53 protein-coding genes (2 of these 53 cut by a window edge) are annotated in these 57,671 nt (G+C 55.7%); 27 read left to right on the forward strand and 26 right to left on the reverse strand.

What is annotated here, in order from left to right:
* From murD to mutT, 12 genes are all read left to right on the forward strand, one after another.
* Window positions 1-1,259: the 3' portion of a UDP-N-acetylmuramoyl-L-alanine--D-glutamate ligase gene (murD, locus tag QMN93_RS08865; RefSeq protein WP_069303667.1), read on the forward strand. It extends 58 nt beyond the left edge of the window; the window shows 1,259 of its 1,317 coding nt (coding positions 59-1,317); its start codon lies off the left edge, out of view; it ends in the stop codon at window positions 1,257-1,259.
* Window positions 1,259-2,503, forward strand: coding sequence for a cell division protein FtsW (gene ftsW, locus QMN93_RS08870; protein ID WP_023310395.1), 1,245 nt, complete (start codon window positions 1,259-1,261; stop codon window positions 2,501-2,503). Before murD ends, ftsW begins: the two co-directional genes overlap by 1 nt.
* The gene (gene murG / locus QMN93_RS08875) at window positions 2,500-3,564 is read left to right on the forward strand and encodes an undecaprenyldiphospho-muramoylpentapeptide beta-N-acetylglucosaminyltransferase (protein WP_047060136.1); all 1,065 of its coding nucleotides are present in this window, start codon (window positions 2,500-2,502) and stop codon (window positions 3,562-3,564) included. Before ftsW ends, murG begins: the two co-directional genes overlap by 4 nt.
* Window positions 3,565-3,620: 56 nt before the next feature.
* Window positions 3,621-5,096, forward strand: a complete 1,476-nt coding sequence (gene murC, locus QMN93_RS08880) for a UDP-N-acetylmuramate--L-alanine ligase (RefSeq protein ID WP_182383045.1) — start codon at window positions 3,621-3,623, stop codon at window positions 5,094-5,096.
* Complete coding sequence (locus QMN93_RS08885) at window positions 5,089-6,009, forward strand: D-alanine--D-alanine ligase (protein ID WP_039260812.1); 921 nt, start codon at window positions 5,089-5,091, stop codon at window positions 6,007-6,009. Before murC ends, QMN93_RS08885 begins: the two co-directional genes overlap by 8 nt.
* 1 nt (window position 6,010) lies before the next feature.
* Entirely contained in the window at window positions 6,011-6,853 is an 843-nt protein-coding gene (ftsQ, locus tag QMN93_RS08890; protein WP_023310399.1) for a cell division protein FtsQ, read from the forward strand.
* Complete coding sequence (ftsA, locus tag QMN93_RS08895; protein WP_023334508.1) at window positions 6,850-8,106, forward strand: cell division protein FtsA; 1,257 nt, start codon at window positions 6,850-6,852, stop codon at window positions 8,104-8,106. Before ftsQ ends, ftsA begins: the two co-directional genes overlap by 4 nt.
* Before the next feature lie 63 nt (window positions 8,107-8,169).
* The gene (gene ftsZ / locus QMN93_RS08900) at window positions 8,170-9,321 is read left to right on the forward strand and encodes a cell division protein FtsZ (protein ID WP_008501978.1); all 1,152 of its coding nucleotides are present in this window, start codon (window positions 8,170-8,172) and stop codon (window positions 9,319-9,321) included.
* 101 nt (window positions 9,322-9,422) lie between these two features.
* Window positions 9,423-10,340, forward strand: coding sequence for a UDP-3-O-acyl-N-acetylglucosamine deacetylase (lpxC, locus tag QMN93_RS08905; RefSeq protein WP_008501977.1), 918 nt, complete (start codon window positions 9,423-9,425; stop codon window positions 10,338-10,340).
* Between the two features lie 279 nt (window positions 10,341-10,619).
* Window positions 10,620-11,123, forward strand: coding sequence for a secA translation cis-regulator SecM (gene secM / locus QMN93_RS08910; protein ID WP_033146485.1), 504 nt, complete (start codon window positions 10,620-10,622; stop codon window positions 11,121-11,123).
* Between the two features lie 58 nt (window positions 11,124-11,181).
* The gene (gene secA, locus QMN93_RS08915; protein WP_023310402.1) at window positions 11,182-13,887 is read left to right on the forward strand and encodes a preprotein translocase subunit SecA; all 2,706 of its coding nucleotides are present in this window, start codon (window positions 11,182-11,184) and stop codon (window positions 13,885-13,887) included.
* 57 nt (window positions 13,888-13,944) lie between these two features.
* Entirely contained in the window at window positions 13,945-14,337 is a 393-nt protein-coding gene (mutT, locus tag QMN93_RS08920) for an 8-oxo-dGTP diphosphatase MutT (protein WP_023310403.1), read from the forward strand.
* 34 nt (window positions 14,338-14,371) lie between these two features.
* On the opposite strand, the gene yacG is transcribed toward mutT, so the two are convergent.
* The 3 genes from yacG to coaE are packed head-to-tail and all read right to left on the reverse strand — an operon-like array spanning window position 14,372 to window position 15,939.
* Complete coding sequence (gene yacG / locus QMN93_RS08925; protein WP_023310404.1) at window positions 14,372-14,566, reverse strand: DNA gyrase inhibitor YacG; 195 nt, start codon at window positions 14,564-14,566, stop codon at window positions 14,372-14,374.
* A gap of 9 nt (window positions 14,567-14,575) precedes the next feature.
* Window positions 14,576-15,319, reverse strand: coding sequence for a cell division protein ZapD (gene zapD, locus QMN93_RS08930; RefSeq protein WP_023310405.1), 744 nt, complete (start codon window positions 15,317-15,319; stop codon window positions 14,576-14,578).
* Window positions 15,319-15,939 (reverse strand): dephospho-CoA kinase, encoded by a 621-nt coding sequence (gene coaE, locus QMN93_RS08935; RefSeq protein WP_033144633.1) that lies wholly within the window; start codon window positions 15,937-15,939, stop codon window positions 15,319-15,321. Before coaE ends, zapD begins: the two co-directional genes overlap by 1 nt.
* Before the next feature lie 228 nt (window positions 15,940-16,167).
* On the opposite strand from coaE, the gene QMN93_RS08940 reads away from it, so the two are divergent.
* Window positions 16,168-17,211 carry a GMP reductase gene (locus QMN93_RS08940; protein WP_064673239.1) on the forward strand — a complete coding sequence of 348 codons (1,044 nt, stop codon included), beginning with the start codon at window positions 16,168-16,170 and terminating at the stop codon, window positions 17,209-17,211.
* Window positions 17,212-17,254: 43 nt separating this feature from the next.
* Here QMN93_RS08940 and hofC read toward each other — a convergent pair whose 3' ends face one another.
* The 4 genes from hofC to nadC all read right to left on the reverse strand — a co-directional run bounded on the left by hofC (window position 17,255) and on the right by nadC (window position 21,327).
* The gene (hofC, locus tag QMN93_RS08945) at window positions 17,255-18,439 is read right to left on the reverse strand and encodes a protein transport protein HofC (protein ID WP_193138845.1); all 1,185 of its coding nucleotides are present in this window, start codon (window positions 18,437-18,439) and stop codon (window positions 17,255-17,257) included.
* The gene (gene gspE / locus QMN93_RS08950) at window positions 18,429-19,811 is read right to left on the reverse strand and encodes a type II secretion system protein GspE (RefSeq protein WP_182383047.1); all 1,383 of its coding nucleotides are present in this window, start codon (window positions 19,809-19,811) and stop codon (window positions 18,429-18,431) included. The genes hofC and gspE overlap by 11 nt, the downstream gene beginning before the upstream one ends.
* Before the next feature lie 10 nt (window positions 19,812-19,821).
* Window positions 19,822-20,259 carry a prepilin peptidase-dependent pilin gene (gene ppdD / locus QMN93_RS08955; protein ID WP_058840541.1) on the reverse strand — a complete coding sequence of 146 codons (438 nt, stop codon included), beginning with the start codon at window positions 20,257-20,259 and terminating at the stop codon, window positions 19,822-19,824.
* A 174-nt stretch (window positions 20,260-20,433) separates the two neighbouring features.
* Window positions 20,434-21,327, reverse strand: a complete 894-nt coding sequence (gene nadC, locus QMN93_RS08960; protein ID WP_033144643.1) for a carboxylating nicotinate-nucleotide diphosphorylase — start codon at window positions 21,325-21,327, stop codon at window positions 20,434-20,436.
* Between the two features lie 87 nt (window positions 21,328-21,414).
* On the opposite strand from nadC, the gene ampD reads away from it, so the two are divergent.
* A complete protein-coding gene (gene ampD / locus QMN93_RS08965) occupies window positions 21,415-21,966 on the forward strand; it encodes a 1,6-anhydro-N-acetylmuramyl-L-alanine amidase AmpD (RefSeq protein ID WP_024907473.1) in 552 nt (183 codons plus the stop codon).
* Between the two features lie 9 nt (window positions 21,967-21,975).
* Window positions 21,976-22,830, forward strand: a complete 855-nt coding sequence (ampE, locus tag QMN93_RS08970) for a beta-lactamase regulator AmpE (protein WP_033144645.1) — start codon at window positions 21,976-21,978, stop codon at window positions 22,828-22,830.
* 18 nt (window positions 22,831-22,848) lie between these two features.
* Here ampE and QMN93_RS08975 read toward each other — a convergent pair whose 3' ends face one another.
* The 4 genes from QMN93_RS08975 to QMN93_RS08990 all read right to left on the reverse strand — a co-directional run bounded on the left by QMN93_RS08975 (window position 22,849) and on the right by QMN93_RS08990 (window position 27,016).
* The gene (locus QMN93_RS08975) at window positions 22,849-23,799 is read right to left on the reverse strand and encodes a family 43 glycosylhydrolase (RefSeq protein ID WP_193138846.1); all 951 of its coding nucleotides are present in this window, start codon (window positions 23,797-23,799) and stop codon (window positions 22,849-22,851) included.
* Between the two features lie 10 nt (window positions 23,800-23,809).
* Entirely contained in the window at window positions 23,810-25,207 is a 1,398-nt protein-coding gene (locus QMN93_RS08980) for a glycoside-pentoside-hexuronide (GPH):cation symporter (RefSeq protein ID WP_033144647.1), read from the reverse strand.
* Window positions 25,208-25,371: 164 nt separating this feature from the next.
* The gene (gene aroP, locus QMN93_RS08985; protein ID WP_029739677.1) at window positions 25,372-26,742 is read right to left on the reverse strand and encodes an aromatic amino acid transporter AroP; all 1,371 of its coding nucleotides are present in this window, start codon (window positions 26,740-26,742) and stop codon (window positions 25,372-25,374) included.
* A 46-nt stretch (window positions 26,743-26,788) separates the two neighbouring features.
* A complete protein-coding gene (locus QMN93_RS08990) occupies window positions 26,789-27,016 on the reverse strand; it encodes a hypothetical protein (protein WP_080934400.1) in 228 nt (75 codons plus the stop codon).
* A 263-nt stretch (window positions 27,017-27,279) separates the two neighbouring features.
* Between QMN93_RS08990 and pdhR the strand changes: the two genes are divergently transcribed.
* The 4 genes from pdhR to lpdA all read left to right on the forward strand — a co-directional run bounded on the left by pdhR (window position 27,280) and on the right by lpdA (window position 34,462).
* Window positions 27,280-28,044, forward strand: a complete 765-nt coding sequence (gene pdhR / locus QMN93_RS08995; protein ID WP_008501960.1) for a pyruvate dehydrogenase complex transcriptional repressor PdhR — start codon at window positions 27,280-27,282, stop codon at window positions 28,042-28,044.
* A 244-nt stretch (window positions 28,045-28,288) separates the two neighbouring features.
* Complete coding sequence (aceE, locus tag QMN93_RS09000) at window positions 28,289-30,952, forward strand: pyruvate dehydrogenase (acetyl-transferring), homodimeric type (protein WP_023310418.1); 2,664 nt, start codon at window positions 28,289-28,291, stop codon at window positions 30,950-30,952.
* 14 nt (window positions 30,953-30,966) lie between these two features.
* Window positions 30,967-32,862, forward strand: coding sequence for a pyruvate dehydrogenase complex dihydrolipoyllysine-residue acetyltransferase (gene aceF, locus QMN93_RS09005; RefSeq protein WP_193138847.1), 1,896 nt, complete (start codon window positions 30,967-30,969; stop codon window positions 32,860-32,862).
* Window positions 32,863-33,037: 175 nt separating this feature from the next.
* Window positions 33,038-34,462 (forward strand): dihydrolipoyl dehydrogenase, encoded by a 1,425-nt coding sequence (gene lpdA, locus QMN93_RS09010; protein WP_003856313.1) that lies wholly within the window; start codon window positions 33,038-33,040, stop codon window positions 34,460-34,462.
* A 53-nt stretch (window positions 34,463-34,515) separates the two neighbouring features.
* On the opposite strand, the gene QMN93_RS09015 is transcribed toward lpdA, so the two are convergent.
* Together QMN93_RS09015 and QMN93_RS09020 are read right to left on the reverse strand one after the other, a co-directional pair.
* Window positions 34,516-35,307 carry a DUF2950 family protein gene (locus tag QMN93_RS09015; RefSeq protein WP_064673268.1) on the reverse strand — a complete coding sequence of 264 codons (792 nt, stop codon included), beginning with the start codon at window positions 35,305-35,307 and terminating at the stop codon, window positions 34,516-34,518.
* Between the two features lie 10 nt (window positions 35,308-35,317).
* Window positions 35,318-36,874: a DUF3300 domain-containing protein gene (locus QMN93_RS09020; protein ID WP_064673245.1), complete on the reverse strand. Its 1,557-nt coding sequence runs from the start codon at window positions 36,872-36,874 to the stop codon at window positions 35,318-35,320.
* Between the two features lie 399 nt (window positions 36,875-37,273).
* Here QMN93_RS09020 and acnB point away from each other — a divergent pair, with 399 nt between their 5' ends.
* Both acnB and yacL read left to right on the forward strand, forming a co-directional pair.
* Window positions 37,274-39,871, forward strand: coding sequence for a bifunctional aconitate hydratase 2/2-methylisocitrate dehydratase (gene acnB, locus QMN93_RS09025; RefSeq protein ID WP_033144650.1), 2,598 nt, complete (start codon window positions 37,274-37,276; stop codon window positions 39,869-39,871).
* 190 nt (window positions 39,872-40,061) lie between these two features.
* The gene (gene yacL / locus QMN93_RS09030; protein WP_193138848.1) at window positions 40,062-40,424 is read left to right on the forward strand and encodes a protein YacL; all 363 of its coding nucleotides are present in this window, start codon (window positions 40,062-40,064) and stop codon (window positions 40,422-40,424) included.
* A 31-nt stretch (window positions 40,425-40,455) separates the two neighbouring features.
* On the opposite strand, the gene speD is transcribed toward yacL, so the two are convergent.
* The 3 genes from speD to QMN93_RS09045 all read right to left on the reverse strand — a co-directional run bounded on the left by speD (window position 40,456) and on the right by QMN93_RS09045 (window position 42,584).
* Entirely contained in the window at window positions 40,456-41,250 is a 795-nt protein-coding gene (gene speD / locus QMN93_RS09035; protein ID WP_032649781.1) for an adenosylmethionine decarboxylase, read from the reverse strand.
* Entirely contained in the window at window positions 41,251-42,120 is an 870-nt protein-coding gene (speE, locus tag QMN93_RS09040; RefSeq protein ID WP_193138849.1) for a polyamine aminopropyltransferase, read from the reverse strand.
* Between the two features lie 116 nt (window positions 42,121-42,236).
* On the reverse strand, window positions 42,237-42,584 hold the full coding sequence (locus QMN93_RS09045; protein ID WP_014882582.1) for a YacC family pilotin-like protein: 348 nt from the start codon (window positions 42,582-42,584) through the stop codon (window positions 42,237-42,239).
* 145 nt (window positions 42,585-42,729) lie between these two features.
* On the opposite strand from QMN93_RS09045, the gene cueO reads away from it, so the two are divergent.
* Entirely contained in the window at window positions 42,730-44,298 is a 1,569-nt protein-coding gene (gene cueO, locus QMN93_RS09050) for a multicopper oxidase CueO (RefSeq protein ID WP_193138850.1), read from the forward strand.
* A gap of 104 nt (window positions 44,299-44,402) precedes the next feature.
* Here cueO and QMN93_RS09055 read toward each other — a convergent pair whose 3' ends face one another.
* Window positions 44,403-46,793 carry a glucose/quinate/shikimate family membrane-bound PQQ-dependent dehydrogenase gene (locus QMN93_RS09055; protein WP_033144652.1) on the reverse strand — a complete coding sequence of 797 codons (2,391 nt, stop codon included), beginning with the start codon at window positions 46,791-46,793 and terminating at the stop codon, window positions 44,403-44,405.
* A 208-nt stretch (window positions 46,794-47,001) separates the two neighbouring features.
* Here QMN93_RS09055 and hpt point away from each other — a divergent pair, with 208 nt between their 5' ends.
* The gene (hpt, locus tag QMN93_RS09060; RefSeq protein ID WP_008501948.1) at window positions 47,002-47,538 is read left to right on the forward strand and encodes a hypoxanthine phosphoribosyltransferase; all 537 of its coding nucleotides are present in this window, start codon (window positions 47,002-47,004) and stop codon (window positions 47,536-47,538) included.
* A gap of 61 nt (window positions 47,539-47,599) precedes the next feature.
* On the opposite strand, the gene can is transcribed toward hpt, so the two are convergent.
* A complete protein-coding gene (can, locus tag QMN93_RS09065) occupies window positions 47,600-48,262 on the reverse strand; it encodes a carbonate dehydratase (RefSeq protein WP_008501947.1) in 663 nt (220 codons plus the stop codon).
* Between the two features lie 107 nt (window positions 48,263-48,369).
* Between can and QMN93_RS09070 the strand changes: the two genes are divergently transcribed.
* From QMN93_RS09070 to QMN93_RS09085, 4 genes are all read left to right on the forward strand, one after another.
* The gene (locus QMN93_RS09070) at window positions 48,370-49,296 is read left to right on the forward strand and encodes an ABC transporter ATP-binding protein (protein ID WP_193138851.1); all 927 of its coding nucleotides are present in this window, start codon (window positions 48,370-48,372) and stop codon (window positions 49,294-49,296) included.
* Entirely contained in the window at window positions 49,293-50,063 is a 771-nt protein-coding gene (locus tag QMN93_RS09075) for an ABC transporter permease (protein WP_023310428.1), read from the forward strand. Before QMN93_RS09070 ends, QMN93_RS09075 begins: the two co-directional genes overlap by 4 nt.
* A 104-nt stretch (window positions 50,064-50,167) precedes the next feature.
* Complete coding sequence (locus QMN93_RS09080; protein ID WP_033144654.1) at window positions 50,168-50,608, forward strand: PTS sugar transporter subunit IIA; 441 nt, start codon at window positions 50,168-50,170, stop codon at window positions 50,606-50,608.
* Between the two features lie 62 nt (window positions 50,609-50,670).
* Window positions 50,671-51,918, forward strand: a complete 1,248-nt coding sequence (locus QMN93_RS09085) for a polysaccharide deacetylase family protein (RefSeq protein ID WP_063439745.1) — start codon at window positions 50,671-50,673, stop codon at window positions 51,916-51,918.
* 3 nt (window positions 51,919-51,921) lie between these two features.
* Here QMN93_RS09085 and panD read toward each other — a convergent pair whose 3' ends face one another.
* The 8 genes from panD to sfsA all read right to left on the reverse strand — a co-directional run.
* Complete coding sequence (gene panD / locus QMN93_RS09090) at window positions 51,922-52,302, reverse strand: aspartate 1-decarboxylase (RefSeq protein ID WP_006810068.1); 381 nt, start codon at window positions 52,300-52,302, stop codon at window positions 51,922-51,924.
* 33 nt (window positions 52,303-52,335) lie between these two features.
* A complete protein-coding gene (gene panC, locus QMN93_RS09095; RefSeq protein ID WP_023310431.1) occupies window positions 52,336-53,187 on the reverse strand; it encodes a pantoate--beta-alanine ligase in 852 nt (283 codons plus the stop codon).
* Window positions 53,188-53,198: 11 nt separating this feature from the next.
* Window positions 53,199-53,990, reverse strand: a complete 792-nt coding sequence (gene panB / locus QMN93_RS09100) for a 3-methyl-2-oxobutanoate hydroxymethyltransferase (RefSeq protein ID WP_014882600.1) — start codon at window positions 53,988-53,990, stop codon at window positions 53,199-53,201.
* A 123-nt stretch (window positions 53,991-54,113) separates the two neighbouring features.
* Window positions 54,114-54,593, reverse strand: coding sequence for a 2-amino-4-hydroxy-6-hydroxymethyldihydropteridine diphosphokinase (gene folK / locus QMN93_RS09105; RefSeq protein WP_069303672.1), 480 nt, complete (start codon window positions 54,591-54,593; stop codon window positions 54,114-54,116).
* Window positions 54,590-55,987: a polynucleotide adenylyltransferase PcnB gene (pcnB, locus tag QMN93_RS09110; protein WP_072162357.1), complete on the reverse strand. Its 1,398-nt coding sequence runs from the start codon at window positions 55,985-55,987 to the stop codon at window positions 54,590-54,592. Before pcnB ends, folK begins: the two co-directional genes overlap by 4 nt.
* Before the next feature lie 42 nt (window positions 55,988-56,029).
* A complete protein-coding gene (gluQRS, locus tag QMN93_RS09115; RefSeq protein WP_182383052.1) occupies window positions 56,030-56,920 on the reverse strand; it encodes a tRNA glutamyl-Q(34) synthetase GluQRS in 891 nt (296 codons plus the stop codon).
* Between the two features lie 59 nt (window positions 56,921-56,979).
* Window positions 56,980-57,435, reverse strand: coding sequence for an RNA polymerase-binding protein DksA (gene dksA / locus QMN93_RS09120; protein ID WP_001155232.1), 456 nt, complete (start codon window positions 57,433-57,435; stop codon window positions 56,980-56,982).
* 176 nt (window positions 57,436-57,611) lie between these two features.
* A protein-coding gene (sfsA, locus tag QMN93_RS09125) for a DNA/RNA nuclease SfsA (protein WP_033144658.1) crosses the window boundary here: on the reverse strand, window positions 57,612-57,671 show its 3' end. It continues 645 nt past the right edge of the window; only the last 60 of its 705 coding nucleotides appear in the window; the start codon falls outside the window, past its right edge; its stop codon occupies window positions 57,612-57,614.

Raw genomic sequence — 57,671 nt, forward strand, 5'->3', positions numbered from 1 at the left:
CCTGCGTGGACTTTTTCCTCGCACGCGGCGTGACGCCACGCGTGATGGATACGCGTGTCTCTCCGCCGGGTCTGGACAAACTGCCGGAACAGGTTGAACGCCACCTTGGTGGTCTGAATGATGACTGGCTGCTGGCAGCCGATCTGATTGTCGCCAGCCCGGGTATGGCGCTGGCGCACCCTTCGCTGAGCGCTGCTGCGGATGCGGGCGTTGAGATTGTCGGCGATATCGAGCTGTTCTGCCGCGAAGCGCAGGCACCTATTATCGCCATTACCGGTTCTAACGGTAAAAGCACCGTCACCACCCTGGTGGGGGAAATGGCGAAAGCGGCGGGCATGAACGTCGGCGTTGGCGGTAACATTGGTTTACCCGCTCTGATGCTGCTGGATAAAGGCTGCGAGCTGTATGTTCTCGAGCTTTCCAGCTTCCAGCTGGAAACCACCTCCAGCCTGCATGCTGCGGCCGCGACGATCCTCAACGTGACTGAAGATCATATGGACAGGTATCCATTTGGTCTGCAGCAGTACCGTGCCGCCAAGCTCCGCGTTTATGAAAATGCCAAAGTCTGCGTTGTTAACGCCGATGACGCGCTGACCATGCCGGTGCGTGGCGCAGACGATCGCTGTATCAGCTTCGGTATCACGATGGGGGATTACCACCTGAACCGTCAGCTGGGCGAAACCTGGCTGCGCGTGAAGGGTGAGAAAGTGCTGAACGTGAAAGAGATGAAGCTCTCTGGTCAGCACAACTATACCAATGCCCTGGCGGCGCTGGCGCTGGCGGATGCAGTAGGGCTGCCGCGATCCTCCAGCCTGAAAGCGTTAACCACGTTTTCTGGTCTGGCGCACCGTTTCCAGCTGGCGCTGGAGCACAACGGCGTGCGCTGGATTAACGACTCCAAAGCCACCAACGTCGGAAGCACGGAGGCCGCGCTGAACGGTCTGCACGTTGACGGCACCCTGCATTTACTGCTGGGCGGCGACGGTAAATCAGCTGATTTCTCCTCCCTGAAGCCGTATCTCGCCGGAGATAACATCCGCCTGTACTGCTTCGGCCGTGACGGCAGCGAGCTGGCTGAACTGCGCCCTGAGGTTGCCGAGCAAACCGAAACCATGGAACAGGCGATGCGGCTGATTGCCCCTCGCGTGAAGCCAGGCGATATGGTGCTGCTCTCTCCGGCCTGTGCCAGTCTCGATCAATTCAAGAATTTCGAACAGCGTGGTGATGTCTTTACCCGCCTGGCGAAGGAGTTAGGCTAATGCGTTTATCTCTCCCTCGCCTGAAAATGCCGCGCCTGCCAGGATTTGGGATCCTGGCATGGGTGTTTGCGGCGCTCAAAGGCTGGGTGATGGGCTCTCGTCAAAAAGATAACGACAGCCTGGTCATGTACGATCGCACGCTGTTCTGGCTCACGATGGGGTTGGCGGCGGTAGGCTTTATTATGGTCACGTCAGCGTCAATGCCCGTCGGGCAGCGTCTGGCGAACGATCCTTTCCTGTTTGCCAAGCGTGATGGTCTTTACATCATCCTGGCGTTCTGTCTGGCGCTGGTGACCTTGCGCCTGCCGATGGAGTTCTGGCAGCGGCACAGTACGGCGATGCTGATCGCCTCGATTATTATGCTGCTGATCGTACTGGTGGTGGGGAGCTCTGTTAACGGGGCATCACGCTGGATCGCCTTTGGCCCGCTGCGTATTCAGCCTGCGGAATTTACCAAACTCTCCCTGTTCTGCTACCTGGCAAACTACCTGGTGCGTAAGGTAGATGAAGTGCGTAACAACCTGCGCGGCTTCTTAAAACCGATGGGTGTGATTCTGGTGCTGGCGGTATTACTGCTGGCGCAGCCTGACCTCGGTACCGTTGTCGTGCTGTTCGTTACCACCCTGGCGATGCTGTTCCTGGCGGGCGCGAAGCTGTGGCAGTTCATCGCTATTATCGGGATGGGGATTTCGGCGGTTGTGCTGCTGATCCTCGCCGAGCCTTACCGTATTCGCCGTGTGACCTCATTCTGGAACCCGTGGGAAGATCCGTTCGGCAGCGGTTATCAGCTGACGCAGTCGCTGATGGCCTTTGGTCGCGGTGAAGTCTGGGGGCAGGGGCTGGGTAACTCGGTACAGAAACTGGAGTATTTACCGGAAGCGCATACTGACTTCATCTTCTCCATTATTGCGGAAGAACTGGGTTATATCGGTGTGGTATTAGCGCTATTAATGGTATTCTTCGTCGCTTTCCGCGCCATGTCTATCGGCCGGAAAGCGCTGGAGATCGATCACCGCTTCTCAGGATTCTTAGCCTGTTCAATTGGTATCTGGTTTAGCTTCCAGGCATTGGTTAACGTCGGGGCCGCAGCGGGTATGCTGCCGACCAAAGGTCTGACGCTGCCGTTGATCAGTTATGGTGGTTCGAGTCTGTTGATTATGTCGACGGCCATCATGTTTTTGTTGCGTATAGATTATGAGACGCGTCTGGAAAAAGCCCAGGCGTTTACACGAGGTTCACGATGAATCAACCGAAGCGGTTAATGGTGATGGCAGGCGGTACCGGCGGACACGTTTTCCCGGGGCTGGCTGTTGCGCACCATTTAATGGATCAGGGCTGGCAGGTACGCTGGCTGGGAACCGCAGACCGCATGGAAGCCGATCTGGTACCGAAGCACGGTATCGAGATCGACTTTATTCGTATTTCCGGCCTTCGGGGCAAAGGCCTCAAGGCAATGCTGCTGGCTCCGGTGCGTATTTTTAACGCCTGGCGTCAGGCGCGCACCATCATGAAGCGCTTTAAGCCAGATGTGGTGCTGGGCATGGGCGGCTATGTCTCTGGTCCTGGCGGGCTGGCGGCGTGGTCGTTAGGCATTCCCGTTGTGCTACATGAACAGAACGGTATTGCTGGTCTGACCAACAAGTGGCTGGCGAAAATCGCTACCAAAGTTATGCAGGCGTTTCCCGGTGCGTTCCCGAAAGCGGACGTGGTGGGTAACCCGGTGCGCGTGGACGTGCTGGCGCTCCCGCTGCCGGACGCTCGCCTGACGGGCCGTGAAGGGCCGGTTCGTGTACTGGTCGTCGGCGGCTCTCAGGGCGCACGCATTTTAAACCAGACGATGCCGCAGGTTGCCGCAAAGCTGGGGGATACCGTGACCATTTGGCACCAGAGCGGAAAAGGCGCTCAGCAGACCGTTGAGCAAGCTTACGCCGAGGCGGGGCAGCCGCAGCATAAAGTCACAGAATTTATCGACGACATGGCGGCGGCGTATGCCTGGGCCGATGTCGTGGTTTGTCGTTCAGGCGCGCTGACGGTGAGCGAGATCGCCGCCGCGGGTCTGCCGGCCCTGTTTGTGCCGTTCCAGCACAAAGACCGACAGCAGTACTGGAATGCGCTGCCGCTTGAGAAAGCCGGTGCCGCGAAGATTTTTGAACAGCCACAATTTACCGCCGACGCGGTCGCCACCACCCTGGCGGGCTGGAACAGAGACGCACTGCTGGAGATGGCGCAACGCGCACGCGCGGCCGCTATCCCTGATGCGACGGAACGGGTGGCAAAAGAAGTGAGCCTGGCAGCCCAGGCTTAACCCTCGCAGCGCGTGTTGCGCTGCACGAATTTTAAGTAGTCGATGGCGTTTAGAGAATGAATACACAACAACTGGCAAAACTGCGTTCAATCGTGCCCGAGATGCGTCGCGTCCGGCACATTCACTTTGTTGGCATCGGTGGTGCTGGCATGGGCGGTATTGCCGAAGTGTTAGCTAACGAAGGTTATCAGATCAGCGGGTCTGACCTGGCGCCAAACCCTGTTACGCAGCAGCTGGCGTCGCTTGGGGCGACTATCTATTTCAACCATCGTCCGGAAAACGTGCGCGATGCGAGCGTGGTGGTGGTCTCAAGCGCCATCTCCTCTGACAATCCGGAAATCGTTGCCGCGCATGAAGCGCGCATTCCGGTGATCCGCCGTGCAGAAATGCTGGCGGAACTGATGCGTTTCCGTCACGGCATCGCCATTGCCGGGACTCACGGTAAAACCACGACCACGGCGATGGTCTCCAGTATTTATGCGGAAGCGGGTCTCGACCCGACGTTCGTCAACGGCGGTCTGGTCAAAGCCGCGGGCGTACACGCGCGTCTGGGCCACAGTCGTTATCTGATTGCCGAAGCGGATGAGAGTGACGCGTCGTTCCTGCACCTGCAGCCGATGGTGGCGATTGTCACTAACATTGAAGCTGACCATATGGATACCTACCAGGGCGACTTCGAGAACTTAAAGCAGACCTTCATCAACTTTCTGCACAACCTGCCGTTCTATGGACGCGCGGTGATGTGCGTAGACGATCCGGTGATCCGCGAGCTGCTGCCGCGTGTGGGTCGTCAAATCACCACTTACGGCTTTAGTGAAGACGCTGACGTCCGCGTGGAAGAGTACAAACAGATCGGTGCGCAGGGGCACTTCACGCTGGCGCGTCAGGACAAAGAACTGCTGCACGTCACGCTGAATGCGCCAGGTCGCCATAACGCCCTCAATGCCGCAGCGGCTGTGGCCGTCGCGACGGAAGAAGGCATTGATGATGATGCCATTCTGCGCGCGCTGGAAAGCTTCCAGGGCACCGGCCGTCGCTTCGACTTCCTCGGTGAATTCCCGCTGGACGCCGTGAACGGTAAAGTCGGCACTGCGATGCTGGTGGACGACTACGGCCACCATCCGACCGAAGTCGACGCCACCATTAAAGCCGCACGCGCAGGCTGGCCGGACAAAAATCTGGTGATGGTCTTCCAGCCGCACCGCTTCACGCGTACGCGCGATCTGTACGACGATTTCGCCAGCGTCCTGTCACAGGTAGACACCCTGTTAATGCTGGACGTGTACGCCGCAGGCGAGACGCCGATTCCGGGGGCTGACAGCCGTTCCCTGTGTCGTACCATCCGTGGACGCGGTAAAGTTGACCCTATTCTGGTTTCTGACCCAGCACAGGTGGCGGAAATTCTGGCACCGGTCCTGACAGGTAATGATTTGATTCTGATTCAGGGCGCGGGAAATATCGGCAAAATCGCCCGTACCTTAGCTGAAATCAAACTGAAGCCGCAAACCCAGGAGGATGAGCATCATGGCTGATAAGATTGCTGTCCTGTCTGGCGGCACCTCCGCCGAGCGCGAGGTTTCCCTGAATTCCGGCGCGGCTGTGCTGGCGGGCCTGCGCGAAGGTGGCGTCAATGCGCACCTGGTCGACCCAAAAGAGGTCGACGTGACGCAATTAAAAGCCATGGGTTTCGATAAAGTCTTTATCGCTTTGCATGGTCGCGGCGGCGAAGACGGCACCCTGCAGGGGCTTCTGGATTTGATCGGCATGCCTTACACCGGCAGCGGCGTGATGGCCTCCGCTATCTCTATGGACAAACTGCGCAGCAAGCTTCTGTGGCAGGGCGCGGGGTTACCCGTTGCGCCATGGGTAGCACTGACGCGTCGCGAATTTGAATTGGGCCTGCCGGATAGCGTTAATACACGCATTGCTGAGCTGGGCTTACCGGTTATTGTAAAGCCCAGCAGGGAAGGTTCGAGCGTGGGAATGTCCAAAGTCGAGAAAGCTGAAGATCTTTCGTCCGCTTTAGCACTGGCATTTCAACATGATGAAGAAGTTCTGGTTGAAAAATGGCTCAGCGGGCCGGAATTTACCGTCGCGATGCTTGGCGAAGAAATTTTACCGTCAATTCGTATCCAACCGGCCGGAACCTTCTATGATTATGAGGCGAAGTATCTCTCTGATGAGACGCAATATTTCTGCCCTTGTGGTCTTGAAGCTGAGCGTGAAGCAGATTTACAGTCCCTGGTGCTTAAAGCTTGGCATATTCTGGGTTGTCAGGGCTGGGGACGCATCGACGTGATGCAGGACAGTGACGGACAATTTTATCTGCTGGAAGCGAATACCTCTCCGGGAATGACCAGCCACAGCCTTGTGCCGATGGCCGCGCGTCAGGCGGGGATGAGCTTCTCGCAGTTAGTCGTACGCATTCTGGACCAGGCGGGCTGATATGTCTCAGGCTGCATTGAACACGCGCAACCGCGATGACGAGGACGAATACGCCTCCTCACGCCGCAGTAATGGAACGCGTCTTGCAGGCATCATTTTCCTGCTCGGGGTGCTGTGCACCGTGTTTATCAGCGGCTGGATGGTCCTGGGCTGGATGGAAGATGCGCAGCGGTTGCCGCTTTCTAAGCTGGTAGTCACCGGTGAGCGTCACTACACGCGTAACGACGATATTCGCCAGTCAATTCTGGCGCTGGGCTCGCCTGGCACTTTTATGACGCAGGACGTCAACATTATCCAGAGCCAGATAGAACGTCTGCCATGGATAAAACAGGCGAGCGTAAGAAAGCAATGGCCTGATGAATTGAAGATTCATCTGGTTGAATATGTGCCCATTGCGCGTTGGAATGATCAGCACATGGTTGACGCAGACGGAAACTCCTTCAGCGTCCCGGCCGATCGTGTCAACAAGCAAAATTTACCGATGTTGTATGGCCCGGAAGGTAGCGAAAACGAAGTGTTACAAGGTTTTCGCGAAATGGGGCAGGTGCTGGCGAAGGACAGGTTTACGTTAAAAGATGCTGCCATGACGGCGCGCCGTTCCTGGCAGCTGACTTTGACGAACGGCATTAAGCTCAACCTGGGACGCGGCGACACAATGAAGCGTCTGGCGCGTTTTGTCGAACTTTACCCGGTTTTACAGCAGCAGGCACAGACTGACGGCAAACGGATAAGCTACGTTGATTTGCGCTATGACTCAGGCGCAGCAGTCGGTTGGGTACCGGCTCCGGTCGAGGAACCTAATCAGCAACAGAATCAGGCACAGGTACAGGCAGAACAACAATGATCAAGGCGACGGACAGAAAACTGGTAGTTGGACTGGAGATTGGCACCGCGAAGGTTGCCGCTTTAGTAGGGGAAGTTCTGCCCGACGGTATGGTCAATATCATTGGCGTAGGCAGTTGCCCGTCCCGTGGTATGGATAAAGGTGGGGTAAACGATCTTGAATCGGTGGTGAAATGCGTTCAGCGCGCCATCGATCAGGCTGAACTGATGGCAGATTGCCAGATTTCTTCTGTCTATCTGGCCCTTTCTGGTAAGCACATTAGCTGCCAGAACGAAATCGGTATGGTGCCGATTTCCGAAGAAGAAGTGACGCAGGAAGACGTTGAAAACGTCGTGCACACGGCGAAATCCGTCCGTGTCCGCGACGAACATCGCGTGCTGCATGTCATTCCACAGGAATATGCGATTGACTACCAGGAAGGGATCAAGAACCCGGTCGGTCTTTCTGGCGTACGTATGCAGGCAAAAGTGCACCTGATCACATGTCACAACGATATGGCGAAGAACATTGTAAAAGCCGTTGAACGTTGTGGCCTGAAAGTTGACCAACTTATTTTCGCGGGTCTGGCGGCAAGTTATTCCGTGCTGACCGAAGATGAACGTGAACTGGGTGTCTGTGTGGTCGATATTGGTGGTGGTACAATGGATATCGCCGTGTATACCGGCGGTGCGTTGCGCCACACGAAAGTGATCCCTTATGCCGGGAACGTTGTGACCAGCGATATTGCTTACGCTTTTGGTACGCCGCCGAGCGATGCAGAAGCGATCAAAGTGCGCCACGGCTGTGCGCTGGGGTCTATCGTTGGCAAAGATGAGAGCGTTGAAGTGCCGAGCGTCGGTGGTCGTCCACCTCGTAGCCTGCAGCGCCAGACGTTGGCAGAGGTCATTGAGCCGCGCTATACCGAGCTGCTCAACCTGGTCAACGAAGAGATTTTACAGTTACAGGAACAGCTTCGTCAGCAGGGCGTTAAACATCATCTTGCGGCGGGGATTGTATTAACCGGCGGTGCAGCGCAAATTGAAGGTCTTGCGGCCTGTGCTCAGCGCGTATTCCATACGCAGGTGCGTATTGGTGCGCCGCTGAATATCACCGGTTTAACGGATTATGCTCAGGAGCCGTATTATTCAACGGCTGTGGGCCTGCTCCACTACGGGAAGGAATCTCATCTCAGTGGTGAAGCAGAAGTGGAAAAACGCGTCTCAGTGGGGTCGTGGGTCAAACGACTGAACAACTGGTTGCGAAAAGAGTTTTAATTTTTTTAAGAGACCGTAGAGAATTAGCGGTCTCGGGCGACAGGCACAACGGAGAGAGAAATTATGTTTGAACCTATGGAACTGACCAACGACGCGGTGATTAAAGTCATCGGCGTCGGTGGCGGCGGCGGTAACGCCGTAGAGCATATGGTGCGTGAACGCATTGAAGGTGTTGAATTCTTCGCAGTTAACACCGATGCGCAGGCACTGCGTAAGACGGCTGTAGGCCAGACTATCCAGATCGGCGGTGGTATCACCAAAGGGCTGGGAGCAGGGGCTAACCCGGAAGTCGGTCGCAATGCGGCTGAAGAAGATCGTGAAGCGCTGCGCGCTGCACTGGAAGGTGCGGACATGGTCTTCATCGCAGCAGGTATGGGTGGCGGTACCGGTACCGGCGCAGCACCTGTTGTGGCTGAAGTGGCAAAAGATTTAGGTATCCTGACCGTTGCTGTCGTGACCAAGCCTTTCAATTTTGAAGGCAAGAAGCGTATGGCCTTCGCGGAGCAGGGTATCACCGAGCTGTCCAAGCATGTGGACTCGCTGATCACCATCCCGAACGACAAGCTGTTGAAAGTTCTGGGTCGCGGTATTTCCCTGCTGGACGCATTCGGTGCAGCAAACGACGTGCTGAAAGGCGCGGTTCAGGGGATCGCTGAACTGATTACCCGTCCTGGCCTGATGAACGTTGACTTTGCAGACGTTCGCACCGTTATGTCCGAAATGGGCTACGCGATGATGGGCTCTGGCGTGGCGAGCGGTGAAGACCGTGCTGAAGAAGCGGCTGAAATGGCTATCTCTTCTCCACTGCTGGAAGATATCGATCTGTCTGGTGCGCGCGGCGTGCTGGTCAACATTACCGCTGGCTTTGACCTGCGTCTGGATGAGTTCGAAACCGTGGGGAACACCATCCGTGCGTTCGCCTCTGACAACGCTACCGTGGTAATCGGTACTTCCCTTGACCCTGAAATGAACGACGAGCTGCGTGTTACTGTTGTTGCGACCGGTATCGGTATGGACAAGCGTCCTGAGATCACCCTGGTGACCAACAAGCAGACTCAGCAACCGGTAATGGATCGTTACCAGCAGCACGGTATGTCTCCTCTGACTCAGGAGCAGAAACCGGCCGCGAAAGTGGTGAACGACCCAACGCCGCAAACGGCGAAAGAGCCAGATTATCTGGATATCCCGGCGTTCCTGCGTAAGCAAGCTGACTAAGAATTGGCTGGAATTAGGGGATTTGCGCTCTTTGTGCTAAACTGGCCCACCGTTAGTGATATACACTCTCGGTTGGATAGTTAATTTGGCGAGATTATACGATGATCAAACAAAGGACACTTAAACGTATCGTTCAGGCGACTGGTGTCGGTTTACATACCGGCAAGAAAGTCACGCTGACGTTACGCCCTGCGCCGGCCAATACCGGGGTCATCTATCGTCGCACCGACTTGAATCCACCGGTAGATTTTCCGGCCGATGCCAAATCTGTGCGTGATACTATGCTCTGTACTTGTCTGGTGAACGAGCATGACGTGCGGATTTCTACCGTAGAGCACCTGAACGCCGCCCTGGCGGGTCTGGGTATCGACAACATTATTGTTGAAGTCGATGCGCCAGAAATCCCGATTATGGATGGCAGTGCTGCACCGTTCGTCTATCTGTTGCTGGATGCCGGCATCGAAGAACTGAACTGCGCGAAGAAATTTGTACGCATCAAAGAGACCGTTCGCGTCGAAGATGGCGATAAATGGGCTGAATTCAAACCGTACAATGGTTTCTCGTTGGACTTTACCATCGACTTTAACCATCCGGCGATTGACTCCAGCACCCAGCGCTATGCGATGAACTTCTCTGCCGATGCGTTTATGCGCCAGATCAGCCGAGCCCGTACATTTGGCTTCATGCGTGATATCGAATATCTGCAGTCCCGCGGCCTGTGCCTGGGCGGCAGCTTCGATTGTGCCATCGTTGTTGACGATTATCGCGTACTGAACGAAGACGGCCTGCGTTTCGAAGATGAATTCGTTCGTCACAAAATGCTGGATGCTATCGGCGACCTGTTCATGTGTGGTCACAACATCATTGGTGCATTTACCGCGTTCAAATCCGGTCATGCGCTGAACAACAAACTGTTGCAGGCCGTCCTGGCAAAACAGGAAGCCTGGGAATATGTGACCTTCGAAGACGAAGCTGAACTGCCGCTGGCTTTCAAAGCACCAAGCATGGTTCTGGCGTAACGGTTCAAACCGTTTCGTAAAAAAATCGACTGGTTAACCTGGTACTCTCTCCGACCAGGAAGACCAGTCGTTTTTATTTTTACCCTTCTTCGTTTACCCCAGCGTTATCTCTCGTTTGTCTTACTCAGAAAATATGTGCGTTAGCTGCATTCTTGACCGTTTTTCTCCGCGGCGGCACCTCATTCCTGCTGATGTATATTGGCTTTAGTGGTACTATCTGGGCGCTAAAATGAATAACTGAACTCAGCCTCTGCAAGGCTGGCTTATTGGGTGGAGCAGGTGAGCGGAATACTGACGCGCTGGCGACAATTTGGCAGACGTTACTTCTGGCCGCATCTCTTATTAGGGATGGTCGCGGCGAGTTTCGGCTTGCCTGCGCTCAGCAACAGTGCCGAAGCGGCGACGCCCGCAAAAACCTCCACCACTAAACACGATCTCAGCACGCGGGTTAACTTCACTAACCTCGCGTGGCTTGAAGCCAGTCGCCGCCCAAACTTCACCGTCGATTACTGGCACCAGCACGCTATCCGCACCGTTATCCGCCATCTGTCCTTTGCGATGGCACCGCAGGCCATGCCTGTTGCGGAAGAGGCGCTGCCGGTGCAGGCTCAGCATCTTGCCCTGCTGGACACGCTCAACGCGCTGCTCACGCAGGACAGCCAGCCGCCGGTCATGGTTCGTCAGACAACGCAGCGTGCGTTTGTTTCACCAGCTTCATTCTCTGTTTCAACCTGGATTAGCCAGGCTCACGGCATTCGCGCCGGGCCGCAACGCCTCAGCTAAATTAACTTTTTCAATACCTTAATTTATCTGCCCACAATGGGGCGTTTGAGAATTTATTATGCTAATCAAATTGTTAACTAAAGTTTTTGGTAGTCGTAACGATCGTACCCTGCGCCGTATGCGCAAAGCTGTTGCCGTCATCAACGGTATGGAACCAGCGATGGAGAAGCTCTCTGATGACGAGCTGAAAGCGAAAACTGCGGAATTCCGTGCGCGTCTGGAAAAAGGTGAAACCTTAGAAAGCCTGATCCCGGAAGCGTTTGCTGTCGTGCGCGAAGCGAGTAAGCGCGTATTCGGCATGCGTCACTTCGACGTCCAGCTGCTGGGTGGTATGGTGCTCAACGAGCGCTGCATCGCGGAGATGCGTACCGGTGAAGGTAAAACCCTGACCGCAACGCTGCCGGCTTACCTGAACGCGCTGACCGGTAAAGGCGTTCACGTCGTTACCGTCAACGACTATCTGGCGCAGCGTGACGCCGAAAACAACCGTCCACTGTTCGAATTCCTCGGTATGACCGTCGGCATCAACATGTCCGGCCTGCCTGCGCCAGCCAAGCGCGAAGCGTATAACGCAGATATTACCTACGGCACCAACAACGAATACGGCTTCGACTACCTGCGTGACAACATGGCGTTCAGCCCGGAAGAGCGCGTACAGCGTAAGCTGCACTATGCGCTGGTGGATGAGGTTGACTCCATCCTGATCGATGAAGCGCGTACCCCGCTGATCATCTCCGGCCCGGCTGAAGACAGCTCCGAGATGTACCGTAAAGTCGACAAAATCATTCCACACCTGCTGCGCCAGGAGAAAGAGGACTCGGATACCTTCCAGGGTGAAGGCCACTTCTCCGTAGATGAAAAAGCACGCCAGGTGAACCTGACCGAACGTGGTCTGGTGAAAATTGAAGAGCTGCTGGTAGCTGAAGGCATCATGGAAGAGGGCGAGTCCCTGTACTCTCCGAGCAACATCATGCTGATGCACCACGTGACCGCTGCACTGCGCGCCCACGCGCTGTTCACCCGCGACGTCGATTACATCGTTAAAGACGGCGAAGTGATCATTGTCGATGAACACACCGGCCGTACCATGCAGGGACGTCGCTGGTCTGACGGACTGCACCAGGCTGTGGAAGCCAAAGAAGGTGTGGATATTCAGAATGAAAACCAGACGCTGGCGTCTATTACCTTCCAGAACTATTTCCGTCTGTACGAGAAGCTGGCGGGGATGACCGGTACTGCTGATACCGAAGCGTTTGAATTCAGCTCCATCTACAAGCTGGATACCGTGGTCGTTCCAACCAACCGTCCGATGATCCGTAAGGATATGCCGGACCTGGTGTACATGACCGAAGCGGAAAAAATTCAGGCGATCATCGAAGATATTCGCGACCGCACTGCCAATGGCCAGCCGGTTCTGGTGGGGACCATCTCCATCGAGAAATCCGAAGTGGTTTCTCACGAGCTGACTAAAGCGGGTATCAAACATAACGTTCTGAACGCCAAATTCCACGCCAAAGAAGCGGACATTGTTGCGCAGGCGGGTTATCCGGCTGCCGTAACCATTGCCACCAACATGGCGGGTCGTGGTACCGATATTATGCTGGGCGGTAGCTGGCAGGCTGAAGTGGCGGAGCTGGAAAACCCAACGCCAGAACAGATTGCGCAGATCAAAGCCGACTGGCAGGTTCGTCATGACGCCGTCCTGGCTTCCGGCGGTCTGCACATTATCGGTACAGAGCGTCACGAGTCTCGTCGTATCGATAACCAGCTGCGTGGCCGTGCGGGTCGTCAGGGTGATGCCGGTTCATCCCGCTTCTACCTGTCTATGGAAGATGCGCTGATGCGTATTTTCGCCTCCGACCGCGTGTCCGGCATGATGCGTAAGCTGGGGATGAAACCTGGCGAAGCCATCGAGCACCCGTGGGTGACTAAAGCGATCGCTAACGCACAGCGTAAAGTGGAAAGCCGCAACTTTGATATTCGTAAGCAGCTGCTGGAATATGATGATGTGGCTAACGATCAGCGTCGCGCGATCTACACCCAGCGTAACGAACTGCTGGACGTGTCCGACGTGAGCGAAACCATCAACAGCATTCGTGAAGATGTGTTTAAAGCCACCATCGACGCGCATATTCCACCGCAGTCTCTGGAAGAGATGTGGGATATCGAAGGCCTGCAGGAACGTCTGAAAAATGACTTTGACCTCGATCTGCCAATCAAAGAGTGGCTGGATAAAGAGCCTGAGCTGCACGAAGAGACCCTGCGCGAACGTATCTTTGAAACCGCGCTGGACGTCTACAAGCGTAAGGAAGAGGTTGTTGGCGCTGAAATGATGCGTCATTTCGAAAAAGGCGTGATGCTGCAGACGCTCGACTCCCTGTGGAAAGAGCACCTGGCGGCGATGGACTACCTGCGTCAGGGTATTCACCTGCGTGGCTATGCGCAGAAAGATCCGAAGCAGGAATATAAGCGTGAATCCTTCTCCATGTTTGCCTCGATGCTGGAATCACTGAAGTATGAAGTGATCAGCACCCTGAGCAAGGTTCAGGTGCGTATGCCTGAAGAAGTGGAAGCGATGGAGCAGCAGCGTCGTGAAGAGGCCGAGCGCCTGGCACAAATGCAACAGCTGAGTCATCAGACCGACGACAGCGAAGCCGCAGCGGCGATCGCCGCGCAGACCGGCGATCGTAAAGTGGGTCGTAACGATCCTTGCCCGTGTGGTTCCGGTAAAAAGTACAAGGCGTGCCACGGCCGTCTGAGCTAAGTTCATAAAAAAACAAAAAGGCGCAGAAATCTGCGCCTTTTTTATGGAAGTGACAATATGAAAATACTGCAAATTGCCGTCGGGATTATTCGCAACCCGCAAAACCAAATCTTCATCACCCAGCGCGCTGCCGACGCCCATATGGCGAACAAGTGGGAGTTTCCAGGCGGTAAAATCGAGTCAGGTGAAACGCCGGAAGAGGCGCTGGTTCGGGAGCTTCAGGAAGAGGTGGGGATCACGCCGCTTGGCGCAACGCTGTTTGATAAGCTTGAGTACCAGTTTCCGGACAGGCACATCACGCTGTGGTTCTGGCTGGTAGAAAACTGGGAGGGGGAACCCTGGGGAAAAGAGGGACAGCCGGGTAACTGGGTGGAACTTCAGGCAAGTGATGCCGAAAAATTCCCGCCAGCTAATGAACCCGTGATCCTGCGGTTAGTCGCACAACCGTAGGCCTGCTGAGCGAAGCGCCAGCAGGCTTTACAGATTACTGCTGGGTTTCACTCCAGTCATCGCTATCCGAGAGATCGCCTTCGCTTGGAATGCGTTTCTCTTCCGCCGCCCATTCGCCCAGGTCAATGAGCTGGCAGCGCTTGCAGCAGAATGGGCGGAACGGACTGACTTCGCCCCAGACAACGGTTTTGCCACAGGTTGGGCAGCTTACGGTGGTGACATCAGACATCGGCACTCCTTAACAACAGGCCAGTTCAAAATCGAGACGTTCCGGCACGGTGCCATTTTCACTGTCCAGCGGCATAAAGCGAATCGCAAAGCGGCTCTTATGCCCGGAAATCTGTGGGTAAAGCTGTTCGCCGAGAGACAGATTGAGACGCAGAAGATCGGCATCATCACCGTTATCCTGGAAGAAACCATTCAGGCTGGTTTGCTTGCGGAACGGCGCAGAGTTACGGATCAGATCGAGGATCAGCGATAGCGTCTGGTGCATTGGCTCCAGGCTTGCCAGCCAGCTGTTCACCTGTGCGTCACGCTGCGCCTGAGGCATATGTAGCCACATATGCAGCGTCGGCAGGTCGAAGCTGCAGCAGCCGCCAGGAATGCTCAGACGCTGGCGCACCAGGCCAATCAGGCGGTCTTCACGCAAAAACTGCCCGACGCGCGGCGCGGCCATCAGGACGGCGCTGCTGCTTTTCAACTGCTGGCGGAGCGCGTCGATACGGCTCTGATCTACGCCGGGGACCTCTGTCCATGCCTGCAATTTACGCTGCTGGCGCTCCAGCTCTTTGAGTAATTCTGTGCGGACATCGCCGCGTTCAATCACATCCAGCAGATCGCCTACGTTGCGGAAGAAGTGCAGCGCGGTGGCATGATCGTTAACAGGCAGATGTTGTGAAAGTTGTTGAATAAGGAATTCGATGCGCAGCCAGGTGCGCATTTTTTCGTTGAGCGGATGCTCAAAAAGGATGTGTGTCGACATTATGGTTTTTCCTGTGCAACGGCCTGCGCGGCGAACGTCAGATACTGCGCGTGCAGACGGGCAACATCCGATGCAATGGCATCTGGTGCGCCGTTATTATCAATAACATCATCCGCCACGGCAAGGCGCTGAGCGCGCGTAGCCTGAGCGGCAAGAATTTGTTCAGCATGCTCCCGAGAGACGCGATCGCGCGTCATGGTTCTCTGGATTTGCGTTTCGGGTGCGACATCAATCACCAGCACACGATCGGCTTTCTTCTGCAGCTGATTTTCAACCAGTAGCGGAACCACCCACAGGACATAGGGCGAGCGGGCTGCGGCTATCTGACGTTGAGTTTCCTGGTGGATGATGGGGTGGAGCAGGGCATTAAGCCAGGCTTTTTCCGCAGAATCAGAAAAAATACATTCTCGAAGCTGACGGCGATTCAGTGTGCCATCGGCACTGATGACTGCCTGACCAAAATGTTCTGCGATGGCCTTTAGCGCGGGTGTATTGGGCTCTACCACCTGGCGGGCAATGATATCGGCATCAATAATCGTGATACCCAAACGAGAGAACGCGTCCGCAACGGTACTTTTGCCACTACCGATGCCGCCGGTTAATGCGACGATATACCCCATTAATTCAAATCCTGGGAATTATTCATTATTAAAATCAGTTGTTTAAAACTATTAGGTGCGCTGGCAACTGTTTGGCCCTGTTTACCGGCTTTTTACCAGGTAAATTTATAGGATTGTAGCGTAAAAAAAGAGAATTTCGCAGTCTTGCGGAGCAGGTATTAGTGCGTATGATAACGTCACTGGAGTTGTGCTTTTAACATATTTGCCTCTAACCCCAGGAATCCGCACATGCGTATCGAAGAAGATCTGAAGTTAGGTTTTAAAGACGTTCTTATCCGCCCTAAACGCTCTACACTGAAAAGTCGCTCAGACGTTGAACTCGAACGTCAATTCACCTTTAAGCATTCCGGTCAGACCTGGTCTGGCGTGCCGATCATCGCCGCCAACATGGATACTGTGGGAACCTTTGAGATGGCAACCGCCCTGGCACAGTTCGACATTCTCACCGCCGTGCACAAACATTACAGCCCTGAAGAGTGGAATGCGTTTGTTGCGACCGCGCCTGCTGACGTGGTCAAGCATGTGATGGTTTCTACCGGGACCTCCGATGCGGATTTCGAGAAGACCAAACAGATCCTGAACGCTAACCCGGCGCTCAACTTCGTTTGTATTGACGTGGCGAACGGTTACTCCGAACACTTCGTGCAGTTCGTCAGCAAGGCGCGTGAAGCCTGGCCGACGAAAACCATCATCGCGGGCAACGTGGTGACCGGTGAAATGTGTGAAGAGCTGATCCTTTCCGGTGCAGATATCGTGAAAGTGGGTATTGGCCCGGGCTCCGTGTGCACGACCCGCGTCAAAACCGGCGTCGGTTATCCGCAGCTTTCCGCCGTCATTGAATGCGCCGACGCGGCGCACGGTCTGGGCGGCCAGATCATCAGCGATGGCGGCTGCACCATGCCGGGCGACGTTGCGAAAGCCTTCGGCGGCGGCGCAGACTTCGTAATGCTCGGCGGTATGCTGGCTGGACACGAAGAGAGCGGTGGTACCGTTGTGGAAGAAAATGGCGAGAAATTTATGCTCTTCTACGGCATGAGCTCTGAATCCGCGATGACCCGTCACGTCGGTGGCGTGGCAAAATACCGTGCGGCAGAAGGTAAAACCGTGAAGCTGCCTCTGCGCGGCCCGGTTGAATACACCGCGCGCGATATCCTCGGCGGCCTGCGCTCGGCCTGCACCTACGTTGGGGCATCCCGCCTGAAAGAGCTGACGAAACGTACGACGTTTATTCGCGTTCAGGAACAGGAAAACCGCGTGTTCAATAGCCTGTAATGGCTTCTGCTGGCGCATGCCCGTGCGCCAGCACTGTTTAGCCCTAACCCGCGCTCATCGCATCCCCCAGATGGAAAATCGGCAGGTACATTGCCACCACCAGCGTGCCGATGATGACCCCTGTCACAATCAGAAGCACTGGCTCGAGAAGTGCCGCCAGATTATCTGCCCGCTGAAAGGTCTGTTCCGTATGGTGCCGGGCGAGATTTTCCAGCATGATGTCCAGCGCACCTGACATTTCGCCGGTTCGTAAAAGCTGAATACACAGCGGGGTAAAGATTGTCGCTTTCTGAAAGGATGACCAGACGGGGAGACCTTTTTCAATGTCCTCGCGAACGCTGCGGAGTATTCCCCGCCAATAGCGACTTTCAACGGTCTCCTCTGCGCTCTCCAGGCCCTGTAAAAAGGGGATACCTGCCTGCTGCGTGAGTGACAGCACGGTAAAGATGTGTCCCAGCCTTTGGCCTTTTGCCAGCGCGCCCATCACGGGCGTATGGATCAGTATGCGCTGCCAGCGAGGGTTCTGCCTCAGAGCCCAGGCGGCGGCTAAGGGCATTAATAACGCGACGAACAACGCGAGGGCATAGGACTGGATAAATGCGGCCATCCCCATGACCATTTGTGTCAGCATCGGAAGCGGCGTGTTAAACGTTTTGTAGATCGCGGCAAACTCGGGCAAGACCAGGGTGACCATTGCCAGCACCACGAGTACGGCCAGCGTCAGGACGATCGCCGGGTAGCGCAGCGCCTTTCTCACTTTCGCACTGAGCTGCTGCTGCGCTTTTTGCTGCTGCGCGAGCTGACGACAGCACTCCTCCAGCTTTCCTGTGAGCTCACCGGTTTTCACCATCGAGACATGCAGTGGGCTAAAAACGGCTGGCCACTTTTTTAGCGACTCAGAAAAGGGGGATCCCTCACTGAGCTCATCGGCAATGCTTTGCAGCAGCGCCTGCCACGGTTTTAACGGATGCTGTTCTGCCAGCATCTGCAGGCTGTGGGACAACGTAAGCCCGGCCTGCAGAAGCGTTGCGAGCTGGCGAAACATCTCGTAGCAGTGATGCGGCCGCCAGCGGTACCGCTGAGCGCATCGGGTAAGCGCCAGAGGATGGAGATCGCTACGCATCAGCCTGGTGAAGGCGGCATTGCGGTCTGTGGCCCAGAGTGTTCCGCTTTGGGGTTCACCTTCTTTGGTGAGCGCTCTCCAGCGCCAGAGCTGATTAGCAGCCATCCGGCATTCCCAGCACGCGCACCAGCTCTTCGATCGTGGTCAGCCCTTTTTCGACGGCCATGCAGCCGTGCTCAAAAAGAGAAATCATTCCCGCCTGCCGGGCGCTCGCCTCTATCACTTCGATTCCCGCCCCGCTGGCAATGGCCTGGCGCAGGGCATTGTCGATCGCCAGTACTTCAAAAATGGCAACGCGGCCATAAAAACCGTGATAACAGCGATCGCAGCCGGTGGGCTGCCAGCGTGGAAGCGGTCTTGACCATACGGCGCGCGGTAATTCAGCATGCTCGCTGGCTTCCCGGCAACAGTGCGGGCACAAACGCCGGACCAGCCGCTGGGCAATCACCATCGACAGCGCGGAAGATATCATCCAGCGCGCGACGCCCATCTGCTCCAGGCGAATCAGGGTTTCCGTCGTCGAGTTGGTGTGCAGCGTTGACAGCACCAGATGACCGGTCTGGGCGGCATTAATGGCAATTTCTGCCGTTTCACCGTCACGGATTTCGCCGACCATAATGATGTCTGGATCCTGACGCAGCAGCGCTCTCAGCACGCTCTGGAATGTTAAACCCGCCCGGGGATTAATCTGCGTCTGGTTTAATCCCGCAAGGGGGATCTCAATGGGATCCTCCACGCTACAGATGTTGACGTCTGGGGTGTTACGCGCCTGCAGCGCGCTGTACAGCGTCACGGTTTTGCCGCTGCCGGTGGGGCCGGTGACCAGAATGAGCCCCTGCGGCTGGTGGAGAACCTCATTGAAACAGGCCAGTTGTTCTGCGCTCATGCCAAGCGCTTTCGGCTCAAGAGCCTGTTGAACCTGATGCAGGAGACGCAGCACAATTTTCTCACCACCGCTGCAGGGAAGCGTCGCGATCCGAAACGAGACCGGCTCGTTTGCCAGCTCAATCGTAAACTGACCGTCCTGAGGTAAACGACGTTCTGCAATATCCAGATTACCCAGCACCTTTAAACGTGCGCTGAACAGGCTTGCAAGCGAGGCGGAAAGCGGAGGCTGGGGGCAAAGAACCCCGTCGATGCGTAAACGAATCTGGCATGCATGCTCCATCGGTTCGATATGAATGTCGGAGGCGCGCTGGTTGATTGCCTGCTGCAGCGTGTGATTGAGGATATCCACCGTCGAGTGTGTTTGCGAAACGACGGGCAGATGCGATTGTGACGTTAGCTGCCGGTGTTTTTCCATGCGCTCAGCGCTCCAGCACTCAATATCAATCCGTTTCTGGGTCGCGAAGCGCAGCGCCTCCATGAGTTCAGCCGCGGGGCTGCCCACGACGGCGATGCTGACCATCTCACTGTCGCTGGTGAGCAGCAGAGCGTGATGGCGCTGACAAAGCGCCACGAGTTGATCGGTATTCATTATCCGCTCCTCAGTTATTGTCGAAGCGGAAAACGTCTTCGCAGGCCTGTTTCAGGGCGCTGTCAGCACTGATGTTGCAGTCGCGCGTCCAGCCCGTCATACCGTTGCCGTCGCTCCACCGTGGCGTCATGGTTACCGTCAGCCCGTTAAGACTCTCCTGTCCTGTTAAGGTCACGGTCCCTTTCGCCACGCTCATTCCTGAAACGTAGCGTGTCGTGGTGGGGGAAGGGATACCGTTACTGCCGGCGTCGCAGCTCTCCACGCCACCGTGATCCAGCGCGCAAAGCTCGATGGCCGTGCGGTAGGGAACGAAGGTTTGCAGCATATCGGTCAGCGCCGCCTTGCGCAGGTAGTTCTGATAGGCGGGAACGCCGATGGCGCTCAGAATCGCAATGATGCCAATGACCACCATCAGCTCAATGAGTGTGAAGCCTTGTTGTCTGTCCATATCTGCTCCTTATGCAAAGTGGCGCTACTTTGTCAGCGAGAAAGAGCAGAAACGAGAGGCAAAAAAGGGAACGGGAAGGAGGCTTCAGAGAATTTATTCAGTGTTGCAGGGAAGAACAGCGGATCTGCGAGCGGGGCTGAAATTCCCCTCTCCGGGTGGAGAGGGGAGAATGCGTTATTTGAAGCGCATTGAGAGGTCGAGGGCGCGAACGTGTTTAGTCAACGCGCCGACGGAGATGTAATCCACGCCGGTTTCGGCGAATTCACGGATCGTTTCGAAAGTGACGTTCCCGGATACTTCAAGCTGGGCCCGGCCGTTAGTCAGTTTTACCGCCTCGCGCATCTGCTCTGTTTCGAAGTTATCGAGCATGATGATATCGGCCCCGGCCTTGATCGCCTGCTCCAGCTCTTCCAGGCTTTCGACCTCTACCTCGACAGGCACATCCGGGTGCAGCCAGAAGGCTTTCTCCACCGCCTGACGCACGGAGCCAGAGGCAATAATGTGGTTCTCTTTAATCAGGAAGGCGTCGGATAAGCCCAGGCGATGGTTTGCGCCGCCGCCGCACAGCACCGCATACTTCAGCGCGGTGCGCAGGCCAGGCAGCGTTTTGCGGGTATCCAGCAGCTGGGTGCGGGTACCGGCCAGCAGGTCAACGTAGCGACGCACTTCGCTGGCCACGCCAGAGAGCGTTTGTACAAAATTGAGCGCGGTACGTTCGCCGGTCAGCAAGACGCGGGAAGGACCGTCCAGTTCAAACAGCGGCTGGTTTGCCGTAATTGCATCGCCGTCTTCAACGTGCCAGATAATCTGCACATCATCACCCGCCAGCTGGGTAAAGACCTCTTCAACCCAACGCTTGCCGCAAAAAACGCCGTCTTCACGGGTGATAATGACCGCGTGCGAGCGCGTCTCTTTTGGCAACAATTGTGCGGTAATATCCTTATCAGCGTTAACGTCACCGCCCAGATCTTCTTTCAAAGCATGGGAGACGCTTGCCGGAATATCCATATTAATACGTTCCAGAAGCGCTTCACGTCGGTGGTCGGGGTTGTAGCGGCGAGGCGGCATGATAAAACTCCAAATTGGTAACGAATCATAATATTGAAACATGCTACTCTGAACCGAGTCATTGCACCATACAGAAGGAGTTCCAGCATGTTGTTAGAAAACGGATGGCTGGTGGATGCGCGGCACGTGCCCTCGCCGCACCACGATTGCCGCCCGGAGGATGAAAAGCCCACACTGCTGGTGGTTCATAATATTAGTCTCCCGCCGGGTGAATTTGGCGGCCCGTGGATCGATGCGTTATTCACGGGAACGATTGATCCCGATGCTCATCCCTTCTTTGCTGAAATTGCACATCTGCGCGTATCGGCTCACTGCCTGATTCGTCGCGATGGTGAAGTGGTTCAGTATGTTCCCTTTGATAAGCGCGCCTGGCATGCCGGTGTGTCGATGTATCACGGGCGCGAACGGTGCAACGATTTTTCTATCGGGATCGAACTGGAAGGCACGGATACGACGCCCTACACCGATTCACAGTATCAACAGCTAGCGGCAGTGACCCGCACGCTTATCGGACTCTACCCGGCTATCGCCGACAATATCACGGGACACAGTGATATAGCCCCGGAGAGAAAAACCGATCCCGGCCCGGCCTTTGACTGGCCCCGGTTTCGCGCCATGCTCACCGCGTCGTCAGAATAAGGAGATACCATGACGTTGTTTACCATGCTGCTGGTTATCATCGCTGAACGCCTGTTCAAGCTCGGCGAGCACTGGCATCTGGATCACCGGCTGGAGGTATTATTCCGCCGTATCAAACATTTTTCCATGCTGCGCACGCTGCTGATGATGGCTGGGGTGATGGTCATTACGTTCCTGCTCCTGCGTTCGCTGTACGGACTCTTTTTCAACGTGCCGCTGCTGGTGGTGTGGATCCTGCTTGGGGTGCTGTGCATTGGCGCAGGCAAGGTGCGTTTACACTATCACGCATACCTGAAAGCCGCCTCCCGTGACGATGCCCATGCGCGCGGTGCCATGGCGAGCGAGCTGACGATGATCCACGGCGTGCCGCCGGACTGTGACGAGCGCGAATTCCTGCGCGAGCTGCAAAACGCGCTGCTGTGGATTAACTTCCGTTACTACCTTGCGCCGCTGTTCTGGTTTGTAGTGGGTGGTCCGCTGGGGCCGGTACTGCTGATGGGATATGCGTTCCTGCGCGCCTGGCAGACCTGGCTTGCCCGTTATCTGACGCCGCATGAACGCCTGCAGTCCGGTATTGACGCCATCCTGCACGTGATCGACTGGCTCCCGGTGCGTCTGGTCGGCGTGGTGTACGCGTTAATTGGTCACGGTGAAAAAGCGCTGCCCGCATGGTTCGCTTCTCTTGCCGATCGCCATACGTCGCAGTACCAGGTGCTAACGCGTCTGGCGCAGTTCTCGCTGGCGCGTGAGCCGCATACCGACAAGATTGAAACGCCGAAAGCCGCTGTCTCCATGGCGAAGAAAACGTCGTTTGTGGTGGTGGTGATCGTGGCGCTGCTGACTATCTACGGCACGCTGGTGTAGGCCAGCGCGCCGCAAAGGCTAAAGCGTATCCGCGGGCGGGATGCCGAAATCAGGCATCCCGTTTTCATTCCAGCGGACGCGCTTCAGGCGGGTATGGCGATTCGGATCGTACAGCGGATCGCCCTCAATTTCGGTGTAATTACGCGCGTGATACACCAGCACATCTTCCCCTTCGGGCGTTTGCGTAAAGCTGTTGTGTCCCGGGCCGAACTGGCGGTTCTCATAGCTGGTAACGAACACCTGACGCGGGGATTTGTGCCAGTTTGCCGGGTTTTGCGGATCGGCATTCAGGTCTATCCACAGTAACCCCATGCAGTAGTTCTCGTCGGTGGCGCTGGCTGAATAGCTGATAAACAGCTTATCGCCGTGAATCAGTACCGCCGGGCCTTCGTTGACCCAAAAACCGCGACACTCCCAGTCATACTCCGGCTTGCTGAGCATCACCGGCTCGCCTTTCAGCGTCCAGGGGTTCTCCATTTCACACAGATAAAGATTGGAGTTTCCGGTGATATCCGGCGCTTTTTGCGCCCACAGATACCAGCGTTTACCCTGATGAACAAAAGTGGTGGCGTCCAGCGCGAAGGTATCGAAAGGCGTTTTGATCTGCCCTTTTTCCACCCACGCGCTGGTGAGCGGATCGCCGTCCGCGCATTCAATGGCGAACATACGGTGCTGGAACATCCCGAGTGCGTCGAGCGCCTGGGTATGCGTCGCGGCAAAATAGATGTACCACTTCCCGTCGATGTGGTGCAGTTCCGGCGCCCAGATCAGCTGGCTCATCGGGCCGGTCTCGGGTTTGCGCCAGACCACCACTTCTTCGGCATTACGTAAGCCTTCCAGAGACTCTGCGCGGCGGATCGCCAGCCTGTCGTACTCCGGCACGGAGGCGATAAAATAGTACCGCCCCTCATGGCGTAAAATGTACGGATCGGCGCGTTGTTCAATAAACGGGTTTGGCCAGGTTTGCATTCGGCTTTCCTTATTTTGTCTCTGCGGCTTTGAGTTCCTGATAATCATTCAGCTCGCGGTAGTTATTGCGACGCTTTTCCAGATCGGACTGGATCTGCTTCATGGTTTCGCGGTCCACTTTCAGCAGGCGCACTACGCCAGCGGTAACTAAGTATCCAATGCCGGGAATGACGGTAAAGAGCAGCACGATCCCGTTAATGGCGTCCGCGCTTTGCGCTTTTGCGCCCGCGTCATAGCCGTACCAGGAGAGCAGGAAGCCGACCATCGCCCCGGCAATCGCCAGCCCCAGCTTCAGGAAGAAGATGTTGCCGGAGAAGCTGATCCCGGTGATGCGCTTACCGGTCTTCCACTCGCCGTAGTCGTCCACGTCGGCCATCAGCGACCAGTGCAGCGGAGACGGGATCTGGTGCAGGATGTTCAGCAGGAAGTAGAGCACCACGATGGTGGCGGTGGCTTTCGGGTCGAAGAAATAAAAGGCGGTTGAGAAAATCGCCAGAACGATATTGGTCCAGAAGAAGACCTTGAGCTTGCACCAGCGGTCGGTCAGCACTTTTGCCAGCACGCTGCCGAGCATCATGCCGACTACGCCCAGGCTGATAAACAGCGTGGCGAAGTGGGTGCTCTGGCCCATCACCCAGGTGACGTAATACATGGTGGCCGCCATGCGGATAAAGCCCGGGCAGACATTGCACAGGGTCAGGAGCAGAATGCGTACCCACTGGTCGTTCTTCCACACGTCTTTCAGATCGTTTTTCAGCTCGTCGTTGGTCTGTACCGCCGGGCGTACGCGCTCGCGCACGGTGGCGAAGCAGAACAGGAACATGCAGGTTCCAATCAGCGCCAGAACGGTCATCGCCATTTGATAGCCTTTGGCTTTGTTATCCCCGCCAAACCAGTCGGCCATCGGCAGCAGCGTTAATGAGAGCAGCAGCGTGGCGATGCCGACCAGCACGAAGCGATACGACTGGCAGGCCACGCGCTCCTTTGGATCGTTGGTGATCACCCCGCCCAGCGAGCAGTAGGGAATGTTGATGGCCGTATAGGTTAAAGAGAGCAGGAAGTAGGTGACAAACGCATAGATAACTTTGCTGTTATAGCTCCACTCCGGCGTGGTGAACATCAGAATGCTGAACAGCGCGTAGGGGAAAGCGATCCACAGCAGCCATGGACGAAACCGACCATATTTGCTGCGGGTACGGTCAGCAATCGCGCCCATGATCGGGTCCGTTACGGCGTCAATCACCCGTACGGAAAGCAGCAGCACGCCAACCAGCGCAGGGGCGAGGCCAAAAATATCCGTATAAAAATAGTTAACAAACAGCATGATGGCGCCGAAGATGATGTTGCATCCCGCGTCTCCCATCCCATAGCCGATCTTTTCTTTTACTGACAGTGTGTTGTTATCCATCGACAGCTCTCCGGTTTACGGTATGGAGAGAATTATTTGCTGGCAAAGGAATATATGCGTTGCAGTATCAGGGCGGTGATATGGATAAATGCGCTGTGGGCGCGAAAGTGTGAGGGAGGTAACAACGCGCGGCACCCGCAAAAACAGGCGCCGCGGAGAGAGGCTTAGTGTGCTTTCATGGCATTACGGCTTTTCTGGCTGAAGAGATAGCCTACGCCAAGGATCGCAATCCAGACCGGGATCAGGTAGACGGAAATCGCCATACCCGGGGTGATCAGCATGATCACCAGTACGGCCGCCATGAACACCAGGCACACCCAGTTGCCCAGCGGATAGAGCAGGGCAGGGAAGCGGGTGGTGACGCCCTGCTGCTGCTTGGCGCGGCGGAACTTCATGTGCGCCAGGCTGATCATCGCCCAGTTGATGACCAGGGCAGAGACCACCAGTGCCATCAGCAGGCCAAACGCCGATTCCGGAGCCATGTAGTTAATGAGCACGCACAGCGCGGTCACAACCGCCGAAACCAGAATTGTGTTTACCGGCACGCCGCGTTTATCGACGTTGAGCAGCGCTTTAGGCGCGTTGCCCTGCTGGGCCAGGCCGAACAGCATACGGCTGTTGCAGTATACGCAGCTGTTGTAAACGGAGAGCGCTGCTGTCAGAACAACCACGTTGAGTGCGTTTGCTACAAAGGTATCGCCCAGCTCGTGGAAGATCAGCACAAACGGGCTGGTGTCGGCGGTCACGCGCGTCCACGGCAGCAGGGAGAGCAGCACGGCCAGCGAGCCCACATAGAAGATCAGAATGCGGTAGATAACCTGATTAGTGGCTTTTGGAATGCTTTGCTCCGGGTTGTCGGCTTCAGCGGCGGTGATGCCCACCAGCTCCAGACCGCCGAACGAGAACATGATGATGGCCATCATCATCACGAGGCCCGTCATGCCGTGAGGCAGGAAGCCGCCCTGTTCCCAGAGGTTGCGCACGGTTGCCTGCGGGCCGCCGTTGCCGCTGAACAGCAGCCAGCCGCCGAAGATGATCATCGCCACAACGGCAATGACCTTGATGATAGCGAACCAGAACTCCATCTCACCGAACACTTTTACGTTGGTCAGGTTAATGGCGTTAATAATGACGAAGAAAGCCGCTGCGGAGGCCCAGGTTGGGATCTCGGGATACCAGAACTGAATGTATTTCCCGACGGCGGTAAGCTCGGCCATGGCAACCAGAACGTACAGCACCCAGTAGTTCCAGCCCGAGGCGAAACCGGCAAAGCTGCCCCAGTATTTATAGGCAAAGTGGCTGAAGGAGCCTGCGACTGGCTCTTCAACGACCATTTCACCCAGCTGGCGCATAATCAGAAAGGCAATAAAGCCGGCAATCGCGTAACCCAAAATAATGCCGGGACCGGCTGACTGGATAACGGATGCGCTGCCCAGAAACAGGCCGGTACCAATCGCACCGCCCAGTGCGATCAGCTGTATATGGCGGTTTTTAAGCCCGCGCTTTAGCTGATCGCCGTGCTGTTGAGCTTCCATTTGAAACCTCGTGTGTGGTTGTTATGTTCACGCTGTGCGTGTGTAATTATGAAAATCCATATTCTGTATTTATTTCTTTACGGTTAACGAGACCGAAAAAAGCGGACATGACTTCCGTAAGCGCAAGAATAGTGGTAAGCGCCTGCGAATGCACCTGCTTTATGAAGGGGTGATGACGACTTGAATAAAAAGAAAGCATTTGTAAATCGGCCCGCTCATTCTTCCTAACCCAACCTATAGAATAGAAATGCTCCGTAAGTGGGCGAATTTTCATTATTTGCCTTGTTGAATCGCTTCAGATTGCAAAAACCCTCGTTTCATTATGGTTAAAACTCCCTCTTTGGGAGTAATCAACTCATTTGTGCAAAGTTACATTTCTGAAACGTTATTTCTGTAAGGTTGTTAAAATGTGCAGGGTTTACTGATTTCAATCAAAACCAATATGGACAGAAGGTGAATACTTTGTTACTTTAGCGATACGAAATAGAAATTGGTAAGACCAATTGACTCCGGGCAAAAAGGCGTAAGACAGGGAATATGGCCTACAGTAAAATTCGCCAACCAAAACTATCTGATGTGATTGAGCAGCAGCTGGAGTTTTTAATCCTCGAAGGGACTCTGCGCCCGGGTGAGAAACTTCCGCCAGAACGCGAGCTGGCAAAACAGTTCGACGTTTCACGTCCCTCTCTGCGTGAGGCGATTCAACGTCTCGAAGCAAAGGGCTTGCTGCTTCGTCGCCAGGGCGGCGGAACCTTTGTGCAAAACAGCCTGTGGCAGAGCTTCAGCGATCCGCTGGTAGAACTTCTCTCTGACCACCCAGAATCCCAGTTTGACCTGCTTGAGACCCGTCACGCGCTTGAAGGTATTGCGGCCTATTACGCCGCCCTTCGCAGCACTGATGAAGATCGCGTGCGTATCCGCGAACTGCATCAGGCCATTGAACGGGCACAGCAGTCCGGCGATCTAGACGCCGAGTCCAGCGCCGTCGTCCAGTATCAAATCGCCGTCACCGAAGCGGCCCACAACGTGGTGCTCCTCCATCTGCTACGCTGCATGGAGCCGATGCTGGCCCAGAACGTTCGTCAGAATTTTGAATTGTTGTATGCCCGTCGGGACATGCTCCCACTGGTAAGCAACCATCGCACCCGAGTATTCGAGGCGATAATGGCCGGGGAACCGGAGCAGGCGCGCGAAGCGTCGCACCGACATCTGGCTTTCATTGAGGAAATCTTGCTGGACCGCAGCCGTGAACAATCGCGTCGCGAACGTTCATTACGCCGCATACAGCAACGAAAGGATTAAGCGCCAGGTACTTTTAGAGCGCGGCAACTAAACGCAGAACCTGTCTTATTGTGCTTTTGGTTGTTCAAATAGTTCGGGTTATATCGCGGCGGCAAGCGCGCGAATCCCCGGGAGCATAGCGAACTATGTGACCGGGGTGAGAAAGCGCAGCCAACAAAGAGATAACCCGAAATATTAAGAACAAAGAGCACAATGGGACAGGTTCCAGACAAATCAACGTATTAGATAGATAAGGAATACCCCCATGTCAGAACGTCTCCAAAATGACGTGGATCCGATCGAAACTCGCGACTGGCTACAGGCGATCGAATCGGTCATCCGTGAAGAAGGTGTTGAGCGCGCTCAGTATCTGATTGATCAGCTGCTTTCTGAAGCCCGCAAAGGCGGTGTGAAGGTTGCTTCAGGTGCAGGGGCTAGCAACTACGTAAACACGATTGCCGTCGAAGACGAACCGGAATACCCGGGCAATCTGGATCTGGAACGTCGTATCCGTTCTGCAATCCGCTGGAACGCCATCATGACCGTTCTGCGCGCATCCAAGAAAGACCTGGAACTGGGTGGCCACATGGCGTCCTTCCAGTCTTCTGCAACCGTTTACGAAGTGTGCTTCAACCACTTCTTCCGTGCAGCGAACGAGAAAGACGGCGGCGATCTGGTGTACTTCCAGGGCCACATCTCTCCGGGCATCTATGCACGTGCATTCCTGGAAGGTCGTCTGACTGAAGAGCAGATGAACAACTTCCGTCAGGAAGTACACGGTAAAGGTCTGTCTTCTTACCCGCACCCTAAACTGATGCCTGAATTCTGGCAGTTCCCGACCGTATCTATGGGTCTGGGCCCAATCGGTGCGATCTATCAGGCTAAATTCCTGAAATACCTGGAACACCGTGGTCTGAAAGACACCTCTGAGCAGACCGTTTACGCCTTCCTGGGCGACGGCGAAATGGATGAGCCAGAATCCAAAGGTGCGATCACCATCGCAACCCGTGAGAAGCTGGACAACCTGTGCTTCATCATCAACTGTAACCTGCAGCGTCTGGATGGTCCGGTAACCGGTAACGGCAAGATCATCAACGAACTGGAAGGCATCTTCGCTGGTGCTGGCTGGAACGTGATCAAAGTCATGTGGGGCGGTCGTTGGGATGAGCTGCTGCGTAAAGACACCAGCGGTAAGCTGATCCAGCTGATGAACGAAACCGTTGACGGTGACTACCAGACCTTCAAATCCAAAGACGGTGCCTACGTTCGTGAGCACTTCTTCGGCAAATACCCTGAAACCGCAGCACTGGTTGCTGACTGGACTGATGAGCAGATCTGGGCTCTGAACCGCGGTGGTCACGATCCGAAGAAAGTCTACGCTGCACTGAAAAAAGCGCGTGAAACCAAAGGTAAAGCGACTGTAATCCTGGCCCATACCATTAAAGGTTACGGCATGGGTGATACCGCAGAAGGTAAAAACATCGCTCACCAGGTTAAGAAAATGAACATGGACGGCGTGCGTTATATCCGCGACCGTTTCAACGTTCCAGTGACCGATGAGCAGGTAGAAAACCTGTCTTACATCACCTTCCCGGAAGGTTCTGAAGAGCACAAGTACCTGCACGAACGTCGTCAGGCGCTGAAAGGCTACCTGCCAGCTCGTCAGCCTAACTTCACCGAGAAGCTGGAACTGCCAGCGCTGGAAGACTTCTCTCAGCTGCTGGAAGAGCAGAACAAAGAGATCTCCACCACTATCGCTTTCGTTCGTGCCCTGAACGTGATGCTGAAGAACAAGTCGATCAAAGATCGTCTGGTTCCAATCATCGCTGACGAAGCGCGTACTTTCGGTATGGAAGGTCTGTTCCGTCAGATCGGTATCTACAGCCCGAACGGCCAGCAGTACACCCCGCAGGACCGTGAGCAGGTTGCATACTACAAAGAAGACGAGAAAGGTCAGATCCTGCAGGAAGGTATCAACGAGCTGGGCGCAGGCGCATCCTGGCTGGCTGCTGCGACCTCTTACAGCACCAACAACCTGCCGATGATCCCGTTCTACATCTACTACTCCATGTTCGGGTTCCAGCGTATCGGTGACCTGTGCTGGCAGGCAGGCGACCAGCAGGCTCGCGGCTTCCTGGTAGGCGGTACCTCCGGTCGTACGACTCTGAACGGTGAAGGTCTGCAGCACGAAGATGGCCACAGCCACATTCAGTCTCTGACGATCCCTAACTGTATCTCTTACGATCCGTCTTACGCGTACGAAGTGGCAGTCATCATGCATGACGGTCTGCAGCGCATGTACGGTGAAGCGCAAGAGAACATTTACTACTACATCACCACCCTGAACGAAAACTACCACATGCCGGCAATGCCAGCAGGTGCCGAGGAAGGTATCCGTAAAGGTATCTACAAACTCGAAACCATCGAAGGTAGCAAAGGTAAAGTTCAGCTGCTGGGCTCCGGCTCTATCCTGCGTCACGTACGTGAAGCAGCGCAGATCCTGGCGAAAGACTACGGCGTGGGTTCCGACGTGTACTCTGTGACCTCCTTCACTGAACTGGCGCGTGATGGCCAGGATTGTGAGCGCTGGAACATGCTGCACCCACTGGAAACTCCACGCGTTCCGTACATCGCTCAGGTGATGAACGATGCGCCAGCGGTGGCGTCTACTGACTATATGAAACTGTTCGCTGAGCAGGTTCGTACTTACGTTCCAGCTGATGATTATCGCGTTCTGGGTACTGACGGCTTCGGTCGTTCTGACAGCCGCGAAAACCTGCGTCACCACTTCGAAGTTGATGCTTCTTACGTGGTTGTAGCAGCACTGGGCGAACTGGCTAAACGTGGCGAAATCGATAAGAAAGTGGTTGCGGACGCAATCACCAAATTCAACATCGATGCAGAAAAAGTTAACCCGCGTCTGGCGTAAGAGGTAAAAGAATAATGGCTATCGAAATCAATGTACCGGACATCGGGGCTGATGAAGTTGAAATCACCGAGATCCTGGTCAAAGTAGGCGACAAAGTTGAAGCTGAACAGTCGCTGATCACCGTAGAAGGCGACAAAGCCTCTATGGAAGTCCCGTCTCCTCAGGCTGGCATCGTTAAAGAGATCAAAGTCTCTGTTGGCGATAAAACCGAGACCGGCAAACTGATCATGATTTTCGATTCCGCCGACGGTGCAGCAGCTGCTGCACCTGCGCAGGAAGAGAAGAAAGCCGCTCCGGCCGCCGCTGCTCCAGCAGCTGCCGCGAGCGCGAAAGAAGTGAACGTGCCTGACATCGGCGGTGACGAAGTTGAAGTCACTGAAATCCTGGTGAAAGTGGGCGACACCGTTGCGGCCGAGCAGTCACTGATCACCGTAGAAGGCGACAAAGCCTCTATGGAAGTGCCGGCTCCGTTCGCGGGTACCGTTAAAGAGATCAAGATCAACACCGGCGACAAAGTGTCTACCGGCTCCCTGATCATGGTCTTCGAAGTGGCGGGTGCTGCACCTGCTGCAGCGCCTGCGCAGGCCGCTGCTCCGGCTCCGGCTGCTGCACCAGCAGCTGCTGGCGGCGCGAAAGACGTTAACGTACCGGACATCGGCGGTGACGAAGTTGAAGTGACCGAAGTGATGGTGAAAGTGGGCGACAAAGTTGCCGCTGAACAGTCACTGATCACCGTTGAAGGCGACAAAGCTTCTATGGAAGTGCCAGCGCCGTTCGCGGGTACCGTTAAAGAGATTAAGATCAGCACCGGCGACAAAGTGTCTACCGGCTCTCTGATCATGGTCTTCGAAGTGGAAGGCGCTGCGCCTGCCGCAGCTCCGGCTGCCGCGGCTGCTCCAGCACCGGCTGCTGCACCGGCTCAGGCTGCTAAACCAGCCGCTGCCCCTGCTGCTAAAGTAGAAAAATCTGAGTTCGCTGAAAACGACGCTTACGTCCACGCTACCCCACTGATTCGTCGCCTGGCGCGCGAATTCGGTGTGAACCTGGCGAAAGTGAAAGGAACCGGCCGTAAGGGTCGTATCCTGCGCGAAGACGTTCAGACCTACGTGAAAGACGCGGTGAAACGCGCCGAAGCTGCACCAGCTGCAGCCGCCGGTGGCGGTATCCCGGGCATGCTGCCATGGCCGAAAGTGGACTTCAGCAAGTTCGGCGAAATCGAAGAAGTGGAGCTGGGCCGCATCCAGAAAATCTCTGGTGCTAACCTGAGCCGTAACTGGGTGATGATCCCGCACGTTACGCACTTCGACAAAACCGATATCACCGATCTGGAAGCGTTCCGTAAACAGCAGAACGCTGAAGCTGAGAAGCGCAAACTGGACGTGAAATTCACCCCAGTGGTCTTCATCATGAAAGCCGTTGCCGCTGCCCTTGAGCAGATGCCACGCTTCAACAGCTCCCTGTCCGAAGACGGCCAGAAGCTGACGCTGAAGAAATACATCAATATCGGTGTTGCTGTTGATACGCCAAATGGTCTGGTTGTTCCGGTCTTCAAAGACGTGAACAAGAAGAGCATCACTGAGCTGTCCCGTGAACTGACCGTGATCTCCAAGAAAGCGCGTGATGGTAAGCTGACTGCCGGCGAAATGCAGGGCGGCTGCTTCACTATCTCCAGCATCGGCGGCCTGGGTACCACCCACTTCGCGCCGATCGTTAACGCGCCGGAAGTGGCTATCCTCGGTGTGTCCAAGTCCGCGATGGAGCCGGTGTGGAATGGCAAAGAGTTCGTGCCGCGTCTGATGATGCCAATCTCTCTTTCCTTCGACCACCGCGTGATCGACGGTGCTGATGGTGCGCGCTTCATCACCATCATCAACAACATGCTGAGCGACATTCGCCGCCTGGTGATGTAATCGAAAAGCCGGCCAGTCGGCCGGCTTTTTTCTGATAATCTCATGGTGTTTGTGAGGTTATTGGCGAAAGCGACAATTCGTGAGCCGTTTGTTGTTTCAAAATTGTTAACAATTTTGTAAACTGCGGGCGGATAGAACGACCCGGTGGACGACGGGTATAAATTAAGAGGTCATGATGAGCACAGAAATCAAAACTCAGGTCGTAGTACTTGGGGCAGGCCCGGCAGGTTACTCCGCAGCATTCCGTGCAGCGGATTTAGGTCTGGAAACCGTCATCGTAGAACGTTACAGCACCCTCGGCGGTGTTTGTCTGAACGTCGGCTGTATCCCTTCTAAAGCGCTGCTGCACGTAGCGAAAGTTATCGAAGAAGCCAAAGCGCTGGCTGAACACGGTATCGTCTTCGGCGAGCCGAAAACCGATATCGACAAAATTCGTACCTGGAAAGAGAAAGTTATCACTCAGCTGACCGGCGGTCTGGCGGGTATGGCCAAAGGCCGTAAAGTGAAAGTGGTAAACGGTCTGGGTAAATTCACCGGTGCGAACACCCTGGAAGTGGAAGGCGAAAACGGCAAAACCGTGATCAACTTCGACAACGCGATCATCGCGGCAGGCTCTCGCCCAATCGAACTGCCATTCATTCCGCATGAAGATCCACGCGTGTGGGATTCCACCGATGCGCTGGAGCTGAAAACCGTTCCTAAGCGTCTGCTGGTCATGGGCGGCGGTATCATCGGTCTGGAAATGGGTACCGTGTACCATGCGCTGGGTTCAGAGATCGACGTGGTTGAAATGTTCGACCAGGTTATCCCGGCTGCCGACAAAGACATCGTTAAAGTCTTCACCAAACGCATCAGCAAGAAATTCAACCTGATGCTGGAAACCAAAGTGACTGCCGTTGAAGCGAAAGAAGACGGTATTTACGTTTCCATGGAAGGCAAAAAAGCCCCATCCGAACCACAGCGTTACGACGCCGTGCTGGTGGCTATCGGCCGTGTGCCGAACGGTAAAAACCTCGACGCGGGCAAAGCTGGCGTGGAAGTGGACGACCGTGGCTTTATCCGCGTTGACAAGCAGCTGCGCACTAACGTGCCGCACATCTTTGCTATCGGCGATATCGTCGGTCAGCCAATGCTGGCGCACAAAGGTGTCCACGAAGGTCACGTTGCCGCTGAAGTTATCGCCGGCATGAAGCACTACTTCGATCCGAAAGTCATTCCATCTATCGCGTACACCGAGCCAGAAGTGGCATGGGTCGGTCTGACTGAGAAAGAAGCGAAAGAGAAAGGCATCAGCTACGAAACCGCCACCTTCCCGTGGGCTGCTTCTGGCCGTGCTATCGCGTCCGACTGCGCTGACGGTATGACCAAACTGATCTTCGACAAAGAGACTCACCGCGTCATCGGTGGTGCGATTGTCGGTACCAACGGCGGCGAGCTGCTGGGTGAAATCGGTCTGGCTATCGAAATGGGCTGTGACGCTGAAGACATCGCGCTGACCATCCACGCTCACCCGACTCTGCACGAGTCCGTGGGCCTGGCGGCAGAAGTGTTTGAAGGCAGCATCACTGACCTGCCAAACGCGAAAGCGAAGAAGAAATAAGTTTCTTCAGATGAAAAAAAGCGGCCAATGGCCGCTTTTTTTATGCGCTGCGTTCAGGGGGCCACAGGCTGCCAGGTTTTATCAGGGCTATAGGCGGCTAGCGCCCGGGCTTTCTGCTCTGAATCGCTGCCGAGATCGGACTGGTACACCTTGTCGTCCTGGTTTATCACAAAGCTCATGACGCCCGTCTGACCGTAGCTGACCGGCCAGGCCACCATCGCGAAACCGTGATTATCCGGCAGGATGCGGAAGCGATAGCCGTGATAGCCGGTACCCGGCTCTTTCGGGCTAAATGCCGGGCCGAGCGGGCTGGGCGCTTCGCCGGGCGAGGCTGGCCAGTACAAACCGTCTTTTTTGCCTTTCGAGCTGACAATCTTCTGCGCGTATTTCTGGTTCATCGCAAAATAGCTTTGCTGCGCATCAACATAGGCATGTAAGGCTTCAATGGCGGCGAGCTCGTTACGCCCGATTTCGCGGGTCAGGATCTCTTCTGCCCCTTCTTTGATGTCGAACTGCCAGCCTGCCGAGGTTTTGATCACCGGGATGGGAAGCTGCCAGCCGCTGTCTCCGACAACCAGGTGTGCCGTATCTCCTTCGACAACCGTGGTATGACGGACGTTCCAGTCGCGCAGGAAGCGATCGACAGCATCCGGATCAACGCCCTCAGGCGGCAGAAAATCGCGCCAGTTCTCTCCAAGCAGGTTGGTCATCGCGCTCTCGTTTTGCTCACGGATGGCTTTGGTCAGCGCATCGGTTGCCTGAGCGGGTGTGCTAAAAGACTGCTGCGCCATCACCGAGGCCGAAAGCATAAATAACACCATTCCGCTGAGTAGTTTACGTTTCATGTCGGTTCCCTTAGCGATGTCGAATTTCACGGCGTTCAGCACGTCCACCAGACGCCTGACGTGGCTGCTGCTGGCGCGCAGCGAGCTGTCTGCTTTGCGCACCGCGCTGCTGCTGCGCCTGCCAGTTCGCCGAGCGGCTGTCGTTACCGCTCAGCGCATTGGCCCGGGGCTGGCTGCTTCGCTGCTGGAGAGAGCGTTGCTGCGCGGGCTGCGAAGCCCGCTTCTCTTGTCTCTGCGCGTTGGTCTGGCGATTTTCTCGCTGCTGCGCGGTGCTCCGCTTCGCCGTCTGCGGTTTAGTGTCGTAGCCGCGGTAGTTATTGCGCTGTGAAATCTGCTTCAGCTGTTCACCTGAGGCCTGACGCTGCACGTCTTTCGTTCCGGAGCGCGCCGTTTGGGGGAAGGTTTTACCCGTGGATTTCTCCATCTGGCTTAGCGCGGCCTGACGCTGGCTATCGCGGTTAACCGGTTTTTGCTGCGTTGAGCTGAGCCCTGTCGCCGCGTTGGTGGAGTGGAAGCGAGTGTTGAGCTGGTTAGTCGGATAGGGCACGCCTTCCCGATAGGCCGGGTTGTGCTGCCAGGTGCGGTTGGTGTCCGTCAGGCGCTGTCCGCTGATTTTATTGAAGTTCTCAACGTTGATATTGATATTGTTATCGCCGTTGCGGTTATAGCCGCCGTGATTATCCCAGTCGCCATGGTGATGATCCCAGTCATCGTCATCATCCCAGTCGATGTTGCTGAAGATGGCATAGGTTGTGGCGACGCCCAGGCTGAAGCCTAAACCGTTTACGAAGCTGTTGCCAAACTGCTCCCCGGGCGTAGGCGGGAGATAGGTGGGCGGATAAGCGGCGTTTGGCCAGGTCCCATAAACCGTATTGGGGTTATAGGTCGGGACGTAAACAACCTGCGGATCGGCAGATTCAATTTTGATTACCGTTGGGGCGGGCGCGGACGTCGTGGCGGTCGTCGCCTCGGCGGTGCTGGTTTTCGCTGGCGCCGGTTTAGTCACGGTGGTGACCGTCTGCTGGGGCGTGGATTGTAAAGCGCCGGTCTTCTGCGCCAGCGCGCGCAGGCGCTGTACGGAATCCATCACGTCCTTCGGCTGCGCGAGAAACGCATCACCCAGATTTTGTACCCACGGCGGGTTTTCACCCATCAGGGACATAAGCTGAGGAAACGCGACCAGCGATTTTACGCTGGGATCCCAGGGCTGGCTGGCAACGGCCTGAATCGCGGCATCCCCTTCCATTTTAGGGTTGTCTTTGGACCACTGCGCCGCCTGGATCACGTTGGCCGGATAGGTCGACGCCATTAAAATTTGCGACAGCAGGGCATCCGGGTAGAGCGCGATGGGAGCAACCCATTGATCGATTTGCGCGGCAGTGTAGGCTGGCGCGACAACAGGTGCAGGCTGGGCTGCGGCAGGCGCTGGTGCAGCCGGTTGTTGTGCGACGGGAGTCGGCGCAGCGGGCTCCGTGGCGCGGCCTTTGACAAACATGACGCCCGAGGCGGCAAACAGCCCGGCACTGCACAGAAGGACGAGCAGATGTGGCTTAAAGGGCAACTTCATAAAATGACTCCAACGAGACAAACGCTGTGCCGTGAGGCGTTACGGTTGGCGTGAGTATTATTCACCCGTCTTTTACTGTTTTGACTTTTATTGGGAAGCGTCCGGGACGTCCGGATAAAGAGTGTGAGTATTTATTACACAATTATATCTGATGAAGAAAAAACTGAAGCGTCACGGTGCAGAAGATACCGCAAAAAGATGCCCTGAATCCCCGCTACACCATGCTTAACGATTCAGCAAATTTTTTAATGTTGCTTTTTTGTAAACGGATTAACACTGTGCAGAAATCCTGCTATGCTGCCCGACGCGGTATCGGGCATTTACCCTACAAACTGCTGTCTCACAGGAGCGTGAAGAGAACGCCCGCCGCATATGACAATGAGAGCGAGGAGAACCGTCGTGCTAGAAGAATACCGTAAGCACGTAGCAGAACGTGCCGCCGAGGGAATTGTACCCAAACCTTTAGATGCAACCCAAATGGCCGCGCTCGTCGAGCTGCTGAAGAACCCGCCTAAGGGCGAAGAAGAATTCCTGTTAGATCTGCTGATCAACCGCGTACCGCCTGGCGTAGATGAAGCTGCCTACGTAAAAGCCGGATTCCTTGCTGCTATCGCCAAAGGCGAAGCCACCTCCCCACTGGTTACTCCTGAAAAAGCCATTGAACTGCTCGGCACCATGCAGGGTGGTTACAACATTCATCCGCTGATTGACGCGCTGGATAACGACAAGCTGGCACCGATTGCCGCTAAAGCGCTCTCGTCCACGCTGCTGATGTTCGATAACTTCTACGACGTAGAAGAAAAAGCCAAAGCAGGCAACGTCTATGCGAAGCAGGTGATGCAGTCCTGGGCTGATGCCGAATGGTTCCTGAACCGCCCAGCGCTGGCTGAAAAAATCACCGTTACCGTCTTTAAAGTGACCGGTGAAACCAACACCGATGACCTCTCTCCGGCACCGGACGCGTGGTCTCGCCCGGATATCCCTCTGCACGCCCTGGCGATGCTGAAAAACGCCCGTGAAGGTATTGAGCCGGATCAGCCGGGCAGCGTCGGCCCGATCAAACAGATCGAAGCCCTGCAGAAAAAAGGGTTCCCGCTGGCCTATGTGGGTGACGTTGTGGGTACCGGTTCTTCCCGTAAGTCCGCAACCAACTCCGTGCTGTGGTTCATGGGCGACGACATTCCGCACGTGCCGAACAAGCGCGGCGGCGGCCTGTGCCTCGGCGGCAAAATTGCGCCAATCTTCTTCAACACCATGGAAGATGCGGGCGCACTGCCGATCGAAGTGGACGTTTCTAACCTGAACATGGGCGACGTGATTGACGTTTACCCGTACAAAGGCGAAGTACGCAACCACGAGACCAACGAGCTGCTGGCAAGCTTCGAGCTGAAAACCGACGTGCTGATCGACGAAGTGCGCGCCGGTGGCCGTATCCCGCTGATCATCGGCCGTGGCCTGACCACCAAAGCGCGCGAAGCGCTGGGGCTGCCGCACTCAGACGTGTTCCGTCAGGCGAAAGACGTTGCTGAAAGCAACCGCGGTTATTCTCTGGCACAGAAAATGGTGGGGCGCGCGTGCGGCGTAGCCGGTATTCGTCCTGGCGCGTACTGCGAGCCTAAGATGACCTCCGTGGGCTCTCAGGACACCACTGGCCCAATGACCCGTGACGAACTGAAAGACCTGGCGTGCCTGGGCTTCTCTTCTGATCTGGTGATGCAGTCCTTCTGCCACACGGCGGCCTATCCGAAGCCGGTTGACGTGACCACGCACCACACGCTGCCAGACTTCATCATGAACCGCGGCGGCGTTTCCCTGCGTCCGGGTGACGGCGTAATCCACTCCTGGCTGAACCGCATGCTGCTGCCGGATACCGTCGGTACCGGCGGTGACTCCCATACCCGTTTCCCAATCGGTATCTCCTTCCCGGCGGGCTCCGGTCTGGTGGCGTTTGCTGCTGCGACCGGCGTGATGCCGCTGGATATGCCGGAATCGGTGCTGGTGCGCTTCAAAGGTAAAATGCAGCCGGGTATCACCCTGCGCGACCTGGTTCACGCGATCCCGCTGTATGCGATTAAACAGGGCCTGCTGACCGTTGAGAAGAAAGGGAAGAAAAACATCTTCTCTGGCCGCATTCTGGAAATTGAAGGTCTGCCGGATCTGAAAGTGGAGCAGGCGTTCGAGCTGACCGATGCTTCCGCCGAGCGCTCTGCGGCTGGCTGTACCATCAAGCTGAACAAAGAGCCGATTATTGAGTATCTGACCTCCAACATCGTGCTGCTGAAGTGGATGATTGCAGAAGGCTACGGCGACCGTCGTACGCTGGAGCGTCGTATCCAGGGCATGGAAAAATGGCTGGCCGATCCGCAGCTGCTGGAAGCCGATGCTGACGCAGAGTACGCGGCGGTGATCGACATCGATCTGGCGGATATCAAAGAGCCAATCCTGTGTGCACCGAACGATCCTGACGACGCGCGTCCGCTGTCTGAGGTTCAGGGCGAGAAGATCGACGAAGTGTTCATCGGATCCTGTATGACCAACATCGGTCACTTCCGTGCTGCCGGTAAGCTGCTGGATACCCACAAAGGCCAGCTGCCAACCCGTCTGTGGGTGGCGCCGCCAACCCGTATGGACGCGGCACAGCTGACCGAAGAGGGCTACTACAGCGTGTTTGGTAAGAGCGGTGCGCGTATCGAAATCCCTGGCTGTTCCCTGTGTATGGGCAACCAGGCGCGCGTAGCCGACGGTGCGACGGTGGTTTCCACCTCTACCCGTAACTTCCCGAACCGTTTAGGTACCGGTGCGAACGTCTTCCTGGCCTCTGCGGAGCTGGCGGCGGTTGCGGCGCTGATTGGCAAACTGCCAACGCCGGAAGAGTACCAGACCTTTGTGGCTCAGGTGGATAAGACCGCGGTGGATACCTATCGCTATCTGAACTTCGACCAGCTTTCTCAGTACACCGAGAAGGCCGACGGGGTTATCTTCCAGACGGCGGTATAAACAGCAAAACCGTCTCCATGAGACGGTTTTTAGTGTTTGCACCCTCTCCCGTGGGAGAGGGACGGGGTGAGGGCATCAGGCCGCAGGGTCTTGCTCTCACCTTTTTATTTTCATTCCTCCCACCTCTCCCGCTTTTTTTCTTCCTCGCTGCTGCGATAATTACCGTAATGGCTTTGCAGAGGAAAACACTATGGATTACGAATTTCTGCGCGACATCACCGGAGTGGTGAAAGTGCGTATGTCGATGGGCCACGAAGCCGTTGGACACTGGTTTAACGAAGAGGTGAAAGAAAATCTCGCACTTCTTGATGAGGTTGAACAGGCGGCAAATACGGTGAAAGGCAGTGAACGATCCTGGCAGCGCGCCGGGCATGAATATACGCTGTGGATGGACGGTGAAGAGGTCATGGTGCGTGCCAACCAGCTCGAGTTTTCAGGTGACGAGATGGAAGATGGGATGAGCTACTATGACGAAGAAAGCCTGTCGATGTGCGGCGTAGAGGATTTCCTTCAGGTGGTAAATGCCTACCGCGACTTTATGAAACAGAAATAACAGCCCGGAGCATCCCTGCTCCGGCTTGCTTTTACACGGCCGGAATATTGCGGCCGTAGTAAATCTCGCGCATCTCTTTCCAGAGCAGGTCAGTAATCGCCTTACGCTCTTCTTCGCTCAAATCTTCCGGCTTCGTGTGGAACATATAGTGCTTAAGGTCGAATTCCTTAAGTAACATCTTGGTATGGAAGATATTTTCCTGATACACGTTCACGTCCATCATGTCGTACAGCGATTTCATGTCCTCGGACATAAAGTTCTGGATGGAGTTAATCTCGTGGTCGATGAAATGCTTCATGCCGTTGATATCGCGGGTAAAACCACGCACGCGATAATCAATGGTGACGATGTCCGATTCCAGCTGGTGGATTAAATAGTTCAGCGCGTTCAGCGGGGAAATCACGCCGCAGGTCGACACTTCAATATCGGCGCGGAACGTGCACAGCCCGCCTTCCGGGTGACTCTCCGGGTAGGTGTGCACGCAGATATGGCTTTTATCCAGGTGGGCCACGACCACTTCCGGCAGCGGGCCCGGATGTTCAGTTTTGTCGATAAGCTTCGGGTCGACCGGCTCTTCGCTGACCAGAATAGTCACGCTGGCGCCCTGAGGTTCATAATCCTGTCGGGCGATGTTCAGGATGTTTGCGCCGATAATGGAACAGGTTTCTGACAGGATCTCGGTCAGACGGTTGGCGTTGTAGAGTTCGTCGATATAGGCGATGTAACCATCGCGTTCTTCCGCTGTTTTGGCATAGCAGATATCGTAAATACAAAAACTCAGGCTTTTCGTCAGGTTGTTAAAGCCATGCAGTTTAAGCTTTTTCAATTAGCTCACCCCCTTAGTGGATAATGCGTCTTGCAGGTACTGCGGCAGAGCAAACGCTGCGGTATGGATAGCCGGATTGTAGTATTGGCACTGAAGACCGGCCTGATGGAAGCGGGCCTGAATAATTTCGGTGGAGAGATGGCGTAATACGTCGTTATCCGTCGCCCAGGCAAAGGTCATGATCCCGCCGTAGTACGTCGGAATGGCCGCCTGATAGAAGCTGACGTCATCGAAATAGGTGCTGAGCTTACGATGGCTGTCGAGCGCTTCATCCTGCTGCAGGAAGCAGACGCCATTTTGTGCGACGAAGATCCCGCCCGGGTTCAGGCAGCGCTTGCAGCCTTCGTAGAAGGAGGAGGTAAACAGCGACGCGCCGGGGCCGATTGGGTCGGTGCAGTCGGAGATAATGACGTCAAAGGTCTGCGAGGTCTGGTTAACAAAGTTAACGCCGTCGTCAATAACCAGGCTAAAGCGCGGATCGTCATAGCTACCGGCATTGTGGTTGGGCAGATACTGGCGGCAGAAAGAGACGACGCCCGCGTCGATTTCCACCATGGTGATGGTTTCAATGGAACGATGACGGGACACTTCACGCAGCATTGCGCCGTCGCCGCCGCCGATAATCAGGACATGCTTCGCGTGTCCGTGCGCCAGCAGCGGAACGTGGGTCATCATTTCGTGATAGATAAACTCGTCGCGCTCGGTCGTTTGCACGACGCCGTCCAGCGCCATCACGCGGCCAAAGGCGGCGTTTTCGAAGATGATGAGATCCTGGTGATCGGTTTTCTCATGATAGAGCACGTTATCAACGGCAAAGTACTGACCAAACTGGTCATGCAGTGTTTCATGCCACAACGTGTGGTCGGCCATACGCGGACTCCTCCTTTGTTAACATCCGTTACGCTCACAAAAAATGAGCGAAACATGATAGCTAACTATAACCGTGGTTGCACGGCTATAGGTTCAACAGGGGGGCGTCGGGAAGGTTATTTGACGTAGGCGAGCAGGCTGAGTGAGTCGCGAGCCAGCGCTTTGCATTTTTTGGCAGTGGGAATACCAATACCGCTCAAGTCACGGTAGCTGTCTTCGCCGAGCGCCTTCATGTCGAAGCTGTCGTAGTTGCTGAGATCCCACTGGTTTTGCTGGGCAAAAAAGACCAGCGCGCGGCGAATCTGCCCGTTGGGTAAATTCTGGTAGCCACAATCATTTTTCAGGAATACAAAAACCGCCGTTAAATCGGCCATATCTTCCGCTTCATTTTCACTTAGCGCATAGCTGTTCGCACACATTGCCATCAGGCTTCCGAACAAAATTGTCCTGAAAAACGTCTTCATTGCTTCTACCACTTCTTCACGGAAAATTAACGTTAGCATACTTGATGCCGGTGCGACGATCTTTATTATTGCCGCTTTACTTGACCTTCCGGTAAGGGGAGGGTTTATGCTCAAAAGATCGCCTGCTGGAAATAAGGAAATGAACATGCAACGTCGTGATTTTTTAAAATATTCCGCTGTGCTGGGGGCTGCCAGCGCATTACCTCTCTGGAGCCGCGCGGTTTTAGCGGCCGACAGGCCTGCCTTACCCATTCCTGACTTACTGACCGCTGACGCCCGCAGCCGTATCCAGCTTGTGGTTCAGGCCGGTAAAACGACGTTCGGCGAGCACAACGCCACGACGTGGGGCTATAACGGCAATTTGCTCGGTCCGGCGCTTCAGCTACGTAAAGGGAAAGCGGTGACGGTGGATATCCACAACACGCTCGTCGAAGAGACGACGCTGCACTGGCACGGGCTGGAAGTGCCGGGCGAGGTGGACGGCGGGCCGCAGGGCATCATCAAAGCGGGCGGTACGCGCAGCGTCACCTTTACGCCCGATCAGCGCGCGGCGACCTGCTGGTTCCATCCGCATCAGCATGGCAAAACGGGCCATCAGGTGGCGATGGGGCTGGCGGGGCTGGTGCTGATTGAAGACGACGAAAGCCGCCTGCTGCGCCTGCCGAAACAGTGGGGCATCGACGATGTACCGGTGATTGTGCAGGACAAGAAATTCAACGCTGACGGGCAAATTGACTATCAGCTGGACGTGATGAGCGCGGCGGTAGGCTGGTTTGGCGACACGCTGCTGACCAACGGCGCCATTTACCCTCAGCATGCCGCGCCGAAAGGCTGGCTGCGCCTGCGCCTGCTCAACGGCTGTAACGCGCGCTCGCTGAATTTCGCCGCCAGCGATAAACGCCCGCTGTATGTGGTAGCCAGCGACGGCGGCCTGCTGCCGGAGCCGGTGAAGGTGAGCGAGCTGCCGATGCTCATGGGCGAACGCTTTGAGGTGCTGGTGGATATCAGCGACGGTAAGCCGTTTGACCTCGTGACGCTGCCGGTGAGCCAGATGGGGATGGCGGTCGCACCGTTTGATAATCCGCATCCGGTGCTGCGTATTCAGCCGCTGCTGGTGGCCGCATCCGGCACGCTGCCTGATACGTTAACCACCCTGCCAGCCCTCCCGTCGCTGGAGGGGCTTACGCAGCGCAAGCTGCAGCTCTCAATGAACCCGATGCTCGATATGATGGGCATGCAGGCGCTGATGGCGAAATATGGCGATAAGGCGATGGCGGGGATGCAGCACGGCCAGATGATGGGCCACATGAATATGGACCACGGCAAAATGGGCGGCATGGGGAATATGAATCACGGCGACCATGGCTTTGATTTCCACAACGCCAACATGATCAACGGCAAAGCGTTCGACATGAACACGCCGATGTTTGCAGCGACAAAAGGTCAGCTCGAGCGCTGGGTGATTTCAGGCGAAGGGGACATGATGCTGCATCCGTTCCATATCCACGGCACTCAGTTCCGTATTCTTACAGAGAACGGCAAAGCGCCGGATGCGCATCGCGCGGGCTGGAAAGATACGGTGAGAGTGGAGGGCGGCGTCAGCGAGGTGCTGGTGAAGTTTGACCATGAGGCGCCGAAAGAGTTTGCCTATATGGCGCACTGCCACCTGCTGGAGCATGAAGATACGGGGATGATGCTGGGGTTCACGGTATAAAATGCCGGGTGGTCGCAGGTGCGGCCTGATGCCCTCACCCTGACCCTCTCCCACAGGGAGAGGGAACAAACACAAAAACGGCAACCGAAGTTGCCGTTTTGCTTTTATTTGCCTTCGTCAGGCAACGCATACGCGACGATATAGTCGCCCATCTTCGTGCCAAACGAACCGTGACCACCCGCTGAGATGACAACGTACTGCTTGCCATTCACTTCATAGGTCATCGGCGTGGCCTGTCCACCCGCCGGCAGACGGCCCTGCCACAGTTTTTCACCGTTGGTCATGTTGTACGCGCGCAGGTAGTTATCTGCGGTTGCCGCGATGAACAGCACGTTACCGGCGGTGGAGATTGGGCCACCCAGCATTGGCATACCCATATTGAACGGCACCGGAACCGGCATCGGGAACGGCATGCTGTCCTGTGGCGTACCAATACGTTTTTTCCATACGATCTGGTTAGTCTTCAGATCCAGACCGGAGATATAACCCCAGGCAGGCTGTTTACACGGCAGACCAAACGGCGACAGGAACGGGTTCAGCGTTACGCCAAACGGCACGCCGTACTGCGGCTGAATGCCGGCTTCGGTACCGCTGCCTTTCGCGTCTTTCGGCTGCTCCATTGGGTTGCCCGGACCGCGTGGGATCAAGCGGGAAACGAACGGCAGCGCCATCGGGTTGGCAATCGCCACCTGACGGTTAGGGTCAACGGAGATCCCGCCCCACTCGAACATCCCCAGGTTACCCGGGAAGACCAGCGTGCCCTGCTCAGACGGCGGCGTGAAGATGCCTTCATAGCGCAGCTGGTGGAACATCACGCGGCACACCAGCTGGTCAAACATGGTGGCGCCCCACATGTCCGCACCGCTGAGGTCTTTCTTCGGACGGAAGCTCAGGTCAGAGAACGGCTGGGTTTTGCTGACGTAATCGCCTTTCGCCGCGCCCTGCGGAACCGGTTTTTCCGGTGCTGGCACAACCAGCTTACCGTTGCTGCGATCCAGCACGAAGATGTTGCCCGTCTTGGCCGGCGCGTAAATCACCGGAACGGTTTTGCCATCAACGGTAATGTCCGCCAGCGTCGGCTGGGACGGCATATCCATATCCCACAGATCGTGGTGAACGGTCTGGTAGCTCCACGCCAGCTTGCCGGTGGTCGCGTTCAGCGCCACGATAGCGCTCGCATAACGCTCCTGCTCCGGCGTGCGGTTACCGCCCCAGATATCTGGCGTGGTCACACCCATTGGCAGATAGACCAGGTCCAGCTTCGCGTCATACGCCGCTGGCGCCCAGGAGTTTGGCGAGTTAAAGGTAAAGGTGTGCTCGTCCGACGGGATCGCGTTGGGATCTTTCGCGCCCGGGTCGAAGGCCCACAGCAGTTTACCGGTGTTCACGTCGAAACCACGGATTACGCCGGAGGTTTCACGCGTGGAGAAGTTATCCGTTACCGAACCGGCAATCACGATAGTTTTATCGGTGATGATTGGCGGTGAGGTTGGCTCATACAGACCCGGCGTGGTGTCCGGCATGTTGGTCTGCAGGTTCAGGATCCCTTTGTTGGCAAAGGTTTCACACAGCTTGCCCGTTTCGGCATTGATGGCGAACAGACGGCCATCGTTCACCGGCAGCATGATGCGGCGAGGACAGTCGGCAATGACTTCCGGGCTCGCATTATCGGCACGCGCTTCGTGGTAAGAGACGCCGCGGCAGGTGACGTGCTGGAAGGACGGGTTGGAATTCAGCTGCGGATCGAAGTGCCATTTCTCTTTACCGGTGGCCGCGTCGAGCGCGAACAGACGCTGGTGCGCCGTACACAGGTAGAGCATATTGCCGACTTTAATCGGCGTGACTTCGTTGGTCAGCTCGCCCGGATCGTTCGGCATCTTCAGGTCGCCGGTACGGAATACCCAGGCTTCCTTCAGGTTTTTAACGTTGTCCGCGTTGATCTGCTTCAGCGGGGAGTAACGTTGACCTTCCTGGTTACGACCATACGCTGGCCAGTCGCCGTCAGCGACCTGCGAGATAGCCGCAGCAGGCGTGGATTCTGCGTTCAGCGTACCGTTGATCTCCTGCGGGTCATTAAAGCCGGCCCAGGTCAGAATGCCGCCGGTAATCAGCAGGGCAACAACCAGGCCCGCCACCGCACCGCTGGACGGCACAATCAGGCGACGCCAGACGAACGGCAGGATCAGCCAGATACCGAAGAAGACCAGGATGTCGCTGCGCGGCGTCAGTGCCCAGAAGTCAAAACCAACTTCCCAGACGCCCCAGATCATGGTGGCAAGGAGGAGGGCGGCATACAGCCACAGTGCAGATTGTTTTCTACGCAACAGCAGGACGGTTACGCCAACCATAACCAGACCCGCAATCGGGTAGTACCAGGAGCCGCCTAAAGCGACCAGCCAGACGCCACCGATTAACAGATACAGCGCGCAGAAGGCTGCGAATGCGGCTGTTAATGTCACCAGTAGACGCGGCTGTTTAGAGTTTGTTTCAGCCATAGAAAGTGTACTCGTCAGTTTTTGTTAATAATTTGCTAGCAACTAATTATAGGTATTAACAAGTGTGATCGGAATCACAATATTTGCTTTTTATAACTCATACGCCAGGCTTATCCATTTGCTGATATAATGGCTGGCTTGCGTATCAGTGCTGGATATTAACTCATCCGTATTGAGAGATTTTCACTAAAATCATTTGGTTAGTAATATGAAACATACTGTTGAAGTGATGATCCCGGAAGCCGAGATCAAAGCGCGTATCGCCGAACTGGGTCGTCAAATCACCGAACATTACAAGGACAGCGGCAGCGAAATGGTGCTGGTCGGTCTGTTGCGCGGTTCTTTCATGTTCATGGCAGACCTGTGCCGTGAGGTGCATGTGCCCCATGAGGTCGATTTTATGACCGCCTCCAGCTACGGCAGCGGCATGTCCACTACCCGTGATGTGAAAATCCTGAAAGATCTGGATGAAGATATTCGTGGCAAAGATGTGTTGATCGTTGAGGACATTATCGACTCCGGCAACACGCTGTCAAAAGTGCGCGAGATCCTGAGCCTGCGCGAGCCAAAATCTCTGGCGATTTGTACGCTGCTGGATAAACCTGACCGTCGTGAAGTGCAGGTGCCGGTAGAGTTCGTGGGCTTCTCGATTCCTGACGAATTCGTCGTCGGTTACGGCATTGACTACGCGCAGCGCTATCGTCATCTGCCGTATGTGGGGAAAGTGGTACTGCTGGACGAGTAATCGAGGGCTGATGCCCTCACCCCGGCCCTCTCCCACAGGGAGAGGGAGAAAATCCCCGGCTTTATTTATGATTTACATGCTTAAGCTGAAGGTTGGCAATCCCCGAACGGTAACGCTGCTCCAGCGTTTCGCGGTTGGTGGCGGTCACTTCCAGATTGCGCAGCAGGCCATCGTGAATCCCGTACGCCCAGCCGTGGATAGAGACCTTCTGCCCGCGTTTCCACGCTGATTGCATGATCGTTGAGTGGCCCAGGTTATACACCTGCTCCATCACGTTGAGTTCGCAAAGGGTATCCATACGACGCTCCTGCGGCATTTCGCCCAGCAGTGAGCTATGTTTGAACCAGATATCGCGGATGTGCAGTAGCCAGTTATCAATGAGCCCCAGTTCCGTGTTTTCAACCGCCGCCTGCACGCCGCCGCAGCCATAATGGCCGCAAATGATGATGTGCTCGACTTGCAGAACGTCCACGGCATACTGAACAACAGAAAGACAGTTGAGATCGGTGTGAATCACGAGATTGGCGACATTGCGGTGAACAAACAGTTCGCCGGGTTCAAGGCCGGTCAGGCGCTCCGCCGGTACGCGGCTGTCGGAACATCCAATCCAGAGAAAGCGTGGGTTCTGAGCCTGCGCGAGTTTTCCAAAAAATCCGGGGTCTTCCTCCACCAGCATTTTTGACCATAGTGCATTGTTGCTGATGAGTGTATCTATGTTGTTCATGGAGGTTAGCGACCTGTAACCGAGTTATTGCGTTGCGCTACTATAGGGTAACCCGACTTTTAATGAAACCACACAACGTGTGTAAGAACTGAAGGTAAGTTAATTTCATGGCAATTGCACTGGAGCTTGAGCAGCTTAAAAAAACCTATTCGGGTGGCGTTCAGGCGCTACGCGGAATAGATCTGAAAGTAGAGGCCGGCGATTTTTACGCGCTTCTGGGGCCGAACGGGGCCGGGAAATCGACCACCATTGGGATTATCAGCTCGCTGGTCAATAAAACGTCCGGCCGGGTGAGCGTCTTTGGGTACGACCTGCAAAAAGACGTGGTGAACGCCAAGCGCCAGCTGGGGCTGGTTCCGCAGGAGTTCAACTTCAACCCGTTCGAGACGGTGCAGCAAATTGTCGTTAACCAGGCGGGCTATTACGGCGTTGAGCGTAAAGAGGCCCTCGAGCGTAGCGAAAAATACCTTAAGCAGCTCGATCTGTGGGAAAAGCGTAACGAACGCGCGCGCATGTTGTCCGGCGGGATGAAGCGCCGCCTGATGATCGCCCGTGCGCTGATGCACGAGCCAAAGCTGCTGATCCTCGATGAACCGACAGCGGGTGTTGATATCGAACTTCGTCGTTCCATGTGGGGCTTCCTGAAAGATCTCAACGACAAAGGCACCACCATTATTCTGACCACCCACTATCTGGAAGAGGCTGAAATGCTGTGCCGCAATATCGGCATCATTCAGAACGGCGAGCTGGTGGAGAACACCTCGATGAAGAATCTGCTCTCCAAGCTGAAATCCGAAACCTTCATTCTCGATCTGGCGGCGAAAAGCGCGCTGCCAAAACTTGAAGGTTACAACTATCGTCTGGTGGATACCTCGACGCTGGAAGTGGAAGTGCTGCGCGAGCAGGGGATTAACAGCGTGTTCTCACAGCTGAGCGCGCAGGGGATTCAGGTTTTAAGTATGCGTAACAAAGCGAACCGACTGGAAGAGCTGTTTGTCTCTCTGGTACATGACAAACAAGGAGACAAGGCATGACGCATCTTTACTGGGTCGCGCTGAAAAGTATCTGGGCGAAAGAGATCAACCGCTTTATGCGTATCTGGGTGCAAACCCTGGTGCCGCCGGTTATCACGATGACGCTCTATTTCATCATCTTCGGTAACCTGATTGGCTCCCGGATTGGTGAGATGCACGGCTTTACCTATATGCAGTTTATCGTGCCGGGCCTGATCATGATGGCGGTGATCACCAATGCCTACGCCAACGTGGCGTCGTCGTTTTTCAGCGCCAAGTTCCAGCGCAATATTGAAGAGCTGCTGGTCGCGCCGGTGCCGACGCACGTTATTATCGCGGGCTATGTCGGCGGCGGCGTGGCGCGCGGGCTGTGCGTGGGGATCCTGGTCACGGCGATTTCGCTGTTCTTCGTGCCGTTCCAGGTCCACTCGTGGCTGTTTGTCGCGCTGACGCTGCTTCTGACGGCGATCCTCTTCTCGCTGGCCGGTCTGCTGAACGCCGTGTTCGCCAAAACGTTTGACGACATCAGCCTGATCCCGACCTTCGTGCTGACGCCGCTGACCTATCTCGGCGGGGTGTTCTACTCCCTGACGCTGCTGCCACCGTTCTGGCAGGCGCTGTCGCACCTGAACCCGATTGTCTACATGATCAGCGGGTTCCGCTTTGGCTTCCTCGGCATCACCGATGTGCCGCTGTTTACCACGGTGGCGGTACTGGTGGTGTTCATCATCGCCTTCTACCTGCTCTGCTGGTCGCTGATCCAGCGCGGACGCGGGCTGCGCAGCTAATCTTTTGCCCGGCGACGCTCTGTTTGCCGGGCACTTTCTTTGACAGTTATCACCGTAAGCTAACCTTCACTCCGCTAAACTACTTGCCTGCTAAGGAGGGAGTTATGCTGGGATGGGTTATCACCTGCCACGATGAACAGGCGCAGGAAATGCTGGATAAGCTTGAAGCCAGATTTGGCCCGCTGGTGCAATGCCGGGCGGTAAACTACTGGCGCGGGTTGAGCACCAATATGCTGAGCCGCATGATGTGCGATGCCCTGCATGAAACGGACACCGGGGATGGCGTGATTTTTCTTACCGATAAATCGGGCGCGGCGCCTTACCGCGCAGCCGCGTTGCTGAGTCATAAGCACGCGTGCTGTGAAGTGATCTCGGGTATTAACTTCTCCCTGCTGGCGTTAATGTATCCGCAGCGTGGATCCTTAAGCAGCGCAGAGTTTCGCCAGGCCATCGTGGCGCAGGGCGTTCCGGGCGTCAGCAGCTTGTGGCATCAGCAGCAAAAAAATCCTCCCTTCGTCCTGCTCCACGATTTGTATAAGAATTAAACGTGGGTATTGATGTCTCATTTGTTACAATAGCGGCAGTTTTCCGCACCGATTAAGACACCATGCTACCGCGCATTCTTTTCTTGCTATTGATGCTCATTTCCGGCGTCAGCTCAGCCAGTTTACTCAGTCAGCACACGCTGCCTGCCCAGTACATGCAAACCACCGAAGACGCGGCGATCTGGGCGCAGGTGGGGAACAGCGTGATCAACGTCGGTAACGTGCGCGCCGGGCAGATCCTGGCCGTTGTGCCCGCGGCGGCGGACTACTACGAATTTCGCTTCGGTTTTGGCACGGGGTTTATCGACAAGGGCCACCTGGAGCAGGTTCAGGGGAAACAGCGCGTCGAGGACAGCCTCGGGGATCTCAATAAGCCCCTGAGCAATCAGAACCTCATTACCTGGAAAGACACGCCGGTGTATAACGCGCCGTCGAGCGGCAGCGCGCCTTTCGGCACGTTAAGCGCCAATCTGCGCTACCCCATACTGAATAAACTGAAAGACCGTCTGAATCAGACCTGGTTCCAAATCCGCATCGGCAATCGTCTGGCGTGGATCAGCAGCTTGGACGCGCAGGAAGATAACGGCCTTCCGGTTCTGACCTACCATCATATTTTGCGTGATGAAGAAAACACGCGCTTTCGACATACGTCCACAACGACAAGCGTACGTGCGTTCAACAACCAGATGGCCTGGCTACGCGATCAGGGCTATACCACCCTGACGATGTATCAGCTTGAAGGGTACGTGCGTAACAAAATGAACCTGCCTGCAAAATCGGTGGTGATTACCTTTGACGATGGCCTGAAATCCGTCAGCCGCTATGCCTATCCTGTGCTGAAAGAGTACGGCTTCAAGGCAACCGCGTTTATTATCTCTTCCCGCATAAAAGGCCATCCGCAGAAGTGGGATCCAAAATCGCTGCAGTTTATGAGCGTGCAGGAGATTAAGGGGATTCAGGATGTGTTCGATATTCAGTCCCACACCCACTTCCTGCACCGCGTGGATGGGTATAAGCACCCGATTTTACTGAGCCGCAGCTATCACGTGATTTTGTTTGATTTTGAACGCTCGCGTCGCGCGCTGGCGCAGTTTAATCCACGCGTGCTCTATCTTTCCTATCCGTTTGGCGGCTACGACAATAAAGCGATAAAGGCGGCGAATGATGCCGGTTTCCATCTGGCGGTGACGACGGTGAAAGGGAAGGTGAAGCCGGGGGATAATCCGTTCTTACTGAAACGCCTGTACATCTTAAGAACGGATTCGCTGGAGACCATGTCGCGGCTGATCAGCAATCAGCCGCAGGGATAGTGCTTATGCAACCTGAACCGGAATCGCCTTCGCGGTACGTTTCATGTCGTTGTCGCCTTCAAAGTATGCAACTTTCGGCTGCCAGCGGCGCGCTTCTTCATCAGACATCATCACGAAGCTGGCGATAATCACAATATCGCCCACGTCCGCGCAGTGCGCTGCCGCGCCGTTAACGGAGATGATTTTAGACCCGCGCTCGGCGGCGATGGCGTAGGTGGAGAAACGTTTGCCGTTGTTAACGTTCCAGATATCAATCGCTTCGTTTTCAAGGATGCCCGCAGCATCAAGGAAATCCTGGTCGATGGCGCAGGAGCCTTCATAGTGCAGGTCGGCCTGGGTGACTTTCACACGGTGAAGCTTACCTTGCAGCATTTTGCGAATCATTACGTTTACCTTTCATCTTCCGGGTAGAGAAACCTACGCCAGTTCAACCACTTTGTTGTCGATTAGGCGGGCCTGACCGAGCCATGCCGCCACCAGAATGACCGCACGTTTGCTGGTCTGTGTAAGCTCCAGAAGCGTGTCGGCATCGCGAATTTGAATATCATCAGCGCGGAAGCCTTTATCGTTCAGCGCCTGTTCAGCCAGAGCAATAATCTCTTCGGCCGTTAACTCTTTCGCCAGCAGCTGTTCTGCCATGGTGTTCATGACCTTGCTTAAGCCCGGCGCGATTTTACGCTGGTCCGCGGTCAGGTAGCCATTTCGCGAGCTGAGCGCCAGACCGTCTTTCGCGCGTACAATCGGTACGCCGACAATCTCGATATCGTAGCCCATATCCGCAACCATCTTGCGGATCAGCGCCAGCTGCTGGAAATCTTTCTCACCGAAGCAGGCAACGTCCGGCTGCACCAGGTTGAACAGCTTGCTGACGATGGTCGATACGCCGCGGAAATGACCCGGGCGGCTTGCGCCTTCCAGCATGGTGGAAATGCCCGGTACGTCAACGTAGGTGGCCTCATCGGTACCCTGAGGATAGACATCCGCCGGTGCCGGAGAGAAGACAATATCCGCATGGCGTTTTTTGAGCTTCTCGCAATCTTCCTGCAGGGTGCGCGGATAGCGTGCCAGATCGTCGGCGCGGTCAAACTGCATTGGGTTAACGAAGATACTGACCACCACGATATCTGCACGGGCTCTTGCTTCGTCAACCAGCTTCATATGGCCGTCATGCAGGTTGCCCATGGTCGGGACCAGTGCGATACGTTTACCTTCCTGACGCGCGCGACGGATATGCTGGCGCAGCAGCGGCAGGGTTTCAATGATTAGCACAACGAGACTCCTTAATGGAAACTGTGTTCTTCACCCGGGTAAACACCGGATTCAACGTCGGCAATATACTGCCTGACCGCAGCGCGCATGTCGCCCGCTTCGGTGAGGAAATTTTTGGCAAACTTCGGAATATGCCCGCCGGTGATGCCAAAGGCGTCGTGCATCACCAGGATCTGACCGTCGGTCACGTTGCCTGCGCCAATACCAATCACCGGAATCGACAGGGCTTCAGTAATACGCTTCGCCAGCTCAACCGGCACGCACTCCAGCACCAGCAGCTGGGCGCCTGCGGCTTCCAGCGCCAGGGCATCATCAAACAGCGTCTGGGCGGCGTCACCGCGGCCCTGCACTTTATATCCACCAAAGATGTTGACGGACTGCGGCGTCAAGCCCAAATGGCCGCACACCGGCACGGCGCGCTCGGTGAGCATCTTCACCGTATCCACCAGCCAGGCACCGCCTTCAATTTTGACCATGTTAGCGCCAGCACGCATGACCGCTGCCGCGTTTTCGAATGCCTGCTCCGGCGTGGCATAGGCCATAAACGGCAGATCGGAGAGCAGCAGGCAGGCTGGAGCCCCGCGGCGCACCGCACGGGTGTGGTAAGCGATATCCTCAACCGTGACCGGCAGGGTGGAATCATGTCCTTGTACCGTCATCCCTAACGAATCTCCGACCAGCATGACGTTGATACCCTCTTCGGCAAAGAGTTTGGCGAAGCTGTAGTCATACGCGGTGATGGTGGCGAAGCGTTTTTTTTCCTGTTTGCATTTCTGCAGTAAGGAGATGGTGGTTGGTTTCATACTGTTTCCTGATAGCCCAAAAGCGAATCTTTGCGCATTCTAACAGTAACATTCGGGGGAACAATGATTTTAGGTAACCGATTAGCCACAATTATTTTGAGGCTAATCGGCAGGGGAACCGGATCACCAGCGGGCGGGTCTTTCCGCGTTGAGGTTGTCCAGAATGGTCCGGAGTGGGATGCCATCCGGGAAGATGAGATCGGGTGCGACTTCAAACAGCGGCCAGAGCATAAACCCGCGGTTTTTCATGTCGTAATGCGGAACGGTGAGACGTTCAGTGTTAATGGTTTCGTGACCAAACAGCATAATGTCGAGGTCCAGCGTGCGCGGTCCCCAGCGCTCGGCTTTGCGTACGCGGCCCTGCTGCAGTTCGATGCGCTGGGTGTTATCCAGCAGCGTTTCGGCATCAAGGGCAGTTTCCAGCACCACGGCGGCATTGAGATAATCAGGCTGATCCTGCGGGCCCAGCGGCGGCGTGCGGTAGAAAGAGGAGACCGCCACGAGCTTGCTTTGCGGGATCTCCCCCAGCGCCTGTACGGCAGCGTTCACCTGCTCCAGCGGAGAGGCTAAATTGCTGCCGATGGCGATATACGCGAGGGTCATGCTGTCCCTTCACGACGCGGCGCGCGTTTGCGCGGACGACGATGGCGGCGACGCGGTTCCGGCTCTTCATCCAGCCCGGTGAGCATATCTTTTTGCTCCGGCGGTGCGGAAACCTGGAATTCGGCCCACCACTGCGCCAGGCGCTGCAGCTCCTGGTTGCGTTCAATTTCAGCACGCAGCGACAGCAGATCGAAGGCGGCGCGGAATTTTGGATGCTCCATCAGCTTCCAGGCGCGTTTGCCCTGACGACGGGACATGCGCAGCTGAAGCTGCCAGATATCGCGCACCAGCGTGGTAATGCGTTTTGGAATAGCGAGCGTACGGCACCCTTCGTCCAGCACGTCGTTTGCGGCCAGCGCGAAGGCGTCATAATAGGCAAGCCCGCTCTCCTGGGTAATTCGCTGGGCCGTTTCCAGCAGCGGATACCAGAACATCGCCGCAAACAGGAACGCCGGATTGACGCGCATGTCGTTGCGAATACGGGTATCGGTATTTTTCAGCACCTGCGCAATCATCCGCTCCATTGGGCTGTCACCGCTTTCGGTGAAGTAGCGGGTAATGGTCGGAAACAGGGGCTGGAACAGGTTGTATTCGCGCAGCAGGTTGTAGGTTTCAAAGCCGTGGCCAGCCTGCAGCAGCTTCAGCGCCTCTTCAAACAGGCGGGCAGGCGGCACGTCGTTAATCAGCGTCGCCAGGCGCGGAATCGGCTCTGCCGTTTCCGGGCTGATGCGCATATTGAGCTTGGCGGCGAAACGCACGGCGCGCAGCATACGCACGGGATCTTCGCGATAGCGCGTTTCCGGCGTGCCAATCAGACGGATCAGACCTTCTTTCAGGTCCTGCATGCCGCCGACGTAATCACGCACGGTGAAATCCGCCACGCTGTAATAAAGGCTGTTGATGGTGAAGTCGCGACGCTGGGCATCTTCTTCGATAGAGCCGAAGATATTGTCGCGCAGCAGCATGCCGTTCTGGCCGCGCTGTGACGTGGTGCGATCGGATGCGCCCGCTTCGTGGTGGCCGCGGAAGGTCGCCACTTCGATAATTTCCGGCCCAAACATCACGTGAGCCAGACGGAAACGGCGGCCAACGAGACGGCAGTTGCGGAATAATTTGCGCACCTGTTCAGGCGTGGCGCTGGTCGTCACGTCGAAATCTTTTGGTTTTTTGCCCAGCAGTAAATCACGTACTCCACCGCCCACGAGATAGGCCTCGTAGCCCGCTTTATTCAGACGATAGAGCACCTTGAGGGCATTTTCACTGATATCTTTGCGGGAAATAGTGTGCTGCTCACGCGGAATAACCGACATGTGTGGCTGTGCAATAGCATCGTTCGCCATGCTCTCTTCGCGGCTTAGCACTTTACGGCAAAAATTAGCGACTCGGGTAAAAATGGTACACCTCGTAGTGTGTTTTGTTATGAAAAAAGCGGCTAATCATAGCTCAGCGCAACGCATTTGAGAATGCTGGATTTTTGGCACTGCCGCGAGCGTCCAGTTGGCAACGGCCATTTTCAGCAGTTCGTCAATACGCAGATCCTGCCATTCGTTGGTTACATTCTGGTTGAGAAATCGCAGCGCGTCGATCAAAACAGGACGCGGATCGCCGTCTGGCAGGGCCGGGGCGTGGTTCTGCTTTGACAATTTAAAGCCCTGCGCATTGACCGCCAGCGGCAGATGAATGTAGTCCGGGGCCGTCCAGCCAAACTGGTGATACAGCGATATTTGTCGCACGGTCGGCTCGACCAGATCCGCCCCGCGCACAATTTCCGTCACGCCCTGAAAACGATCGTCGACGACCACCGCCAGGTTATAGGCGAAAAGGCCGTCACGGCGGTGAATAATAAAATCCTCACGCGCCAGACGTTCATCGGCATGAATCTCACCGGAGAGGAGATCGTTAAAGTGCGTCACCGGGGAGCGCTGCTTTATACGTACGGCGGCATTTTCCGGGGGAAGATTAAGCGTGCGGCAGTGGCCGTCATAGACGCCACCCACGCTCTGGATACGCGCGCGGGTGCAGGTGCAGTTATAGGCAAGCCCCCGATCGCGAAGCCAGGCCAGACGTTCCCGATAGGCATCGTGACGTTTTGACTGCCAGAGCACCTCGTCATCCCAGTGAAGACCGTAATGTTCCAGCTGACGCAGAATAGTGTCTGCAGCACCGGGAACTTCACGCGGGGGGTCAATATCTTCAATGCGTACGAGCCATTTTCCCAGGCGGGCGCGAGCCTGCAGGTAGCTGCCGAGCGCGGCAATCAATGAGCCGAAGTGTAATTCACCGGAAGGAGATGGCGCGAAGCGCCCAATATAGTGTGATTCAGACATATTAACAGTAACAAGGCGGGAGAGACTCCCGCCTTTGGAGTGTGTAAACAGCGCTGGTATTAACCGGCCATCTGTTTTTCGCGGATTTCGGCCAGCGTTTTACAGTCGATGCACAGATCGGCGGTTGGACGCGCTTCCAGGCGACGAATACCGATTTCAACACCGCAGGATTCGCAGTAGCCAAAATCTTCGTCTTCGACTTTTTTCAGCGTTTTCTCGATCTTTTTGATCAGTTTGCGTTCGCGGTCACGGTTACGCAGTTCGAGGCTGAACTCTTCTTCCTGAGCGGCACGGTCTACCGGATCCGGGAAGTTGGCAGCTTCATCCTGCATATGAGTAACGGTGCGATCGACTTCATCCCTGAGTTGATTACGCCATGCTTCAAGAATACGCTTGAAGTGCGACAGCTGGGCTTCGTTCATATACTCTTCGCCCGGCTTCTCTTGATACGGCTCCACCCCAGCGATGGCGAGAATACTCAGGGACGATGTTTTACGGTTTTGCCCTTCTTGCATGTTGCTTCTCCTTAACACGCACTATCGATCCCCGTGTTGGGGGAAAAATCAGGTCGCTATAAATAGCAGATGCTTTTCCGTAAGGCAATTATCTAAACGTAACACTTGACAAGCCTGTGAGGAAAAGCGTATTTGCGCACGCGGCCAGAACACTTATTCGACAATCGTCTAATCCCTTACAAGACAATGGGAAGAGAGGATCTCAGAGTCATATTATCGGCAGAAAGTTCCGCTTT

Source organism: Enterobacter sp. R-1.6.2 (assembly GCF_035064085.1).
Lineage (GTDB): Bacteria > Pseudomonadota > Gammaproteobacteria > Enterobacterales > Enterobacteriaceae > Enterobacter > Enterobacter asburiae_B.

Excerpts from the sequence above, each read along its gene's own strand:
- QMN93_RS08885 (WP_039260812.1), top strand. The coding sequence starts at position 5,089 with ATGGCTGATAAGATTGCTGTCCTGTCTGGCGGCACCTCCGCCGAGCGC.
- hofC (WP_193138845.1), bottom strand. The coding sequence starts at position 18,439 with ATGGCTGCTAATCAGCTCTGGCGCTGGAGAGCGCTCACCAAAGAAGGT.
- aceF (WP_193138847.1), top strand. The coding sequence starts at position 30,967 with ATGGCTATCGAAATCAATGTACCGGACATCGGGGCTGATGAAGTTGAA.
- ftsA (WP_023334508.1), top strand. The coding sequence starts at position 6,850 with ATGATCAAGGCGACGGACAGAAAACTGGTAGTTGGACTGGAGATTGGC.
- QMN93_RS08940 (WP_064673239.1), top strand. The coding sequence starts at position 16,168 with ATGCGTATCGAAGAAGATCTGAAGTTAGGTTTTAAAGACGTTCTTATC.
- ftsZ (WP_008501978.1), top strand. The coding sequence starts at position 8,170 with ATGTTTGAACCTATGGAACTGACCAACGACGCGGTGATTAAAGTCATC.
- QMN93_RS09085 (WP_063439745.1), top strand. The coding sequence starts at position 50,671 with ATGCTACCGCGCATTCTTTTCTTGCTATTGATGCTCATTTCCGGCGTC.
- can (WP_008501947.1), bottom strand. The coding sequence starts at position 48,262 with ATGAACAACATAGATACACTCATCAGCAACAATGCACTATGGTCAAAA.
- murC (WP_182383045.1), top strand. The coding sequence starts at position 3,621 with ATGAATACACAACAACTGGCAAAACTGCGTTCAATCGTGCCCGAGATG.
- panD (WP_006810068.1), bottom strand. The coding sequence starts at position 52,302 with ATGATTCGCAAAATGCTGCAAGGTAAGCTTCACCGTGTGAAAGTCACC.
- ampE (WP_033144645.1), top strand. The coding sequence starts at position 21,976 with ATGACGTTGTTTACCATGCTGCTGGTTATCATCGCTGAACGCCTGTTC.
- speE (WP_193138849.1), bottom strand. The coding sequence starts at position 42,120 with ATGGCCGACCACACGTTGTGGCATGAAACACTGCATGACCAGTTTGGT.
- aceE (WP_023310418.1), top strand. The coding sequence starts at position 28,289 with ATGTCAGAACGTCTCCAAAATGACGTGGATCCGATCGAAACTCGCGAC.
- zapD (WP_023310405.1), bottom strand. The coding sequence starts at position 15,319 with ATGTCGACACACATCCTTTTTGAGCATCCGCTCAACGAAAAAATGCGC.
- ppdD (WP_058840541.1), bottom strand. The coding sequence starts at position 20,259 with ATGGACAGACAACAAGGCTTCACACTCATTGAGCTGATGGTGGTCATT.
- aroP (WP_029739677.1), bottom strand. The coding sequence starts at position 26,742 with ATGGAAGCTCAACAGCACGGCGATCAGCTAAAGCGCGGGCTTAAAAAC.
- yacL (WP_193138848.1), top strand. The coding sequence starts at position 40,062 with ATGGATTACGAATTTCTGCGCGACATCACCGGAGTGGTGAAAGTGCGT.
- QMN93_RS09020 (WP_064673245.1), bottom strand. The coding sequence starts at position 36,874 with ATGAAGTTGCCCTTTAAGCCACATCTGCTCGTCCTTCTGTGCAGTGCC.
- lpdA (WP_003856313.1), top strand. The coding sequence starts at position 33,038 with ATGAGCACAGAAATCAAAACTCAGGTCGTAGTACTTGGGGCAGGCCCG.
- QMN93_RS09075 (WP_023310428.1), top strand. The coding sequence starts at position 49,293 with ATGACGCATCTTTACTGGGTCGCGCTGAAAAGTATCTGGGCGAAAGAG.
- coaE (WP_033144633.1), bottom strand. The coding sequence starts at position 15,939 with ATGGGGTATATCGTCGCATTAACCGGCGGCATCGGTAGTGGCAAAAGT.
- ampD (WP_024907473.1), top strand. The coding sequence starts at position 21,415 with ATGTTGTTAGAAAACGGATGGCTGGTGGATGCGCGGCACGTGCCCTCG.
- QMN93_RS09015 (WP_064673268.1), bottom strand. The coding sequence starts at position 35,307 with ATGAAACGTAAACTACTCAGCGGAATGGTGTTATTTATGCTTTCGGCC.
- QMN93_RS09055 (WP_033144652.1), bottom strand. The coding sequence starts at position 46,793 with ATGGCTGAAACAAACTCTAAACAGCCGCGTCTACTGGTGACATTAACA.
- lpxC (WP_008501977.1), top strand. The coding sequence starts at position 9,423 with ATGATCAAACAAAGGACACTTAAACGTATCGTTCAGGCGACTGGTGTC.
- dksA (WP_001155232.1), bottom strand. The coding sequence starts at position 57,435 with ATGCAAGAAGGGCAAAACCGTAAAACATCGTCCCTGAGTATTCTCGCC.
- QMN93_RS08980 (WP_033144647.1), bottom strand. The coding sequence starts at position 25,207 with ATGGATAACAACACACTGTCAGTAAAAGAAAAGATCGGCTATGGGATG.
- yacG (WP_023310404.1), bottom strand. The coding sequence starts at position 14,566 with ATGTCTGATGTCACCACCGTAAGCTGCCCAACCTGTGGCAAAACCGTT.
- ftsW (WP_023310395.1), top strand. The coding sequence starts at position 1,259 with ATGCGTTTATCTCTCCCTCGCCTGAAAATGCCGCGCCTGCCAGGATTT.
- murG (WP_047060136.1), top strand. The coding sequence starts at position 2,500 with ATGAATCAACCGAAGCGGTTAATGGTGATGGCAGGCGGTACCGGCGGA.
- cueO (WP_193138850.1), top strand. The coding sequence starts at position 42,730 with ATGCAACGTCGTGATTTTTTAAAATATTCCGCTGTGCTGGGGGCTGCC.
- ftsQ (WP_023310399.1), top strand. The coding sequence starts at position 6,011 with ATGTCTCAGGCTGCATTGAACACGCGCAACCGCGATGACGAGGACGAA.
- QMN93_RS09045 (WP_014882582.1), bottom strand. The coding sequence starts at position 42,584 with ATGAAGACGTTTTTCAGGACAATTTTGTTCGGAAGCCTGATGGCAATG.
- hpt (WP_008501948.1), top strand. The coding sequence starts at position 47,002 with ATGAAACATACTGTTGAAGTGATGATCCCGGAAGCCGAGATCAAAGCG.
- secA (WP_023310402.1), top strand. The coding sequence starts at position 11,182 with ATGCTAATCAAATTGTTAACTAAAGTTTTTGGTAGTCGTAACGATCGT.
- QMN93_RS08990 (WP_080934400.1), bottom strand. The coding sequence starts at position 27,016 with ATGAAAATTCGCCCACTTACGGAGCATTTCTATTCTATAGGTTGGGTT.
- gluQRS (WP_182383052.1), bottom strand. The coding sequence starts at position 56,920 with ATGTCTGAATCACACTATATTGGGCGCTTCGCGCCATCTCCTTCCGGT.
- QMN93_RS09070 (WP_193138851.1), top strand. The coding sequence starts at position 48,370 with ATGGCAATTGCACTGGAGCTTGAGCAGCTTAAAAAAACCTATTCGGGT.
- gspE (WP_182383047.1), bottom strand. The coding sequence starts at position 19,811 with ATGAATACCGATCAACTCGTGGCGCTTTGTCAGCGCCATCACGCTCTG.
- panB (WP_014882600.1), bottom strand. The coding sequence starts at position 53,990 with ATGAAACCAACCACCATCTCCTTACTGCAGAAATGCAAACAGGAAAAA.
- QMN93_RS08975 (WP_193138846.1), bottom strand. The coding sequence starts at position 23,799 with ATGCAAACCTGGCCAAACCCGTTTATTGAACAACGCGCCGATCCGTAC.
- mutT (WP_023310403.1), top strand. The coding sequence starts at position 13,945 with ATGAAAATACTGCAAATTGCCGTCGGGATTATTCGCAACCCGCAAAAC.
- folK (WP_069303672.1), bottom strand. The coding sequence starts at position 54,593 with ATGACCCTCGCGTATATCGCCATCGGCAGCAATTTAGCCTCTCCGCTG.
- pdhR (WP_008501960.1), top strand. The coding sequence starts at position 27,280 with ATGGCCTACAGTAAAATTCGCCAACCAAAACTATCTGATGTGATTGAG.
- QMN93_RS09080 (WP_033144654.1), top strand. The coding sequence starts at position 50,168 with ATGCTGGGATGGGTTATCACCTGCCACGATGAACAGGCGCAGGAAATG.
- nadC (WP_033144643.1), bottom strand. The coding sequence starts at position 21,327 with ATGCCGCCTCGCCGCTACAACCCCGACCACCGACGTGAAGCGCTTCTG.